At 68.6% G+C, this 56,489-nt stretch carries 48 protein-coding genes (1 of these 48 running past the window's edge); 26 read left to right on the top strand and 22 right to left on the bottom strand.

The window, feature by feature from the left end:
• The 3 genes in view from BM214_RS09825 to rsmD are tightly spaced (each overlapping or abutting the next) and all read left to right on the top strand, a layout consistent with a single transcriptional unit that may run on beyond the window.
• Positions 1-1,215, top strand: the 3' portion of a protein-coding gene (locus BM214_RS09825; protein WP_090486392.1) for a M16 family metallopeptidase. 195 nt of this gene lie to the left of the window's left edge; the window shows 1,215 of its 1,410 coding nt (coding positions 196-1,410); its start codon lies beyond the left edge, outside the window; its stop codon occupies positions 1,213-1,215.
• The gene (locus BM214_RS09820; RefSeq protein ID WP_244887931.1) at positions 1,215-2,552 is read left to right on the top strand and encodes a M16 family metallopeptidase; all 1,338 of its coding nucleotides are present in this window, start codon (positions 1,215-1,217) and stop codon (positions 2,550-2,552) included. Before BM214_RS09825 ends, BM214_RS09820 begins: the two co-directional genes overlap by 1 nt.
• Positions 2,549-3,130: a 16S rRNA (guanine(966)-N(2))-methyltransferase RsmD gene (gene rsmD, locus BM214_RS09815; RefSeq protein WP_244887930.1), complete on the top strand. Its 582-nt coding sequence runs from the start codon at positions 2,549-2,551 to the stop codon at positions 3,128-3,130. Before BM214_RS09820 ends, rsmD begins: the two co-directional genes overlap by 4 nt.
• 6 nt (positions 3,131-3,136) lie before the next feature.
• Here the strand turns inward: rsmD and BM214_RS09810 are convergent, their stop codons facing one another.
• The 4 genes from BM214_RS09810 to BM214_RS09795 form a co-directional block, all read right to left on the bottom strand.
• Positions 3,137-4,024 carry a fructosamine kinase family protein gene (locus tag BM214_RS09810; RefSeq protein ID WP_090486389.1) on the bottom strand — a complete coding sequence of 296 codons (888 nt, stop codon included), beginning with the start codon at positions 4,022-4,024 and terminating at the stop codon, positions 3,137-3,139.
• A 52-nt stretch (positions 4,025-4,076) separates the two neighbouring features.
• Positions 4,077-6,119, bottom strand: a complete 2,043-nt coding sequence (locus tag BM214_RS09805; protein WP_090486386.1) for a transglycosylase SLT domain-containing protein — start codon at positions 6,117-6,119, stop codon at positions 4,077-4,079.
• 129 nt (positions 6,120-6,248) lie between these two features.
• Positions 6,249-6,788, bottom strand: coding sequence for a pseudouridine synthase (locus BM214_RS09800; protein ID WP_244887929.1), 540 nt, complete (start codon positions 6,786-6,788; stop codon positions 6,249-6,251).
• Between the two features lie 79 nt (positions 6,789-6,867).
• Entirely contained in the window at positions 6,868-7,737 is an 870-nt protein-coding gene (locus BM214_RS09795; RefSeq protein WP_090486381.1) for a 5'-3' exonuclease, read from the bottom strand.
• Positions 7,738-7,760: 23 nt separating this feature from the next.
• Here BM214_RS09795 and BM214_RS09790 point away from each other — a divergent pair, with 23 nt between their 5' ends.
• Both BM214_RS09790 and BM214_RS09785 read left to right on the top strand, forming a co-directional pair.
• Positions 7,761-8,111 carry a DUF6489 family protein gene (locus BM214_RS09790; protein ID WP_244887928.1) on the top strand — a complete coding sequence of 117 codons (351 nt, stop codon included), beginning with the start codon at positions 7,761-7,763 and terminating at the stop codon, positions 8,109-8,111.
• A gap of 150 nt (positions 8,112-8,261) precedes the next feature.
• The gene (locus BM214_RS09785; RefSeq protein ID WP_090486375.1) at positions 8,262-9,242 is read left to right on the top strand and encodes a malate dehydrogenase; all 981 of its coding nucleotides are present in this window, start codon (positions 8,262-8,264) and stop codon (positions 9,240-9,242) included.
• Positions 9,243-9,311: 69 nt separating this feature from the next.
• Here the strand turns inward: BM214_RS09785 and BM214_RS09780 are convergent, their stop codons facing one another.
• Both BM214_RS09780 and rpmE read right to left on the bottom strand, forming a co-directional pair.
• On the bottom strand, positions 9,312-10,142 hold the full coding sequence (locus BM214_RS09780) for a thermonuclease family protein (RefSeq protein WP_244887927.1): 831 nt from the start codon (positions 10,140-10,142) through the stop codon (positions 9,312-9,314).
• 14 nt (positions 10,143-10,156) lie between these two features.
• A complete protein-coding gene (gene rpmE, locus BM214_RS09775) occupies positions 10,157-10,360 on the bottom strand; it encodes a 50S ribosomal protein L31 (RefSeq protein ID WP_090486372.1) in 204 nt (67 codons plus the stop codon).
• 435 nt (positions 10,361-10,795) lie between these two features.
• On the opposite strand from rpmE, the gene rimO reads away from it, so the two are divergent.
• Positions 10,796-12,094, top strand: a complete 1,299-nt coding sequence (rimO, locus tag BM214_RS09770) for a 30S ribosomal protein S12 methylthiotransferase RimO (RefSeq protein WP_244887926.1) — start codon at positions 10,796-10,798, stop codon at positions 12,092-12,094.
• 7 nt (positions 12,095-12,101) lie between these two features.
• On the opposite strand, the gene ubiT is transcribed toward rimO, so the two are convergent.
• The 3 genes from ubiT to BM214_RS09755 all read right to left on the bottom strand — a co-directional run bounded on the left by ubiT (position 12,102) and on the right by BM214_RS09755 (position 14,537).
• Positions 12,102-12,629 carry a ubiquinone anaerobic biosynthesis accessory factor UbiT gene (gene ubiT, locus BM214_RS09765; protein WP_090486366.1) on the bottom strand — a complete coding sequence of 176 codons (528 nt, stop codon included), beginning with the start codon at positions 12,627-12,629 and terminating at the stop codon, positions 12,102-12,104.
• A gap of 109 nt (positions 12,630-12,738) precedes the next feature.
• The gene (gene murU, locus BM214_RS09760) at positions 12,739-13,428 is read right to left on the bottom strand and encodes an N-acetylmuramate alpha-1-phosphate uridylyltransferase MurU (RefSeq protein ID WP_090486363.1); all 690 of its coding nucleotides are present in this window, start codon (positions 13,426-13,428) and stop codon (positions 12,739-12,741) included.
• Positions 13,416-14,537 carry an aminoglycoside phosphotransferase family protein gene (locus BM214_RS09755; protein WP_090486360.1) on the bottom strand — a complete coding sequence of 374 codons (1,122 nt, stop codon included), beginning with the start codon at positions 14,535-14,537 and terminating at the stop codon, positions 13,416-13,418. The genes murU and BM214_RS09755 overlap by 13 nt, the downstream gene beginning before the upstream one ends.
• Before the next feature lie 183 nt (positions 14,538-14,720).
• Between BM214_RS09755 and glgX the strand changes: the two genes are divergently transcribed.
• Positions 14,721-16,883: a glycogen debranching protein GlgX gene (gene glgX, locus BM214_RS09750; protein ID WP_090486357.1), complete on the top strand. Its 2,163-nt coding sequence runs from the start codon at positions 14,721-14,723 to the stop codon at positions 16,881-16,883.
• Positions 16,884-16,889: 6 nt separating this feature from the next.
• On the opposite strand, the gene BM214_RS09745 is transcribed toward glgX, so the two are convergent.
• Complete coding sequence (locus BM214_RS09745) at positions 16,890-17,696, bottom strand: phosphodiesterase (RefSeq protein WP_090486355.1); 807 nt, start codon at positions 17,694-17,696, stop codon at positions 16,890-16,892.
• Between the two features lie 154 nt (positions 17,697-17,850).
• Here BM214_RS09745 and BM214_RS09740 point away from each other — a divergent pair, with 154 nt between their 5' ends.
• Positions 17,851-18,510, top strand: coding sequence for an O-methyltransferase (locus tag BM214_RS09740; protein ID WP_090486417.1), 660 nt, complete (start codon positions 17,851-17,853; stop codon positions 18,508-18,510).
• Positions 18,511-18,526: 16 nt separating this feature from the next.
• On the opposite strand, the gene argA is transcribed toward BM214_RS09740, so the two are convergent.
• Together argA and argE are read right to left on the bottom strand one after the other, a co-directional pair.
• Entirely contained in the window at positions 18,527-19,897 is a 1,371-nt protein-coding gene (gene argA, locus BM214_RS09735) for an amino-acid N-acetyltransferase (protein WP_090486352.1), read from the bottom strand.
• A 75-nt stretch (positions 19,898-19,972) separates the two neighbouring features.
• Positions 19,973-21,139: an acetylornithine deacetylase gene (gene argE / locus BM214_RS09730; protein WP_090486349.1), complete on the bottom strand. Its 1,167-nt coding sequence runs from the start codon at positions 21,137-21,139 to the stop codon at positions 19,973-19,975.
• A 438-nt stretch (positions 21,140-21,577) separates the two neighbouring features.
• On the opposite strand from argE, the gene BM214_RS09725 reads away from it, so the two are divergent.
• The 4 genes from BM214_RS09725 to BM214_RS09710 all read left to right on the top strand — a co-directional run bounded on the left by BM214_RS09725 (position 21,578) and on the right by BM214_RS09710 (position 24,273).
• A complete protein-coding gene (locus BM214_RS09725; RefSeq protein WP_090486344.1) occupies positions 21,578-22,573 on the top strand; it encodes a serine-rich family protein in 996 nt (331 codons plus the stop codon).
• A gap of 98 nt (positions 22,574-22,671) precedes the next feature.
• A complete protein-coding gene (locus tag BM214_RS09720; protein WP_090486342.1) occupies positions 22,672-23,028 on the top strand; it encodes a hypothetical protein in 357 nt (118 codons plus the stop codon).
• On the top strand, positions 23,015-23,746 hold the full coding sequence (locus tag BM214_RS09715; protein ID WP_090486339.1) for a C39 family peptidase: 732 nt from the start codon (positions 23,015-23,017) through the stop codon (positions 23,744-23,746). The genes BM214_RS09720 and BM214_RS09715 overlap by 14 nt, the downstream gene beginning before the upstream one ends.
• 62 nt (positions 23,747-23,808) lie before the next feature.
• Entirely contained in the window at positions 23,809-24,273 is a 465-nt protein-coding gene (locus BM214_RS09710; RefSeq protein WP_090486335.1) for a hypothetical protein, read from the top strand.
• 27 nt (positions 24,274-24,300) lie between these two features.
• On the opposite strand, the gene BM214_RS09705 is transcribed toward BM214_RS09710, so the two are convergent.
• Both BM214_RS09705 and BM214_RS09700 read right to left on the bottom strand, forming a co-directional pair.
• Complete coding sequence (locus BM214_RS09705) at positions 24,301-25,353, bottom strand: transporter (protein WP_244887925.1); 1,053 nt, start codon at positions 25,351-25,353, stop codon at positions 24,301-24,303.
• Positions 25,354-25,416: 63 nt separating this feature from the next.
• The gene (locus BM214_RS09700) at positions 25,417-26,796 is read right to left on the bottom strand and encodes a sigma-54 dependent transcriptional regulator (protein WP_090486332.1); all 1,380 of its coding nucleotides are present in this window, start codon (positions 26,794-26,796) and stop codon (positions 25,417-25,419) included.
• Between the two features lie 307 nt (positions 26,797-27,103).
• Here BM214_RS09700 and ilvD point away from each other — a divergent pair, with 307 nt between their 5' ends.
• Together ilvD and BM214_RS09690 are read left to right on the top strand one after the other, a co-directional pair.
• On the top strand, positions 27,104-28,966 hold the full coding sequence (ilvD, locus tag BM214_RS09695) for a dihydroxy-acid dehydratase (protein ID WP_090486329.1): 1,863 nt from the start codon (positions 27,104-27,106) through the stop codon (positions 28,964-28,966).
• A gap of 119 nt (positions 28,967-29,085) precedes the next feature.
• Positions 29,086-29,505, top strand: coding sequence for a DUF1523 family protein (locus BM214_RS09690; RefSeq protein ID WP_090486326.1), 420 nt, complete (start codon positions 29,086-29,088; stop codon positions 29,503-29,505).
• A 10-nt stretch (positions 29,506-29,515) separates the two neighbouring features.
• On the opposite strand, the gene BM214_RS13025 is transcribed toward BM214_RS09690, so the two are convergent.
• From BM214_RS13025 to BM214_RS09675, 3 genes are all read right to left on the bottom strand, one after another.
• Positions 29,516-33,061: a translocation/assembly module TamB domain-containing protein gene (locus BM214_RS13025; RefSeq protein ID WP_090486323.1), complete on the bottom strand. Its 3,546-nt coding sequence runs from the start codon at positions 33,059-33,061 to the stop codon at positions 29,516-29,518.
• Positions 33,061-34,845 carry an autotransporter assembly complex protein TamA gene (locus BM214_RS09680; protein ID WP_090486320.1) on the bottom strand — a complete coding sequence of 595 codons (1,785 nt, stop codon included), beginning with the start codon at positions 34,843-34,845 and terminating at the stop codon, positions 33,061-33,063. Before BM214_RS09680 ends, BM214_RS13025 begins: the two co-directional genes overlap by 1 nt.
• A 204-nt stretch (positions 34,846-35,049) precedes the next feature.
• Positions 35,050-35,430 (bottom strand): magnesium and cobalt transport protein CorA, encoded by a 381-nt coding sequence (locus BM214_RS09675; protein ID WP_090486317.1) that lies wholly within the window; start codon positions 35,428-35,430, stop codon positions 35,050-35,052.
• Positions 35,431-36,020: 590 nt separating this feature from the next.
• Here BM214_RS09675 and BM214_RS09670 point away from each other — a divergent pair.
• The 9 genes from BM214_RS09670 to BM214_RS09630 all read left to right on the top strand — a co-directional run bounded on the left by BM214_RS09670 (position 36,021) and on the right by BM214_RS09630 (position 48,809).
• Positions 36,021-36,506 carry a hypothetical protein gene (locus BM214_RS09670; RefSeq protein WP_238618549.1) on the top strand — a complete coding sequence of 162 codons (486 nt, stop codon included), beginning with the start codon at positions 36,021-36,023 and terminating at the stop codon, positions 36,504-36,506.
• A 60-nt stretch (positions 36,507-36,566) separates the two neighbouring features.
• Positions 36,567-39,008: a HEAT repeat domain-containing protein gene (locus BM214_RS09665; RefSeq protein ID WP_090486316.1), complete on the top strand. Its 2,442-nt coding sequence runs from the start codon at positions 36,567-36,569 to the stop codon at positions 39,006-39,008.
• Positions 39,008-40,102 carry a type IV pilus twitching motility protein PilT gene (locus BM214_RS09660; protein WP_090486313.1) on the top strand — a complete coding sequence of 365 codons (1,095 nt, stop codon included), beginning with the start codon at positions 39,008-39,010 and terminating at the stop codon, positions 40,100-40,102. Before BM214_RS09665 ends, BM214_RS09660 begins: the two co-directional genes overlap by 1 nt.
• A 5-nt stretch (positions 40,103-40,107) precedes the next feature.
• Positions 40,108-41,181 (top strand): type IV pilus twitching motility protein PilT, encoded by a 1,074-nt coding sequence (locus tag BM214_RS09655; RefSeq protein ID WP_090486310.1) that lies wholly within the window; start codon positions 40,108-40,110, stop codon positions 41,179-41,181.
• A gap of 67 nt (positions 41,182-41,248) precedes the next feature.
• Positions 41,249-44,158, top strand: a complete 2,910-nt coding sequence (glnE, locus tag BM214_RS09650; protein ID WP_090486306.1) for a bifunctional [glutamate--ammonia ligase]-adenylyl-L-tyrosine phosphorylase/[glutamate--ammonia-ligase] adenylyltransferase — start codon at positions 41,249-41,251, stop codon at positions 44,156-44,158.
• 87 nt (positions 44,159-44,245) lie between these two features.
• Complete coding sequence (locus tag BM214_RS09645) at positions 44,246-45,169, top strand: branched-chain amino acid transaminase (protein WP_090486303.1); 924 nt, start codon at positions 44,246-44,248, stop codon at positions 45,167-45,169.
• Between the two features lie 52 nt (positions 45,170-45,221).
• Positions 45,222-45,464 carry a zinc-finger domain-containing protein gene (locus BM214_RS09640; protein ID WP_420797006.1) on the top strand — a complete coding sequence of 81 codons (243 nt, stop codon included), beginning with the start codon at positions 45,222-45,224 and terminating at the stop codon, positions 45,462-45,464.
• A 47-nt stretch (positions 45,465-45,511) separates the two neighbouring features.
• Positions 45,512-46,585 (top strand): lysylphosphatidylglycerol synthase transmembrane domain-containing protein, encoded by a 1,074-nt coding sequence (locus tag BM214_RS09635; RefSeq protein ID WP_090486298.1) that lies wholly within the window; start codon positions 45,512-45,514, stop codon positions 46,583-46,585.
• On the top strand, positions 46,578-48,809 hold the full coding sequence (locus BM214_RS09630; protein WP_090486296.1) for a glycosyltransferase: 2,232 nt from the start codon (positions 46,578-46,580) through the stop codon (positions 48,807-48,809). Before BM214_RS09635 ends, BM214_RS09630 begins: the two co-directional genes overlap by 8 nt.
• 10 nt (positions 48,810-48,819) lie before the next feature.
• On the opposite strand, the gene BM214_RS09625 is transcribed toward BM214_RS09630, so the two are convergent.
• On the bottom strand, positions 48,820-49,488 hold the full coding sequence (locus BM214_RS09625; RefSeq protein ID WP_090486293.1) for a sulfotransferase family 2 domain-containing protein: 669 nt from the start codon (positions 49,486-49,488) through the stop codon (positions 48,820-48,822).
• A 201-nt stretch (positions 49,489-49,689) separates the two neighbouring features.
• Between BM214_RS09625 and BM214_RS09620 the strand changes: the two genes are divergently transcribed.
• Together BM214_RS09620 and hepT are read left to right on the top strand one after the other, a co-directional pair.
• Entirely contained in the window at positions 49,690-50,106 is a 417-nt protein-coding gene (locus BM214_RS09620; protein ID WP_090486290.1) for a nucleotidyltransferase family protein, read from the top strand.
• Entirely contained in the window at positions 50,096-50,539 is a 444-nt protein-coding gene (gene hepT / locus BM214_RS09615) for a type VII toxin-antitoxin system HepT family RNase toxin (protein WP_177217645.1), read from the top strand. Before BM214_RS09620 ends, hepT begins: the two co-directional genes overlap by 11 nt.
• Here the strand turns inward: hepT and BM214_RS09610 are convergent.
• The 4 genes from BM214_RS09610 to BM214_RS09595 all read right to left on the bottom strand — a co-directional run bounded on the left by BM214_RS09610 (position 50,514) and on the right by BM214_RS09595 (position 56,165).
• Positions 50,514-51,629, bottom strand: coding sequence for a glycosyltransferase (locus tag BM214_RS09610; protein WP_218149051.1), 1,116 nt, complete (start codon positions 51,627-51,629; stop codon positions 50,514-50,516). The two genes, hepT and BM214_RS09610, sit on opposite strands and share 26 nt — an antisense overlap.
• A gap of 130 nt (positions 51,630-51,759) precedes the next feature.
• Positions 51,760-53,580: an asparagine synthase (glutamine-hydrolyzing) gene (gene asnB, locus BM214_RS09605; RefSeq protein ID WP_090486281.1), complete on the bottom strand. Its 1,821-nt coding sequence runs from the start codon at positions 53,578-53,580 to the stop codon at positions 51,760-51,762.
• Positions 53,581-53,646: 66 nt separating this feature from the next.
• Positions 53,647-54,795, bottom strand: a complete 1,149-nt coding sequence (locus tag BM214_RS09600) for a glycosyltransferase (RefSeq protein ID WP_090486278.1) — start codon at positions 54,793-54,795, stop codon at positions 53,647-53,649.
• Between the two features lie 266 nt (positions 54,796-55,061).
• Positions 55,062-56,165, bottom strand: a complete 1,104-nt coding sequence (locus BM214_RS09595) for a glycosyltransferase (RefSeq protein WP_090486274.1) — start codon at positions 56,163-56,165, stop codon at positions 55,062-55,064.
• 121 nt (positions 56,166-56,286) lie between these two features.
• Here BM214_RS09595 and BM214_RS09590 point away from each other — a divergent pair.
• The coding region (locus BM214_RS09590; protein ID WP_483392429.1) for a transposase at positions 56,287-56,489 on the top strand (203 nt) is incomplete at its 3' end.

Raw genomic sequence — 56,489 nt, 5'->3', positions numbered from 1 at the left:
GTGGGTTCCAGCTATGAGCACAGCGGCATCACCGGTATCTCCCATGCCCTGGAGCACATGATGTTCAAGGGTACCCAGGCCCATCCGGCGGGGGAGTTTTCGCGCATCATCTCGGAGCTGGGCGGCCGGGAGAACGCCTTCACCGGGCGGGATTACACCGCCTATTACCAGCAGCTGGCGTCGGAGCACCTGGGCAAGGCCCTGGAACTGGAAGCGGACCGCATGCAGCATCTCACCCTGCCCGAGGAGGCGTTTCGCCGCGAGATGCAGGTGATCCGCGAGGAGCGCCGTCTGCGCACCGAGGATGACCCCAACGCCCTCACCTGGGAGCATTTCCGCGCCACCGCCTGGTTCAACAGCCCCTACGGCCAGCCGGTGATCGGCTGGATGTCGGATATCGAGGCCTTCACGGTCAAGGACCTGCGGGATTGGTACGCGCGCTGGTACACCCCGTCCAATGCCCTGCTGGTGGTGGCCGGGGATGTGGACCCCGATGCGGTGCAGCGCATGGCGCAGGAATATTTCGGTGGTATACCGTCCCGGACCGTACCGGAGGTCAAACCCCGGGAGGAGCCCCCTCAGCGGGGGGAGCGGCGCATCACCGTGCAGGCCCCGGCCCGGGTCCCCTACCTGGCCATGGGCTACAAGGCACCGTCTCTGCCCACCGCCGCCGAGCCCTGGGAGGCCTATGCCCTGTTGGTGGCGGCGGGCATCCTGGATGGCGGCGACAGCGCCCGCATCCCCCGGGAGCTGGTGCGGGGCCGGGAACTGGCGGCCTCCGCGGGGGCCGGTTACAGCCCCTTCTCACGTCTGGATACCCTCTTCACTCTGTGGGCCACCCCCGCCCCCGGTGAGGATCTGCAGGCGGTGGAGGCGGCCCTGACGGGGATGGTGGCCCGGTTGCGGGAATCCCCTCCGACGCCGCAGGAGCTGGAGCGGGTGAAGGCCCAGGTGATCGCCGAGGATGTGTACCGCCGGGATTCCATCCACGGCCAGGCCATGCGCATCGGCTTGCTGGAGTCCATCGGGCTCTCCTGGCGTGAAGGGGAGGCCTTCGCCGAGCGGGTGCAGGCGGTGACCGCGGAACAGGTGCAGGCGGTGGCGCGCAAATACCTGCTGCCTTCCCGGCGCACCGTGGCCTGGCTGGAGCCGGTGGCCCTGGAATCCGGCGGTGGCCATGAAACGGCGGACGATGCAGAAGGGGAGGTGCGCTGATGGGGGGACTGCAACGATGGATGCGGGGCGCGGGCCGTGCCCTGTTGTGCCTCATCCTGCTGGCGGCGGCCGCGCAGGCCGCGGCGGATCCGGCCCATCCCGATATCCGTCACTGGCAGACGGAAAACGGGCTGCGGGTGTACTACGTGCATGTGCCGCATCTGCCCATGTTGGACCTGCGCCTGGTGTTCGACGCCGGGGCTGCCCGGGATGGGGACCGGCCCGGACTGGCCCGGCTCACCAACCGCATGCTCACGGAAGGCGCGGGCGGATGGGACGCCGATGCCGTGGCCCGGCGCCTGGATGCGGTGGGGGCGCGTCTGGGGACCGATTCCCGGCGGGACATGGCCGTGGTCTCCCTGCGCAGTCTGACCCGCTCCGAGTGGCTGGATCAGGCCCTGGAGACCTTCATCGCCGTGGCGGCGCAGCCCCGTTTCGGGGAGGAGGCCCTGGAGCGGGTCCGGCGCCAGTCCCTGGTGGCCCTGGATCACCTGGAACAGGATCCGGGAGGCTTGGCGCAGCGGGCCTTCTACCGGGCGCTCTATGAGGGGCATCCCTATGGCCATATGCCCGTGGGGACCCGGGAGGCCCTGGAGTCCATCACCCGTGCGGACCTGCAGGCCTTCCATGCGCGCCATTACGTGGCCCGCAACGGCATCCTGGCCATGGTGGGGGATCTGTCCCCGCAGCAGGCCCGGTCCGTGGCCGGGCGCATCGCCCGGGCCCTGCCGGAGGGGGTCGCGGCACCGCCGCTGCCGCCGGCGCCGGTCATCGAGGAGGCGCGCACGGTGCGCATCCCCTTCCCCTCGGCCCAGGCCCATGTGCTCATGGGACAGCCGGGGATGCGGCGGGGGGATGCGGATTATTTTCCCCTGTACGTGGGCAACCACCACCTGGGTGGGGGCGGTTTCGTGTCCCGTCTGATGCAGGCGGTGCGCAGTGAGCGGGGCCTGGCCTACAGCGTCTACAGCCATTTCATCCCCATGGCGGCGGAAGGCCCCTTTCTCATGGGACTGCAGACCCGCGGGGATCAGGCAAAGGAAGCCGTGGCGGTGATGCGCCGCACCCTCGAGACCTTCGTGGAGGAGGGGTTGGACGAGGAGCAGCTCGAGGCCAGCCAGCGCAACATCGTGGGGGGATTCCCTCTGCGTCTGGACAGCAACGCCGGCATCCTGGACCACGTGGCCATGATCGGCTTCTACGGCCTGCCCCTGGATTACCTGGAGACCTTCACCCGCAAGGTGGAGGCCCTGACCCCGGAGCAGGTGAACGGGGCCTTCGCCCGCCGGCTGCATCCCGAGCGCATGGTGACGGTGATCGTGGGGGGCGGGACGTGAAGGGGGCCCGGCGCGGCGCCCCGGGGCGGGTGCGCATCATCTCCGGCCGCTGGCGCGGTCGGCGGCTCCCGGTGGCCGCCGTGCCCGGGCTGCGGCCCACCCCGGACCGGGTGCGGGAGACCCTGTTCAACTGGCTGCAGCCGGTGCTGCCCGGGGCCGTGTGCCTGGACCTGTTCGCCGGGTCCGGGGCCCTGGGCCTGGAGGCCGCCTCCCGCGGGGCCCGGCGCGTGGTGATGGTGGAGCGGGATCCCCGCCTGGCGGGGCACCTGCGCCGGCAGGCACAGTCCCTGGGGGCGGAGGATGCGGTGGAGGTGCGCAGCGGCGACGGTCTGTCCTATCTGGCGCGGTGTGACGAGACCTTCGACCTGGTCTTTCTCGATCCCCCCTACCGCCAGGATCTGCTGCCCGGGTGCATCGCGCGGCTTTCCCGGCCGGGATGCCTGCGGCCCGGGGCCCGCATCTATCTGGAGCATGCCGGCGATGCCCCCGGGCCGGAGCTGCCGCAGGGCTGGTCCGTGCTGCGCCGTACCGGCGCGGGGGCGGTAGCGGGCCTGCTGGTGGCCGTGGACGGGGCCTGAGGGCCCTCAGCCGCCCCGGGCCGCCGCCAGCAGGCGCCGGGCCAGGCGTTCCGACTGGCCGGCGTAGCCGCCGCCGAAGAGGTTGAAGTGGTTGAGCAGGTGGTAGAGGTTGTACAGGTCGCGGCGTACCCGGTAGCCCGGGTCCCGGGGCCAGACGGCGTCGTAGGCGGCGTAGAAGTCCGGCCCGAAGCCGCCGAAGAGTTCGGTCATGGCCACGTCCGCCTCCCGGTCGCCGAAGTAGACCGCCGGGTCGAAGATCACCGGGTTGCCCTGGGCATCGGCGTCCTGGTTGCCGCCCCACAGGTCGCCGTGGAGCAGGGAAGGGCGGGGCGTATAGCCGTCGAAGAAGGCGGGCAGGACCTCCATGAGGGCCTCCACCGCCTGCACAAGTCCCCGGCCGCCCCCCTGCCGGCGCGCCCGTTCCAGTTGATATCCCAGGCGGTGCTGGCGCCAGAAGGTGACCCAGTCCGACTCCCAGGTGTTGATCTGCGGTGTGCTGCCGATGGTGTTGTCCCGGTGCCAGCCGAAGCGTTCGCGGGTGCATTGATGTAGACGCGCCAGTTGTTCCCCGAAGCGGCGGGCGTCCCGGGGTCCCCCCAGGGGGATATGCTCCATCACCAGGTAGGCCCGGCCGGCGGCGGTGCCGTGGCACAGGGGCTCGGGGACGCGGATGGCCCCCGGTTCGCGCAGGGCATGCAGGCCTTCGGCCTCGGCGGCGAACATCTCCGCCAGCTCCGGGCGGTTGAGTTTGACGAAGAAGCGCCGTCCGTCCGTGCCCTGCAGGACCGTGGCCTCGTTGATGCAGCCCCCCCCGGCGGCGCGCCGGTCCGCCGGTGTGAAGGGGCTGCCGGTGGCTTGGGTGATCGCTTCGCTCAGGATCTGCCAGAGGGTCATGCCAGGATATCGCTGTAAGCGGATGGATTCGGTCCGGGGACCGGGCGTGCCCTCACAGGCAGGGACGCTCCGTGTACCCCGGGGCGTCACAGATGGGGGTGCGCGCCGGGCCCGTGCCCTCCCCCTGCCAACGGGCCTGGTGGGCCGTGGCCGACTGCATCAGCCGGTCGGCCGGGGGGATGGGAGGCAGCAGGCTGCTCAGGGTGGTGGGGGTCTGTCCCATGCGCACCTCATAGAGCACCCGGTAGGTGAGCACGCGGCGCACGTACTTGCGGGTCTCCGCGTAGGGGATGAGTTCCGCCCAGATGTCGGCGGCCAGGGGGCGGTCGCCCGGCAGCCAGCGGTCCACACGCCCCGCGCCGGCGTTGTAGGCGGCGGTGGAGAGCATGGGGTGGCCGCCGAAGCGGTCCAGGTTGCGCCGCAGGTAGTAGGTGCCGATGCTTACGTTCACCTCCGGCTCCAGGAGCCGGAAGGGATGGCCCAGCTGCAGGCCCACATGGGGGGCCATGGCCCGCCCCGTGGCGGGCATGATCTGCATCAGCCCCAGGGCGCCGGCGTGGGAGCGGACGTCGGCCATGAAGGCGCTCTCCTGGCGGGCCACCGCCATGGCCCAGGCGGGGTCGATGCCCTGGGCGTTGGCCTTGTCCCGGAACAGGCCCGTATGCACCAGGGGGAAGCGCAGGTCGATGTCGTCGAAGTGGCCGGCGCGGGCGACGGCGAAGATGGCCCGGTCGTGCCATCCCTGCTCGTGGGCCAGTTGCGCGGCGGCCAGCAGGTCCCGGCCCTGCAGTTCCTGTTGCAATGGATACCACTCGCGGCGGGCGTCGATGATCCGCCCCAGGGCGTGCAACTCCAGGGCCCGCTGCAGGGCGGGGCGTTCGGCCACCGATTGTAACCGGGTAGCGGAGATCTGCAGGGGACGGTGGCCGATGCGGTAGGGGGCCTGGATGCGGTCCGCGGCCAAAAAGCCGTAGAAGTTGCGCTCCTGGGCCACCTGGCCATAGAGCCGGCGGGCGCTCTCCCGGTCCCCCAGTTGTTCCAGGGCCCGGGCGTGCCAGTAGCGCCAGGGGGCCTCCTCCCGGGCCTCGGGGGACATGCGCGTGATGGCCTCGGCCACGGCCTGCCAGTCCTGCACCGAGAGGGCGGCCCGGGTCTGCCAGGCGCGCAGCTGATCGTCGAAGACGTGATCGGGCAGGGTCTCCAGGTGGGGCAGGGCGTCCGCCATCTCCCGCAGGGTCAGGCGCAGGGCGATGTAGCGGCGCAGCTCCAGGGCGGCCTGCCGGGGCAGGCCCCAGCGGTCCTCCGCCGCCTCCCAGGCCGCCAGGGCCTGGCGGGGTTCTTGCCGGGCCAGGCGGCGCAGGCTGTCTTCCAGGACCACCCCGGCACGGGGATGGAGGTCCGCCCGCCAGTCCACTTGGGTGATGCCCTGGGGGTCCCGGTGCAGTTCCAGCCAGCGCCGTGCCCAGGGGGTGTCGTCCGCCGAGAGGTAGCGGGTGAGGTAGCGGGCCAGCCCGGTCTGTCCCGACGCCATGGCCAGGACGAAGCGCTCCCAGGCCAGGTCGGGGGTGAGCCCTCCGGCCTCCCGCCATGCGTCGAATACCGGATCGCAGGCCCCGGGCTGGGAGTGCCCCACCAGCCAGAGTTCCTCTACGCCCTCCAGGGCCGCCTGGCGTTGTCCGGTGCGCAGCAGGGCGGTGCGGTGGCGGCAGGCCAGGGGGGTGCCCAGTCCGTCTGCGTGGTCCCGCAGGAAGGCCCGCCAGCGGCCTTCATCCGCCAGATGCCCCAGCCAGCGGGCGCGCAGCCGCTGGCCCGGTGGGGTGTCGCCCCAACGGTCCAGGAAGTTGCGGATCTCCTTGGCATCGGCCCGTTCCAGCCGTGCGTCCAGGTCCGCCTGCAGCAGATAGGGGCGCAGGGGGTAGTCCCCCAGGGCTGCCAGATGGCGGCGGAAGGCCCCCCGGTCCCCCTGCTCCAGCGCAGTCTCCGCCGCGAGGAAGTGTTCACGCAGGGAGGCAGGCTCCGTGGGGGACGCCAGGGCCGGAAGGCTCAGGGCGATGAACGTCAGCAGCAGGCCGGCCAGGCGCGCCGGGATGGGCATGACGGGGCTCCTTCCGGGGGTCCGGGGCCATGGATTCGGGGTGGGCGCGCACGTTGCCACCCTGGCGCGTGCGGCAGTCCATTTACGACTCTAGGAGCCTTTCCCCAGGGCCGCAAGGGGTGGGTGGCCTCATCCGACAGGGGGGCCGCCCACTCGGTACCATTGGCCCGGTTCCAGGCCATCCAGGGTCCAGGAACCCACGCGGTAGCGGATGAGACGCAGGGTGGGATGCCCCACGGCGGCGGTCATGCGCCGCACCTGGCGGTTGCGCCCCTCCGACAGGGTGAGCTCCAGCCAGGCGGTGGGGATGTGGCGGCGCTGGCGGATGGGGGGATCCCGGGGCCAGAGGCAGGCCGGGGGGTCCATGAGGCGGGCCCCGGCGGGACGCGTGGGGCCGTCCTTGAGGACCACCCCGTGGCGCAGGACCTCCAGGGCGGCCGCATCGGGGATCCCCTCCACCTGGGCCCAGTAGGTCTTGCTCATGGCGTGGGCCGGGTCGGTGATGCGGGCCTGCAGCCGGCCATCGTCGGTGAGCACCACCAGGCCTTCGCTGTCCCGGTCCAGGCGCCCGGCGGCGTAGACCCCCGGCACGGGGATGAAGTCTGCCAGGGTGCGCCGCCCGGCGGCATCGGTGAACTGGGTGAGGACGTCGTAGGGCTTGTTGAACAACAGGATGCGGGGCGGTCCCGCCGGTATGGCCTCCCGCCTTGCGGTGCGCCGGGGGCGTCGTTTACTGCCCCGATGCCCCTTAGAGGCCATGGCGCAGGGGGGTGGGCAGGTCCAGGTGTTCGGCCAGGGCGGCCAGTTGCGCCGCGTCCGCGGGGCGGCGTTCCAGGCTCAGCCCCGGGGGCAGGTCGGCCTCGCAGTGGATGCCGGTGAGCTGCCGGGCCAGGCGCACGGTGTCCTGGTGGGACTCCACCAGGGTCATGAGGCGCCGTGCCCCGCGCAGGGGCATGCGGCCGATGGCGGGGATGTCCTCCAGCAGGGCCGGCAGGCTGCCGGCGCGGCGCAGCAGGCGCGCGGCGGTGGCCATGCCCACCCCGGGGATGCCGGGGATGTTGTCCACCTTGTCCCCGGCCAGGGCCAGCTGGTCGGCCACCTGTTCGGGGCGCACCCCCAGGCGCTTTTCGATGCCCGCCGGGTCCAGCCGCCGGGGATGGCGCGGGTCCCACCAGTGATCCCCCGGGGAGATCAGCTGGGTCAGGTCCTTGTCGCCGGTGACCACGGTCACGCAGCGGCCCCGTTCCCGTTCCCGATCCGCCAGGGTGCCGATGAGGTCATCCGCCTCGAAGCGGGGGCTGGAGAGGGTGGTCACCCCCAGGGCCTCCACCAGCGTACGGCACCAGGGGAACTGGCGCTTGAGGTCTTCCGGGGCCGGCGGGCGGTTGGCCTTGTAGTCGGGGAAGAGGGTGTGGCGGTGGGAGCCCTTCTGGCCCTCGTCGAAGGCGAAGGCGATGCGTTGCGGGCGCTCCGCCTGCAGCAGTCCGTGGACGAAGCGCGCGAAGCCGTGGACCGCGTTGGCCGGGTGGCCGTCGCGGGTGGTGATGTCCCCGGGCAGGGCGAACCAGGCCCGGAAGATGAAGATGCTGGCGTCGACGAGATAGGTGGGTGCGGTCACGGGGGGGCAGTCTAGCAGATGGGATGCGGCTGCGGCCGCTGCGCATCTTGGCGGCATTTGATACGGTGGCCGTTCAAGTGGATGCAGGGCCCGAGGGGCCGGGAGGCGAGATGAAGTTCAATGTGGAGGTGGAAGCCACGCCCCAGGAGATGCGGGCCTTCCTGGGCCTGCCGGATGTGGCGCCGCTGCAAAAGGAGATGCTGGATGAACTGGCCCGGCGCATGCGCGAGGGGCAGCAGGGCTACGATGCCCTGTCCCTGATGCAGCCCATGCTGCAAAGCGGGGTCGCCGGCATGGACGCCTTCCAGAAGCTGTTCTGGCAGGCCTTCAGCCAACAGGGGGAGCGGCCCTCCGGCCGGGACAAGGAGGGTTGAGCCGCCCAAGCCCTCGCGCGGGGGTCGCCGGGTCCGGCCGGACCTGAGGCCGGCCCGCTCTGGTAGAATCGGCCCCGGGCCCGCCGGGCCACGGGGCGGAGGATTCCGCCGCGTCGATCCATCCCTGAACGATCATCCGGAGGTAGCTTCATGAACAATCCCATGCGCGTCGCCGTGACCGGCGCGGCTGGCCAGATCGCCTACAGCCTGTTGTTCCGCATCGCCGCCGGCGACATGCTGGGCAAGGATCAGCCCGTCATCCTGCAGTTGCTGGAAATCCCCCCGGCCATGGACGCGCTGCGCGGTGTGGTCATGGAGCTGGAGGACTGCGCCTTCCCGCTGCTGGCGGGGATCACCACCTCCGACCGTGCCGAGGAGGCCTTCGAGGGGGCCGACGTGGCCCTGCTGGTGGGGGCGCGTCCCCGGGGCCCCGGTATGGAGCGCAAGGACCTGCTGGAGGCCAACGCCGCCATCTTCTCGGAACAGGGCCGGGCCCTGAACGCCGCCGCCAGCCGTCAGGTGAAGGTCCTGGTGGTGGGCAACCCCGCCAATACCAACGCCCTCATCGCCCAGCGCAACGCCCCGGATCTGGACGCCCGCAACTTCACCGCCATGACCCGTCTGGACCATAACCGGGCCATGGCCCAGTTGTCGGAAAAGACCGGGGCGGACACCACGCAGATCCGGCGCATGATCGTCTGGGGCAACCACTCCGCCACCCAGTACCCGGACATCAGCCAGGCCACGGTGCGCGGCGAGGCGGCTCCGGATCGGGTGCCCCGGGACTGGTACGAGTCCACCTTCATCCCCACGGTGCAGCAGCGCGGCGCCGCCATCATCAAGGCCCGGGGTGCCTCCAGTGCCGCCTCCGCCGCCAGCGCCGCACTGGATCACGTGCGTGACTGGGTCCTGGGCACACCGGAGGGGGACTGGACCAGCATGGCCATCCCCTCGGATGGCAGCTACGGCATCGAGAAGGGCCTGATCTACTCCTTCCCGGTCACCTGCAGCGGTGGGGACTATCGCATCGTGCAGGGGCTGGAGATCGATGATTTCAGCCGTGAGCGCATGCAGGCCACGGAACAGGAGCTGCGCGAGGAGCGGGACGGGGTGGCCCACCTGCTGCCCTGATGGCCCTGCCCGTGCCCCGCCGGGGCACGGGCGATGACCGTGGGTGCGGGGCACCGGTGGTTGCCCCGCCTACCGGGCTGCGTCCCCGGTGTCCTCCAGGATCTCCAGGTCGGCGGGATGGCGGATGCGCATCCTGGGCTGGCCGCGATGGGTGTAGACATAGCCCCGCCCCTGCACCCGCTTCCCTTCCAGGCCTTCCGGGTCGAGCCTCGGGAAATACCCCATATCCGCCTTGTCGATACGCAGGGCGGCGGCGCCTCCGTCCAGGTTGATCCAGTGGGCGCGGCGGCTCTCCCCGATGCGCGTCACCTCCCCCTCCACCAGGCGGAAACCCTTGGCGTCCCGGGGCAGTTCCTCCGCCTGGAACACCTGGTGGCGGGGCAGGGACCAGAGCCCTTCCCGGGAGGCCTGGGCCCGGGCCTCGGTGGCGCGGTAGCACTCCAGATGGCGGTCGTTGGGGGGGATGGTGAGGGCGGTGGCCAGGCCGCGCTCCAAGAGGAGGGCGGCGATGGGGGTGCCGTCGGGGGTGAACAGGTGGGCCAGGGTGCGTCCGTGGGGGTCGCGGTCCTCGTCATCCGGATGCAGCACCACCCGGTCGTCGTGGTCGTCCAGGATCTCCTGCAGGGCGCGCCGCGCCTCCCGGGCGTAGGGCTCGGCCTCATCCCGGGACCAGTGGATCTCCGGTGCATCCAGGCCGATGAGGCGCACCCGGGTGCCATCCTCCAGGCGCACGGTGTCCCCGTCGGTGACATGATCCACCACGCCGGTACGGGTGAGACCGCCGGGAGGGCCGCACTCCACGGGCAGTTCCTGCCCTTGGGCCGCCGGGGCCAGGCCGATGCAAACACAAAGGGCGCTGCACAGCAGCGCCCTTTGCATGGAACCGCGATGGACCATCATGGCCCCGGCCGGGATCACATCCCGTAGCGGCGGCGGAACTTGTCCACCTGACCGGCGGTGTCGACGATCTTCTGCTTCCCGGTATAGAAGGGATGGCAGGCGGAACAGACTTCCACGTGCAGTTCCGACCCCTTGTGGGTCGAGCGGGTCTGGATCGTGTTTCCGCAACTGCAGGTCACGGTCACTTCGTGGTAATCGGGATGGATCTCCGGCTTCATGCAAGCACCCTCGAAAGCCTGTAGCGCTGGAAAAGGGCGAGAAATATACTGGAAACCCGGGCCGCTGGCAAGCGCGGGCAGCGGCAAGGTCCACTTACGCGGCGGAATCCAGGCGCCGGTTGAGCTTCCGCCGGCAACCCCTCTCGTCCCAAGGCCTTTTTCCCCTTTTCCACAAAACCTGTGGATAACTTTGTGGATGAAGTGGGGGATTCCCTCTCCAAAGCCCATGGATTCGGGCCCGGAGACAGATCGGTTATTTTTTGTTCACTCTCTCAAGTGGTTGTTTCTAATGCATAAAAAAGATTTTGCCGGAGGCCGGATCAGGTCCTTGACATCCCTTGTTGCATGGGCTCCGGGTCGGGACGGATCTGTGCATAATCCGCGGGCCGGTGGCCCGGGCGGTGCGCGGTGAGTGCCGCAGGGAACCCACCGCGGGTGGGCTTCGTGAGCCTGGGCTGCCCCAAGGCCCTGTCGGATTCGGAGCGCATCCTCACCCGCCTGCGGGCCGAGGGGTATCGCGTCTCCCCCACCTATGGGGACGCGGATCTGGTGGTGGTGAACACCTGCGGCTTCATCGAGGCGGCGGTGGAGGAGTCCCTGGAGGCCATCGGCGAGGCCCTGGGGGAGAACGGGCGGGTGATCGTCACCGGCTGCCTGGGGGCGGAGGCCGAGCGGGTACGCCGGGTCCATCCCGGGGTGCTGGCGGTGACCGGCCCCCATGCCCTGGAGGCGGTGATGGCGGCGGTGCACCGGCATCTGCCGGCGCCCCATCTCCCCTTTGAGCGTTTGGTGCCGCCCCAGGGGGTGCGCCTGACGCCGGATCACTACGCCTACCTGAAGATCTCCGAGGGCTGTAACCATCACTGCAGCTTCTGTGTCATCCCCCGCTTTCGCGGCCCCCTGGTGAGCCGGCCCATGGGCGAGGTGCTGGACGAGGCGCAGCGTCTGGCCGAGGCCGGTGTCCGGGAGCTTTTGGTGATCGCCCAGGATTCCGCGGCCTACGGCCTGGATGTGAAGCATCGCACGGGGTTCTGGGGCGGCCGGCCCCTGCGCACGGATCTCCCCACCCTGGCCTCGGCCCTGGGGGAGTTGGGGGTGTGGGTACGGCTGCACTATGTCTATCCCTATCCCCATGTGGATGCCCTGCTGCCGCTCATGGCCGAGGGGCGGATCCTGCCCTACCTGGACATCCCCCTGCAGCATGGCAGTGCCCCCATCCTCAAGGCCATGCGCCGGCCCGCCGCGGCGGAGCGGGTGCTGGAGCGTATCCAGCGCTGGCGCGCCCTGTGTCCGGACCTGACCCTGCGCAGCGCCTTCATCGTGGGCTTCCCCGGGGAGACGGAGGCGGACTTCGAGACCCTGTTGGACTTCATCCGGGAGGCGCGTCTGGATCGGGTGGGCTGCTTCACCTATTCCCCGGTGGAGGGGGCCCCGGCCAATGCGCTCCCCGGGGCGGTGCCGGAGGCGGTGAAGGAGGAGCGCATGGCCCGGTTCATGGAGGTGCAGGCGGGGATCAGCCGGGAGCGCCTGCAGGCCCGGGTGGGACGCCGCCTCACCGTGCTGGTGGATGCCATCGACGAGGAGGGCACGGCCATCGCCCGCTCCAGCGCCGATGCCCCGGAGATCGACGGCCTGGTGTTTGTGGAGGGGGAGGCCCGGCTGCAGCCGGGGGATTGGGCCGAGGTGGTGGTGGAGGACTGCTCCGACCACGACCTCTTCGCCCGCACGGTCTGAGGCGGATTCAGGGGTCGGTGACGTGCAGGCCGCCGGGGAGGTGACGCCCCAGGCCCAGGCGGTGGAGCAGACGCACCATGCGCCGCCCGGCCCGTTCCCCCAGGACCGCGTGGATGTGGCCCTCCCAGTCCGGCTCGGCGGTGTCCAGGAGGTTTTTCAGGTACAGGCCCGCCTCGGTCTCCCCCTCCAGGTCCAGGCGCCGGCTGAAGAACAGGGTGTCCGGGTCCTCGGCGCGGGTGGCCAGGCGCCAGAAGTCCTCCAGGCGGCCGCGGATGCGCACGTCCCAGTCGTCGGCGCCGCGGGCCCGCCAGGGGGTGATGCCCTGGCCGCGCACGAGGAAACAGACCCCGCCGCGGTGGTCGGTGACTGACAGGCAGATGCGCTTGCCTTCCAGGGGACCCAGCTCCTCGGCGGCGGGCTGGCCCCGCAGCAGGTGGTTCACCAGGGCGGTGAAGACGCGGGTGTGCACCGCGTCGGGCAGCAGGCGCAGGGCGACACCCAGGGGGAGCAGGACGGGGGGCTTGGGAAGCGGCATGGCGGGCACCTGTGATCTATGGGGTGGTATGGGTGGGTGATCCCAAAGCGATGGGAAAATTCTATCCCTTCTGCGCCCGTGCCCCAAGGCGGTGGCCCGGCTGTGGGCGCTACCCCCTTGCGAGGGGGCCCGGGTCGTGGCTCAGGCGCCGTTCCAGGGCGGCCAGGCGCTCCACCGTACCCACGTCCATCCAGGTGCCGCGGTGGTGGGTGCCGCCGACCCGTCCTTGCGTGATGGCCTTGCGCAGCAGGGGTGCCAGGGGGAAGGTCCCCGGCGGGGTGTCCGCCAGCAGGTCATGGCGGTACCAGCCGATGCCGGCGAAGGTGAGGCGGGGGCCGTCCGCCTGGTCGTCGTGGACGCGATCGTCCAACAGCACGAAGTCCCCATCGGGATGGTGTTCCGGATTGTCCACCAGCACCAGGTGGGCCAGATCGCCGGGGGCCAGGGTGGGGGCGGTCAGGGGATGGTCGCTCCAGACATCGCCGTTGATCACCAGAAACGGGTCGCTGTGCAGCAGGGGCAGGGCGTTGCGGATGCCGCCGCCGGTCTCCAGGCCCCGGGCCTCGGGGGAATACTGGATGCGCACGCCCCAGGGGCGGCCGTCCCCCAGGTGATCCCGGATCTGTTCCCCCCGGTAGGCCAGGTTGATGACCACGTCCCGGTAGCCGGCCGCGGCCAGGCGCTCCAGGTGGTGCACGATGAGGGGGCGCCCCCCGGCGCACAACAGGGGCTTGGGGGTGTGGTCCGTCAGGGGGCGCATGCGCTCGCCGCGGCCAGCGGCCAGGATCATGGCGTGCACGGGTCATCTCCCGATGGCGGTGTGGACAGGTCCGGCCCCCCCGCCCGGTGGGCCAGTTGCGGCGCGTCTTCGCCACAGGCGGGCATCCCCGCCTTGAGGGCCAGGCGGCGGTCGGGGGGCAGGTGGCTGTCGAACCAGGTGCGCACCGGTGCCAGGGCGGGGTGGGCCAGTTCCTGTTCCAGCAGGCGCCACAATCGGGGCAGGTGGCGCAGGTAGCCGGGCTTGTCGTCCCGCCGCCACAGGCGGGTGAAGATGCCGATGATCTTGGTGGTGCGCTGTGCCCCCAGGAGCCAGAAGCTGTCATCCAGCAGCCGGGCGTCCAGGCCCGGGAAGGCATCCCGGTAGCGGGCCGTCATGGCCTCGGCGACGCCGGGGTCCACGTCCCGGCGGGCGTCCCGCAGCAGGGAGACCAGGTCGTAGGCGGGCGGCCCCACCCGCGCGTCCTGGAAGTCCAGCAGGCCGCAGGCGTTCACGCCGTGACGGCCCGCCAGGACCATGAGGTTGTCCACGTGGAAGTCCCGCAGCACCAGGGTGGGGGGCAGCATCAGGGCGGGTTCCAGGGCCGTCTCCCAGGCCCCCAGGAAGTCCGCCCGCAGGGGTTCCGGGCAGGGTGCGCCGAAGGCCTCGGGCCAGTACCAGTCGAGGAACAGGGCCGCTTCGGCCAGCAGGGTGGTGCCGTCGTAGGGGGGGATGTCCTGGGCATGGTGGCGCGACCAGCGCCGGTGCAGGGCGATGAGGGTGTCCGTGGCCAGGCGGTAGAGACCGGATTCGTCCGCCCCCTCCCCCAGGGCGCGGCTGAAGGTGTGATCCCCCAGATCCTCCAGCAGCAGGAAGCCCTGGGCGCCATCGAAGGCATGGATCCGCGGGGCGCTGAGATCCAGATCCCGCAGCAGGCGGTCGATGCGCACGAAGTCCCGGGCCGATTCGTGGCTGGGGGGGGCGTCCATGATCACCCGGCAGATGTTGTGATCCCGCAGGCGGAAGTAGCGCCGGAAGCTGGCGTCGGCGGAGAGCAGCGTCGGCTTCGGGATGTGCTCCCCCAGCACGCCGTGCAGCCAGCGCTGCATGGCCTCCTCTCGTTGCCGGGGATCGGGGGTGGGGGTTGTCATGGGGATGCCTGGTCTCCCGGCCCCGCAGGGGGCGTATGTTGCGCTGCAATGACGGCGTGCCCCCGGGCATTGACCGCAGGGGGGGCAACCGGGTGATGATACATGCTCTTCGCGGACACGGCCCATACACCCCCGGGCCCTCCCGTTTGTGTCGATGCGCCAAAGGCGCGGAAGGAAGTGTGCATGACCCATCCCAACTGGGCGGTCTGGCCCGGCAGTCCCTATCCCCTGGGTGCCACCTGGGACGGGGAGGGGGTGAATTTCGCCCTGTTTTCCGAACACGCCGAGAAGGTGGAGCTGTGCATCTTCAGCGCCACCGGGCGGCGGGAGCTGGAGCGCATCGAGATGCGCTGGCAGACGGATCAGGTGTACCACTGCTATCTGCCGGAGGCCCGTCCCGGGCTGCTCTACGGCTATCGTGTCCATGGCCCCTACGACCCCGCCGCCGGGCATCGCTTCAATCCCCACAAGCTGCTGCTGGATCCCTACGCCAAGGCCTTCCATGGCCAGGTGAAGTGGAGCGATGCCCTGTTCGGCTACCCCATCGGCAAAGAGGAGGGCGATCTGGAGCCCGACGCCCGGGATTCGGCCCCCGGGATGCCCAAGTCCCAGGTGATCGACACCGCCTTCACCTGGGGCAACGACGCCCCGCCCCGCACCCCCTGGCACGAGACCGTCATCTACGAATTGCACGTGAAGGGCTTCACGGCCCGCCATCCCCAGGTCCATCCCGCCCTGCGCGGGACCTACGCCGGTCTGGCCACGGCGCCGGTCATCGCCTACCTGCAGCGCCTGGGGGTGACGGCGGTGGAGTTGATGCCCGTGCACGCCTTCCTGGACGACCGCCATCTGGTGGAGAAGGGGCTGCGCAACTACTGGGGCTACAACTCCATGGGCTTCTTCGCCCCGGACATGCGCTACTGCGCCTCGGGCCATGTGAACGAGTTCAAGACCATGGTCAAGACCCTGCATTCGGCGGGCATCGAGGTGATCCTGGACGTGGTCTACAACCATACCGCCGAGGGCAACCACCTGGGGCCCACCCTGTCCTTCCGGGGCATCGACAACAACGCCTACTACCGCCTGGTGCACGATGACCGGCGCTATTACATGGACTACACCGGTTGCGGCAACACCCTGAACATGCAGCATCCCCGGGTATTGCAGCTGATCATGGAGTCCCTGCGCTACTGGGTGCAGGAGATGCACGTGGACGGCTTCCGCTTTGACCTGGCCTCGGCCCTGGCGCGGGAGCTGCACGAGGTGGACCGCCTGGGGGCCTTCTTCGACATCATCCACCAGGATCCGGTGCTCTCCCAGGTGAAGCTCATCGCCGAACCCTGGGACCTGGGGGAGGGGGGTTACCAGGTGGGCAACTTCCCCGTGGGGTGGACGGAATGGAACGGCCGTTACCGGGACACGGTACGGGCCTACTGGAAGGGGGAGCCCGGCCTGGTGGGGGACATGGCCTACCGCCTCACCGGCTCATCGGACCTGTACGAGTCCAGCGGCCGCCGCCCCTATGCCAGTATCAATTTCGTCACCTGCCACGACGGCTTCACCCTGGAGGATCTGGTCAGCTACAACGAGAAGCACAACGAGGCCAACGGCGAGGACAACCGCGACGGGGAGAGCCACAACCTCTCCTGGAACTGCGGCGAGGAGGGCCCCACCCGCAGCAAGCACATCATGGACCTGCGGGCCCGTCAGAAACGCAATCTGCTGGCCACCCTGTTCCTCTCCCAGGGGATCCCCATGCTGCTGGCGGGGGACGAGCGGGGCCGCACCCAGCAAGGCAATAACAATGCCTACTGTCAGGACAACGAGCTCTCCTGGCTGGACTGGGACCTGGACGCCTACGGCCGCGACCTGCTGCCCTTCACCCAGTACCTCATCGGCCTGCGCCGTCAGCATGCGGCCCTGCGGCGGCGGCATTTCTTCCAGGGGCGCCCCATCATGGGGGCCGGGGTGAAGGACCTGGCCTGGCTGCGGCCCGACGGCGAGGAGATGGCCGAGGAGGATTGGGGTCAGGGTTTTGCCCGCAGCCTGGGGATGTTCATCGCCGGGGATCTGTTCGAGGAATATGACGAGCGCGGCCGCCGGGTGCGGGACACGGACCTGATCCTGCTCTTGAACGCGGATCACGAACCCATCTCCTTCCGCCTGCCGGCGAAGCCGGAACGCACCCGCTGGGAGGTGCTGGTGGATACGGTCTATCCCCGCGGGCCGCGGCCGGACCAGCGCAAGTTCCACAGCCACGAACTCTACCCGCTGCAGGGGCGCTCCATGGTGCTGTTGGTGAACGCCAGCCGCCCCGCGCCGCCAACCGGCAACGGCATCGACTGAGGACCTTCAGGAGGCCCGTCGCCGCAGAGCGGTGGCCTGGGGCAGGTACTCCACCCGGGTCTGCACGCGCCCGTCGGCATGGAGTTCGAGGTGGCGGTAGCCCGGGGGCAGGTCATCCAGCCGGGGTTCGGGGGTGTGGGGGGCGAACTGCACGCCGGTGGACGGGGCCCCCAGGAGGCGCACCCCGTTGCGCGTCTCGTCCACCTCCCGGTGGGCGTGGCCGAACAGGACCGCGCGCACCTTGGGGTGGGCATCGATCACCCGGAAGAGGTCGTCGGTGTTGGCCAGGCCGATGCGGTCCATCCAGGCGCTGCCCAGGGGGATCACCGGGTGGTGCAGGCAGATGAGGGCGTTGCGTGCCGGATGGCGGGAGAGGGTCTCTTCCAGCAGGGCCAGTTCGTGGTCGTCCAGGTACCCGGCGGATTCCCCGGGGACGACGCTGTCCAGCAGGAGGATGAGCCAGTCCCCGCGGATGAGCACCTTGCGGCAGTCGATGTTGTCCCCCGCCAGGGTGTCCTCCATGAGGTCCGGCTCGTCGTGGTTGCCCGGCAGGCAGTGCACGGGCCAGGGCAGACGGTTGAAGGTGCGCCGCAGGCGGCGATAGGCGTCCCCCTCCGGGGTGTGGACCAGGTCGCCGGTGACCATCATCAGATCCAGGGGATGTTCCCGCTGCTGGGCCCGGGACAGGACCTGCGCCAGGCTCTCGTCGGTGTCGACCCCGGACCCCATGACGTCCCCGGGTTCGGGACAGAGGTGCAGATCGCTGATCTGGAGCACGCGCAAAGGGCGCGCCGTGAGTCCCGTCAAGCTCATGATTTTTCGACCCTCCTTGAGCGATGGGGATGTGCACCGGTTGTGTGTGCCCTGGGGCACACGCCGACGTCCCGGTGTTATTGTGTCAGTATAGCGGTGCCGATTGACAGTGCCTTGACAGGATGCGCATTGCCGCGCACGCATGGAGAAATGCATGCCCGATACCAAGCCCCCCCTGGAGCCGCGCCTGCGGGCCTATCTGCAGTCGGTCTCGGTGCGCGAGCCGCCCCTCTACCGCCGTCTGCGGGAGGAGACCTCCCACCTGCCGGAGCACCACATGCAACTGGCCCCCGAGCAGGGGCAGTTCCTGGCCCTGCTGGTGGAGCTTTTGGGGGCGCGGCGAATCCTGGAGATCGGGACCTTCACCGGTTACAGCGCCCTGTGGATGGCCGGCGCCCTGCCGGAGGACGGCCGTCTCGTCTGCTGCGACATCCGTCGCGAGTGGACGGACATCGCCGCCCGGTATTGGGACGAGGCCGGCCTGAGCGATCGCATCGAACTGCGGCTGGCCCCCGCCCTGGATACCCTGGACACGCTGCTCTGTGAGGGCGCCGGCGGTTTCGACCTGGCCTTCATCGATGCCGACAAGGGCAACTACGTGAATTATTACCGCCGCTGCCTGCGCCTGGTGCGCCGCGGCGGCGTGGTCTGCCTGGACAACACCCTCTGGGGCGGCCGCGTGGCGGATCCCGACGATCATGGGCCGGACACCGAGGCTCTGCGCGCCTTCAATGCCCTGGCCCACGAGGATCCCGCGGTGAGCCTGAGCCTGATCCCCCTGGGGGACGGGCTCACCCTGGCGCGGCGCCGCTGAGCGCCGCCGTCTTGGTTCAGGGCCGCGGCGGCGGGGCGTCGCGGCCGGGTTTCTTGCGGGGGTCCAGGCGCTTGATGAAGATCTTGGAGTTGCGCTGGAAGTTGTACATGCGGCGGCGTTCGATGGGCAGGGCGTCCATGTCCCCCGGCTCGTAGCCCCGTTCCCGGAACCAGTGGGCGGTGCGGGTGGTGAGCACGAAGACCCGTTCGATGCCCATGCCGGCCGCCTGCTGTTCCTGATGGGCCACCAGGGTCTCTGCCCGCCCGGCACCCCGGTAGTCCGGGTGCACCGCCACGCAGGCCAGTTCCGCCACCCCCTCTTCGGGGAAGGGATAGAGGGCGGCGCAGGCCAGGATCATCCCGTCCCGCTCGATCACTGAGAAGCGTTCGATCTCCAGTTCCAGTTGTTCCCGGGAGCGGCGCACCAGGATCCCCTCCGCCTCCAGGGGCTGGATCAGTTCCAGCAATCCCCCCACGTCTTCGATGTGCGCCTGGCGCAATCGCTCGTAGCGCTCGCCGGTGACCAGGGTGCCCGCCCCTTCGCGAGTGTAGAGTTCCATCAGCAAGGCCCCGTCCCGCTCCCGGTCCACCAGATGGATGCGCGGCACCCCGGCACGGGAGGCGCGGATGGCGCAGAGCAGCTGCGCGGCCAGGTCTTCCGGCAGGGGGCGCTGGCCCTGCAGCAGGTCCCCGGCCTGCTGGGCGGTGAGCTGCATCAAGGGCCGCCGGCGGTTGTCCCGCAGGGCGTCGGTGTGGCTGAGGAAGATCAGCTTGTCCGCCTCCAGGGCGATGGCCACCTCCGTGGCCACCTCCTCGGCGCTCAGGTTGAAGATCTCGCCGGTGGGGGAGTACCCCAGGGGCGGCAGCAGCACCAGATCCCCTGCCTGCAGGGGGCGCCGCAGGCCGTCGGTGTCCACGCGCCGAACCTCCCCCGTGTGCTGGTAGTCCACGCCGCCGCGCACCCCCAGGGGCCGTGCCGTCACGTAATTGCCCGAGGACACCCGCAGCCGCACACCGGACATGGGGGTGTTGGGCAGGCCCATGGAGAGCAGGGCCTCGATCTCGGCGCGCAGGGCCCCCGCCGCCTCCTTCACCGCCTGCAGGGCCACGGCATCCGTCAGACGCAGGCCGTGGACGTACTGCATGTCCGCCCCCCGTTCCCGCAGGCGCTGCTCGATCTGCGGCCGGGCGCCGTGCACCAGCACCAGACGCACCCCCAGGGTCTGCAGGATGGCGATGTCGTGCAGCAGCGCGGCGAAGCCCTCCTGCAGGGCCATCTCGCCGCCGATGCAGACGACGAAGGTGCGCTCCCGATGGGCATTGATGTAGGGGGCGGCCTCCCGGAACCAGGCGACGTGGGGGGAGATGGGGCGCTTCTTGGGACTCATGGGCGTTTCGTTTGGCGGCATGGCGCGATGGTACTCAACCCCGGGTTGCCAGGGCCACCGCGTCGCGGGCGCGGTTCAATCCGCGCCGCTTTCCTGCGCCAGGCAGAAACGCCGGATCAGCCCCCGCAGGATCTCCAGGGTCGGCGGGATGCGGTCCATAGCCAGGAATTCATCGGGCTGGTGGGCCTGGGCGATGTCGCCGGGCCCCAGGATCACCACGTCCATGCCCAGGCGCTGCAGGAAGGGGGCCTCGGTGCCGAAGGCCACGGCCCCGGCCGGGGATCCGGTGAGGGCCTCGGCCGCCCGCACCACGGGGGCATCCGCCGGGGTCTCCAGGGGCGGTACGCCGGGGATCAGCCGAAAGACCCGGTGCTCCAGGCCCGATGCCTCCAGGGCCGCCGCCACCCGTGCCTCCAGCGTGGCCCGCAGTTGCGCCGGGTCCATGCCCGGCAGGGGCCGTAGGTCCAGGTGCAGCTCGCATTCGCCGCAGATGCGGTTGGGATTGTCACCGCCGCGGATGGCCCCCAGGTTCAGGGTGGGCACGGGCACCGCGAAGGCCTCGTTGCGGTGGCTCGCCTGCAGTGCCTCGCGCCAGTCCAGGAGCGCCTTCATCACCCGGTGCATCCCCTCCAGGGCGCTGTTGCCCAATCGGGGATCACTGGAATGACCGGCCTGGCCAGTGACCTGCACCCCTTCCATGAGCATCCCCTTGTGCATGCGCACCGGGCGCAGCCCGGTGGGTTCCCCGATGACGGCATGCCGCCCCAAGGGCCGACCCGAATCCGCCAGGGCGCGGGCGCCGGCCATGGAGCTCTCCTCGTCGGCGGTGGCCAGGATCACCAGCGGCTGGCGCAGGCGCCCGGGGTCCAGATCGGCGGTGGCCTCCAGGGCCAGGGCGAGGAAGCTCTTCATGTCGCAACTGCCCAGCCCGTAGAGGCGTCCGTCCCGCACCTCGGCACGAAAGGGATCCTGGCTCCAGCGGTCGGGATCGCAGGGCACCGTGTCCGTATGGCCCGCCAGCACCAGCCCGCCCGGGCCGTGCCCCAGGGTGGCCACCAGATTCGCCCGGGCGGGTTCCCCCGGCAGGGGCAGCACCTCCACGCGGAATCCGGCATCCATACACCACTGGGCCAGTTCGTCCATGAGGGCGCGGTTGCCCATGTCCCATTGCGGCGAGACGCTGCTGACGGAGGGGAGGGCGATGAGCCGCTCCAGCATGTACTGCAGGGAAGGTCGGGGCATGTGCGCGGTTCCGTGGATGGATCGGTGGGGATTCCCGCGCCACCGGGGCCGGTCCGTGCGCCGTCCCGGGGTGCGCAACTTCAACATACGCCCCCGTGGGCGCCCGGACAAACCGCCACGGCACATGGAGTGTCGCAATGGCGGATCGGATGTATCACCGCTGTTACAGCCATGGAAAGGGCCCGGAACCCCGTGCGTTCAGGCAGGGAGAGGATGCCTCGCCCCCCCCGGGTCACGGAGGTGTTGCACCGAGGAAACGCTTTGCGGTCCCGAATTCGGGTATTCACCCACACTTTTCATGTGTGATGGTTCCAGATGGATGGTTCTGCGGGCTTTTTTATAGGTTGGCCTGAGGGTTGCTTTAAGCATGACACGGACCGGCGGGGGCGATGCCCAGCCAGCCGGACGCAACCCCTGGAAAGTACAAGGAGCATTCCCATGTTGAACTTCAAGAAGACCGCCATCTCCGCCGCCATCGCCATGACCTTTGGCATCGCCGCTCCCGGCTGGGCCGATTCGGGCAACACCGGCGAAGGCGAGTTCGGGGACCAGAGCGCCATCCAGAACACGGATTCCGGCAACTACACCGATTCCGCCAACGACAGCTCGGACAACAGCATGTCCTGGGCGGATTCCCAGAACCCCAACAACAGCACCAATGATTCGGGTAACAACAGCTGGGCGGACTCCCAGAATCCCGACAACAGCACCAATGATTCCGGGAACACCAGTCTGGCGGACTCCCAGAATGCGGATAACAGCAACAACTCGGACAACAGCACTGCCTGGACGGATTCGCTGAACACCGACAACACCAATAACTCCGATAACAGCAACAACTCGGACAACAGTACCGCCTGGACGGATTCGCTGAATACCGATAACACCAACAACTCGGATAACAGTACGAATGATTCGTTCAATGCGGATAACAGCACCAACGATTCGTTCAATGCGGACAGCAGCACCAATGACTCCGGGAATACCAACTTGACGGATTCCCAGAATACGGATAACAGCAATAATTCCAATAACAGCACGAATGATTCGGGCAATACCACGTTCTCGGATGCCTACAAGACCGATAACACCAATAATTCCGATAACAGCACCAACGATTCCGGCAATACGAACATCGCCGACTCCTACAACGATAGCTCCGATAACAGCACCAACGATTCGTTCAATAACAGCAGCATCAATGACTCCTATAACACCATGGTGGTGACCGAGAATGCCCTGAGCGGCACGGTGAGCAATACCTCGCTGATGGTGGAAGGGGAGTCTTCCTACACCTCCTATAACATGGTGGGCGAGGAAGCCCTGAGCAATTCCGCGGGCATCACCCAGGTGTCCCAGAACAGCGGTGCCAACAGCCTCACGCAGCAGCAGGTGTCCGTGCAGGCCCACCTGGGTCTGGGCGCGGCGGAGTAAGCCCTGCCGATGCATGCCGGGTGACTTCGGGGCGGCGGATTGCAGTCCGCCGCCCCGGTCTCTCCGGGCCGGTTCCACGTACCCGTAGGAGAAGGGCAATGTTCGGATTCGGATCCTCGTCCGCGGTGGTGCCCTGGCTGGTGCTGACCGCAGCGGTATGCCTGCCCGGCAGCGTCCTGGCGGGTGAGGCCATGGCCCTGCCCGGCGCGGTGGATGCCGCGGCGCTGGAGGACCAGCGCGCCATGTACAAGATCCCGGCGCTGCAGTTGGGGCAGATCACATCCAATGCCCAGGTGGCGGAGACCTTCATGGAGGGTTCCTTCACCAGCGGCGACAATATCCTGGAGCACGGCGCCCTGGAGAATGCCCAGGGCATGACCACGGTGATCCAGAATTCGGGTCACAACGTGGTGATCCAGGAATCCCTGATGCTGAACGTCCATGTGGCCCCCTGAATCTCTATCCCTCCGGTCCCCCCGGTTGCTGCCGCTGGTTGCCCCGCTGGTGCTGCTGGCGGCCCTGGCGGGGAAGCCGGTGCAGGCATCGGGGCTGGTGCAGGTGCCCGGCATCCTGGGCAGCCATGCCGTGGCGGTGACCAGCCTGCGGGACATGCGTTTTCAGACGGTGATCCCGCAACAGTACGATTTCAGTTGCGGCTCGGCGGCCCTGGCCACGCTGCTGACCCATCACTACGAGCGCCCCACCACGGAGCGCGAGGCCTTCGATGTCATGTATAACCGGGGGGATCAGGAACAGATCCGGACCCAGGGCTTCTCCATGCTGGACATGAAGCGCTACCTGGCCGAGGTGGGGTTGCGCTCGGACGGTTTTCGTCTGCCCCTGGAGAAGCTGGATGAGCTGGGGATCCCGGCCATCGCCCTGGTGGAGATCGAGGGCTACCGCCATTTCGTGGTGATCAAGGGCATCCGTGAGGAGGGTGTGCTGGTGGGGGATCCGGCCCTGGGGGTGAAGGCCTACAGCCCTGCCGAGTTCCGCCGCATCTGGAGCAACGACATCCTCTTCCTGATCCGCGACCGCCTGCAGACGGCGCGCGCCCATTTCAACGATCCGGTGAGCTGGCAGGCCCTGGCCGAGCCACCCTATGGCACGGCGCTGGCACGGGATGGGCTGGGCACGTTCCTCCTCGCCCTGCCGCGCCCCTCCGACTGGTGAGCGAGGTGATCCCCATGGGCCGTAAGCACACAGGCAGGACGGGATGGAGACCGGACCGGGCCATGATCCTGGCCCTGGGGTTCCTGATCGGTGCAGCGCCCATCCCGGCGCCGGCCCAGGACCCCCTGCAGGGGCTGGCCTGGGCGGTGGTCCCGGAGGCCGAGTTGGCAGAGCTTCGGGGCGGCCTGATCCGCGGGGACGGTTTCGAACTCACCCTGGGCATCCAGCGGCTCACCGCCATCAATGGCGAGGTGGTGGTCCGCACGGTGCTCAGGGATCCGGCGGGGCATACCGTGGATACGAGCGCCCTCGCCGGTGTACAGGTGCGCAGCACCCTGGAGGGGCTGCACATCGCCTCCCTGGTGGATCGTCCCGGGGTCACCGTCATCCAGAATGCCCTGGACCGCCAGATCATCACCAACCATACCCTCATGGATGTGGGCCTGCGGGGGGTGGACCTGTCGGGGATGGATCTGGGCCGGCTCCTGGATGCGGAGATCATCCAGGGCCTGCGGGGAGGGTATTAATAGCCCGCCCCGCCGGGTTGCCCCCCCTCAGAACCGCATGGGCAGCCGCAGGGAGACCTGGGCATCGGGGGCGGCGGAGGTGGCCCCCACGGCCACCGACAGATTCAGGCTGGTGCGAGGAGAGAGACGTTGCGACAGGCCCCAGATGAAGCTGCCCACCTGGATGCGCTCGAAGACAGGATCGAGGGTCACGCCTTCCCGGTCGGTCTCGAAGACCATGCTGTGGTCATATCCCAGGCTGATGGAGGTGCGGTTGTTCAGTGAGATGCCGGTCCCCAGGCTCAGGCCCAGGGCATCCCCGGGATCGATGCGCCCGTAGTCCCCGCCCTGGTCCCGTTCCAGGTTCCACAGGTAGCTGATGTTGCCGTAGATCACCGCCGGGTCGGTGGGGTAGATCATGGTCAGGCTGGGCTGTACGGACCAGAAACCGGAGCCGGTGGGTTGCTCCAGGAGGATGTCCACGCCCGAGTCGGAGCCATCCGGGTTGGTTGCCGGGACGCGATCCACCTCGAAGGGGGAGGTGCCGGTGATGGACTTCACCCGCAGGTTGCCGATGAAGAAGGGCTTGCCGGTGTCCGCCCGGTTGAACTGCAGATGCAGCCCCAGTTCCACGTCCCCCAGGTCCTCGCCCGAGGAGTCGGCCACCTGGGGGGTGTCGCTGCCCTCCAAGATCTCGCGCCGGCGCAGGGACTCATCCCGCCACACGTAGGGCAGGCGCACCCCCACCTCCAGGCGCTCGGTGAGCCCGTAGCGCAGGGCCAGGGAGGCGGTGAGGGTGTCCCGCTGCACCTCGCTGATGTCGATCAGCCCGATGGCGATGGCGGGCAGGATGGTGAATCCGTCGATGGCCACCGTGGTGGAAGAACTGTGCACGTACTGCAGGGCCGGCTCCACCACCCACGACCCCGGCGGGGTGAGCAGTCCCCGCTCCTCGAATACCGCCGCCACGTCCGGCTGGGTGCGTTCCTCCGCGGGGCGCTCGCCCACCGGTTCCTGCGGGGCCTGTGCCCGGGCGGCGGGGACGGCCAGGAGCAGCAAAGGGATGGCCGCGGCGGTCAGATGCTTGCTGAGGTGGAACATGCACAGGTCCCTCGTGTTGGATGGTGGATGCCCCGGGGGTTCCGCGGGCAGATGAATGCGATGTCACGGGACTGCACCGTCACCGCCGCGGGGCCCTGGGATGGGGATGCCGTGGCGGCGCGCCATGCGATAGAGGGTGATGCGGGATACCTCCAGGTGCCGGGCGGCGGCGGAGACATTGCCCTGATGCAGGGCCAGGGCCCGGGTGATGGCCTCCCGTTCTGCATCGGCGCGTACCTCTTCCAGGGGGCGGAGGTTGGCGGGGGCCTCCAGCACCTCCTCCAGTCCCAGGTCCCAGGGCTGGATATAGCGGCTCTCGCACAGCACCATGGCCCGGCGCACCCGGTTGATGAGTTCGCGCACGTTCCCCGGCCAGCGGTGCAGGCGGATCGACTCCAGGCCGGCGGCGCTGAAGCCCTTCACCCGGTGCCCCCGCTCCCGGCTGAAGGTCTGGTAGAAGTGCCGCGCCAGGAGTACGGCGTCTGCGTCCCGTTCCCGCAGGGGCGGCATCTGGAAGCGCAGCACGTCCAGCCGGTAGAAGAGATCCTCGCGAAAGCGGCCCTCCCGGACCGCCGCCTCCAGGTCCACGTGGGTGGCCGCCACCACGCGCACGTCCACCTTCTCCTCCCGGTCGCTGCCGATGCGCTGCACCGTCTGGTTCTGCAAAAAGCGCAGCAGGGTGGACTGCACCTCCAGGGGGAGGTCGCCGATCTCATCCAGGAACAGGGTGCCGCCGTCGGCCCGGCACACGTGCCCCTGGCGGGCGCGGTGGGCCCCGGTGAACGCCCCCCGCTCGTGGCCGAAGAGTTCGGACTGCACCAGGGCGGCGGGCACGGCGGCGCAGTTGATGGCCTCGAAGGGTCCCGAGGCCCGGGGGGAGGCGTCGTGCACGGCCCGGGCCGCCAGTTCCTTGCCGGTGCCGCTCTCGCCGGTGATCAGCACCGGGGCGTCCACCCGTCCCACCTTGGTGATGGTGCGCAGCACCTGGCGCATGACCGGGCTCTCGCCCACCAGCATGCCCCCGGCCTGCCCCGGCAGGGGGCCGGGTTCCCCGCGGGTGAGCAAGCGGGCCATGCCCAGGGCGTGGCCCAGGATCACCCGCAGGCGGTTGGGGTCCACGGGCGTGGAGTGGAAGTCGTAGCACCAGTGGCCCAGCAGTTCCCGCACCCGGGGTTCCCAGAGCAGTTCCGGATCCACCAGCGCCACCCACTCCACCTGGCAGTGCCGCCGCAGGAAGGCCTCCAGATGCGGCAGGGTGACCAGATCCTTGCGGGCCAGCAGGAAGATACCCACCAGGATCCGCTGCTCCTCCAGGATCTGTTCCCCCCGGCGCAGGGAGTCGGCCCGCTGCCATTCCCATGGGCCCTCCGGGCAGGGGGCCGCGTGCAGGTCCATGGATGCGAGCCAGAGCAGTCGCTGGGTGGGGCGGGAACCGGAATCCATCTGGGTATCGGGCCTCCATGGTCCTGTGCCGGTGGGGCGGGTGCGGCCTACATTCCATGAGAGGCAATACACTACAGTCCGGGGTGTCCCCCGCAGGGCATGCCGCCGGCACAGGGGGGCGGCATACGGATGCAAGCATGGATAATGCCCAAGGTGGGTTCATCCAACGGATCAGTGGCTTGGCGAAAGAAGGGGTGGCCCCGCCGGCCCTTTCTGTAAACCGGGACGACAGGCACGATGCCGCTGCCCCGGACGTTGACCCAGGGTGTAAAATGGGTCCTATCGTTCAAACACCCTGGATCGCGCCATGCCCGAGTACAGATCCCGCACCACCACCCACGGACGCAACATGGCCGGAGCCCGCGCCCTGTGGCGTGCCACCGGCATGAAGGACGGGGACTTCGACAAGCCCATCATCGCTATCGCCAACTCCTTCACCCAGTTCGTGCCCGGGCACGTGCACCTGAAGGACCTGGGCCAGCTGGTGGCCCGGGAGATCGAGAAGGCCGGCGGCGTGGCCAAGGAATTCAACACCATCGCCGTGGACGACGGCATCGCCATGGGCCACGGCGGCATGCTCTACTCCCTGCCCTCCCGGGAGGTGATCGCCGACGCCGTGGAATACATGGTCAATGCCCACTGCGCCGACGCCCTGGTGTGCATCTCCAACTGCGACAAGATCACCCCCGGGATGCTCAATGCCGCCATGCGCCTGAACATCCCCGTGATCTTCGTCTCCGGGGGGCCCATGGAGGCGGGCAAGGTGCAGCGGGGGGAGCAGGTGATCCATCTGGACCTGGTGGACGCCATGGTGGCCGCCGCCACCCCCGGGGAGAGTGACGAGGACGTCATGACCCTGGAGCGTTCCGCCTGCCCCACCTGCGGATCCTGCTCGGGCATGTTCACCGCCAACTCCATGAACTGCCTCACCGAGGCCCTGGGGCTCTCCCTGCCGGGCAATGGCTCCCTGCTGGCCACCCATGCCGCCCGCAAGGAACTCTTCCTGGAGGCGGGGCGGCGCATCGTCGATCTGGCCAGGCGCTACTACGAGGGGGACGACGCCTCGGTGCTGCCCCGGTCCATCGCCACCCGGGAGGCCTTTGAGAACGCCATGGGCCTGGACATCGCCATGGGGGGGTCCACCAATACCGTGCTGCACCTCTTGGCGGCGGCCCGGGAAGGGGAGGTGACCTTCGACATGACCGACATCGACCGCCTCTCCCGGCGGGTGCCCAACATCTGCAAGGTGGCCCCGGCCACACAGCAATATCACATGGAGGACGTGCACCGTGCCGGCGGCGTGCTGGGGATCCTGGGGGAACTGGACCGGGGCGGGCTGTTGCACCGGGATGCCCATACCGTGCACGCCCCCACCCTGGGTGAGGCCCTGGATGCCTGGGACCTGATGCGGGACACCTGCACCGACGCGGCCCGTCAGCGCTACCTGGCGGCCCCCGGCGGTGTGCCGAGCCAGGAGGCCTTCTCCCAGTCCCAGACCTGGGACAGCCCGGACCTGGACCGCAGCGGCGGTTGCATCCGCGACATCGCCCATGCCTATTCCAGCGACGGCGGGCTGGCGGTGCTCCATGGCAACCTGGCCAGTGACGGCTGCATCGTCAAGACCGCCGGCGTGGACGAGAGCATCCTGGTCTTCTCCGGTCCGGCCCGGGTCTTCGAGAGCCAGGAGTCCGCCGTGGAGGCGATCCTGGGGGACCGGGTGCAGGCGGGGGACGTGGTGATCATCCGCTACGAGGGCCCCAAGGGCGGTCCCGGCATGCAGGAGATGCTCTATCCCACCAGCTACCTGAAGTCCAAGGGGCTGGGCAAGGCCTGCGCCCTGATCACCGACGGGCGCTTCTCCGGCGGCACCTCGGGGCTGTCCATCGGCCATGTCTCCCCCGAGGCGGCCGAAGGGGGCAACATCGCCCTGGTGGAGGAAGGGGATACCATCGAGATCGACATCCCCGGGCGCAGCATCCGCATCGCCGTGGACGACGAGACCCTGGCCCGGCGCCGGGCCGCCATGGAGGCCCGGGGCGAGGACCGCGCCTGGAAACCCGCCAGCCGGCAGCGGGTGGTGAGCCGCGCCCTCCAGGCCTACGCCCTCCTGGCCAGTTCCGCTTCCCAGGGGGCCGTGCGGGATCTTTCCCAGGTGACCCCGAGGCGCTAGTCTTTGCGGGATGATGCCCGGGGCGCGGCATCGCCCCATGCCCCGGGCCCCCACTTCACCGGCGGGGCCGTTCGCATGCCGAGGGCCCCGGAGCCCCATTTCGAGGACGTTGCCCCATCATGAAGAAGAAACTGCTCACCTTCCTGATCACGATCCTGGTGCTGCTCCTGGTCTTCACCTGGCTGCGCTGGGGGCCCGATTCCTGGGAGGTACAGATCACCGGCACCACCGGGGACGGGCGGGAGATCCAGTACCGCATCGAGACGGTGTACGCCGGCACCTCCAGGACCCTCATCTTCCGCAACGAGGATGCCGGTTTCTTCCCGCCGTACTTCAAGTTCGATTCGGCGGATTTGCAATCCGTCGCCCGCCGTGTCAAGGAAAGCTGTCCGGAGGAGGCCGTGGTGGTGCACGGCTATGGCTGGCGTATCCCCTTCATGAGCATGTTCCCCAACGCCACGGCCATCGAGGCCCCCGAGCGTTGCCTGCGGGCGGTGCCCAGGGAGGACGATGGGGCGGCGGAAGGGGCCGGGGACTGAACCCCGGCCATCACCGCTCCAGGCGGTAGATCAGGTCCATGCTCTGGTTCTCCGAACTGGAGCGGGTCTCCAGGCTCAGGTGGGGGCTCAGGCTGTAGCGCAGCATCAGGGTATTCACCCGGTCGAACAGGCCGACGCTGTAACGCAGGAACAGCCTTGAGGAGAGTTGCTCGCCCATCATCAGGGCGGCCTCGTCCAGGCCCGTCTCCGTGTCCACGGTGAACTCGTCCAGGCCCAGTTCGCTGCCCAGGCGGTCGATGATGAAGGCCCCGCGCTCGATGCCGTAGACGGCGATGGCGGAGGCGATGGCGTTGCCATCCCCCTCGCCGGCCCCGGACAGGGGACGGCCGGTGACGAGAAAGGCCAGGGCCTCGGTCTCCTCCATGGGGGGGTCGGAAAAGACCCGGGAACGGGGGTGTTCCAGGGTGCCGCCCATCTCCAGGCCCACCGTCACCTCATGGGCGGGGATGCGGCGCACGGCGCGCAGGTCCAGCCCCGGATTCTCCGGCGGGCCCTGGAACAGCAGCAGCCCCCTCTCCACAGTAAGATCCTGGCCGTAGGCCTTGTAGCGACCCTCTTGGATGCGGATCTGCCCCAGCAGCCGCGTGGGCAGCCCGGGGGATTGCTGCACCTGCAGTTCCCCGCCGAGGCGGGCGTCCAGGCCGTAGCCGCGGATGCGCACCTCCTCCCCCAGGGTGACCCCCACCCGGGCCACCACCAGCAGCGGCGCACCGCTTTCCTCCCGCGCCTCCTGCACGATGACCTCGTCCTCTGAGACTTCCACGGCCTGGGGGGGTAGCTCCGCCAGTTCCAGCAGGGCCCGGGGCACGGCTACATCGCCGGTGACGATGACGCGCCGGCCGATGGCGGTGATGTTCAGGTCCGGGGAGATCACCGCCTGCACGTCCGGGCGGCGCAGGGCCAGGAAGTCCTCGCCCCGGACCTGCAGGCGCACCGGCGGCGGGCCGTCGTCGGCCCGCTGCACATCGCCCTCCAGGGTGAGGCTGCCTTCCCCGGAGCGCAGCCGCCCGGTGAGTCGCAGGCGCTCCCGGCCCTCGTTGTGCAGGTCCAGACGCATGTCCTTGAGGGTGATGCCCGCCTCGGGGAGGGTGACGACCCCTTCGGACAGGGTCAGGCGGCCGTCCAGCCGCGGGGCCCGCAGGCTGCCGCCCATGTCCAGGTCCCCCTGGACGCGCCCCCTGAGGTCCTTCACCTGGGGAATCAGGGGGTCCATCCAGGTGAGATCCTCCAGGGTCAGCCTCGCCTGGCCTTCCAGGGCCAGGTCCCCGTCCTCCCGGCCCCGGCCCCGCAGCCGGGCCCGGATGTGGCCCTGGGTGGCGATGTCCAGGCCCAGGCTCGCCTCCAGGTCCCGGTCCTGCAGGCGCAGATCGGCCCGGGCGTCGCGAAAGGGCACGGTCTGCAGGGTGCCGTCCTCGTCCAGAATGCGGAGGCGGCCGTCCCCGGGGGTCAGATGGGCCTCCAGGTTCCATTTAGGGGTCGGTCCCGGGTCCAGGCGCAGGCGGGCCCCGCCGTCCACCCGTCCCTCCAGGCCCAGGTTCGGGGGCAGCCAGGCCTGCAGCAGGTCCAGGGGCAGCTGTGAGAGTCGGGCCTCGGCCCGGGTGCCGCCCTCGCCGGACCAGTCCCCCTGCAGGCAGAGACGGGCCTTGTCCTGCATCAGGCAGATGGGTTCGGTGCCGGCCCGGCTGGGGCTGGCGTGCAGGGCGGCCCGTTCCTGCAGGCCCCAAGGCCCGCCGAAGGGGGGGCGGAGGTCCAGGGCGGTGAGGGTGCCGTTCCAGTGGAGCGGGCCCCGCAGGCCCTGGGGCAGGGCACCCTCCAGGGCCAGGTCCCCGTATACGTTGCCACCTGCCGGTCCCCCTTCCAGGGCCAGGTCCAGGCGATGCGTGCCGGTGGTGCCCCGGCCCTCCAGGGTGAGCCGTTGCAGCACCGTGCCGGCGGCGGTGTGCAGGTCTTCCAGGCCCAGGTCCAGCCGCAGGGGGGCGTCGACGGCGGTGCCGGCCTGCAGGTCCAGATCCAGTCGCTTCAGGCCCAGGTTCCCCAGCTCTAGGCCGCTGCCCCGGGCCCGGGTGGTGAGTACCGGGGCCTGAGGGGTGCCCTGAACGCGACCTTCGGCCTCGAGCCGGCCCACAAGTCCGGGCCACAGGGTCTCCAGGGCCGGGGCCTGGAGGCGGAAATCCAGATCCAGGGTGTCCGCCAGGCGGCCCCGGGCCTCTAGGTGATTGTCCCCCGCCGCCAGGTTCAGCCCGGGGATCTCCAGCCGTCTGTCGTCGACCCGGACCTCCCCCTGGCCCCGGATGGGGCGCTCGCGCAGGGTGCCGGAGAGCTGTGCCAGGTTCACCCGGGCCTCCAGGGGGGCATCGGGGGCGATGCGGCCCCGGGTTGTGGCCTGCAGTTGCAGCCGGCCGGGCAGCTCGGCGGCGAGGGCGGACGGGTCCAGATCCCGGCCGCGCAGGTCCAGCGCCCAGTCCAGGCCCCGGGTCCAGCCGATGCGCCCCGCCACCTGCAGTTGCCCGGTCTCCCCGGAGAGGCTCAGGGGGGTCAGTTGCAGGCCTTGGGGATCCCCCCGGGCGGAGAGGGCCAGGGCCTGGCGGGGCAGGGGGGCAGCGGTCAGTGCGGTGTGCAGGCCCAGGCGGTAGTCCCCCGGCGTGCCCCGGGTCACCAGGGTGCCGGCGTCCAGTTGCAGACTGCGGTCTTCGGCCAGGGCGAGGGTGAAGGCCTCCCAGCGATGGTTCAGGTCCCAGTCGGGATGGGTGAGGGGATGGCGGACATGGCCTCGGGTGCGGGCCTGCATGGGCTCCTGCAGGTGGTGTTGCAGGGCGAGATGGGTGAGATCCCCGTCCAGCACCAGGCGGCCCCGGGCCCGATCCGCCCGCAGGGGGCGGGCGGCCTCCGGGGGCAGGGCCAGGGACCATTCGGCGGCCAGGCCCAGGGCGTAGGGCCGCGCCAGGGTCACCCGCCCCAGGGCGTGGAGCCGTCCCTGGGGGGCCTGCAGGTCCAGGTGGCGCAGTTGCAGGCGGCGGGCGTCCAGGTGCAGGCCCAGGGCGAGCCGGTCCAGGACGATGGGCTCGGTGCCTTCGGCGGGGTGGAGGCGGATTTCGTGGAGCTCCCCCCGGGGCAGGTCCACGGTGACGGGCATGGGGATGGCGTCGGGCAGGGGGAAGGCGGCGGCCTCCGGGGGCGGCTCGGGGGCCTCTTGGTCGGGGGTGAGGGTGATCTCCAGTCCCCGGCCCTCCAGGTGCGCCACATGTACGGTTCGACGCAGCAACTGGGCCAGCTCCAGATCCAGATCCAGTTGCTGCGCCCGCGCCCGCAGGGCGGGATGGGTATAGGCCAGGTCCCGCAGGCGCAGGCCACCGGCGAGGCTGCCCCGGATCTCGCCGATGCGCAGCTCCCCGGGGAGGAAGTCCGCCCCCTGCTGCAGCAGCAGGCGGGTGCCGGGTTGAGTGGCCACCGCCAGCAGGAGCAGGGCGGTCAGCAGCGCCGGCACCAGGATCAGGGGAAGGGCCAGAAACCGGGAGAGAAGGCGCAGCAGGCGCATCACAGGTCCATCCCCATGCTCAGGTGCAGACGCACGGCGTCGTCCCCGTCCACGGGGTGGGCCAGGTCCACGCGCACGGGGCCGATGGGGGAGCGCCAGCGCAGGCCCACGCCGGCGCCGTAGCGGGGGCTGTAGTCCCCCATGCGGTTGAAGGTGTTGCCGCCATCGACGAAGGCGGCCACGCCCCAGGGGCCCTTCACGGGGTGGTCCACCTCCACGCTGGCGGTGATCAGGTGGCGTCCGCCGATGACCTCGCCGTCGGCGTCCCGGGGCCCCAGGGCCTGGTAGGCGTAGCCGCGCACGCTGGCGTCGCCGCCGGCGAAGAAGCGCAGGGAGCTGGGCAATTGTTCCAGCTGATCCACGCTGGTGGTCCCCAGTTCGGCCCGCAGCAGCAGGCGGCCGCCCCCCAGGGGGCGGATGTACTTGGCGCTGCCGTGGGCCTGGAGGAAGCTGGTGGAGGAGAGGATGGGGTCGGCGGCCCCCCGCAGGGTGCCCCTCAGGTGCCAGCCCCGACGCGGGAAGACCGGGTCATCCGCCCGGGTGCGGCTCAGCTCCAGGCTGGGGATGAGCAGGTGGCTGGTGTCCTCCTCGTCGGAGATGCGGTAGGTCTCTTGTTCGTAGCGCAGGGCGCGGGTCTGCATCCAGCCGGAGGGCATCTGCCGCACGTGGGCGATGCCCAGGCCGTAAAGGTCGCTGTCGCTGCTGTCGGTGTCCTCGGTCTGCCAGCCGGCGCTGAGGAGGATGCGTTCCCGGGCGGGGTCCCCCCGGGGGATCTCGTAGTCCAGGTTGGCGCTGGAGCGCACCGGAGACAGTTCCAGCCGGGCATCGTAGCGGTGGCCCGCACGGTTGACCCGGTGGTTCTCCACCCCCAGGCGCAGGTGCGGTCCGGTATCGGTGCTGGCACCGATCCCCGCCAGGTAGGACCAGCGGTTGCGCGGGACCAGGCGTACGTGGATGGGCACCGCCCGGTCGCGGGCGGCGTCGGGCCGCGGCTCCACCCGCACCTGACTGAAGTAACCGCTGTCGATGAAGGCCTGCTGCATACGGATCAGGTGGTCCGTGGCGTAGGGTTCCCCCTCCTCGAAGGGCACGAAGCGCCGCAGCAGGGGTTCGTGGAAGGCGTCCTGTTCCAGGGTGACCGCACCCAGACGGTAGCGGGGACCGCTGTCCATGTGGACGATGACCTCGGCGGCCCGGGCCTTGGGGTCCACCCGCAGCTCTGTGCGCGTGAAGCGGTTGTCGAAATAGCCCCGCGCGGAGGCCAGGCGGCCCAGTTCGGATTTCAGCCGGGCGTAGTCGTCATGGCGCAGGACCTGTCCCTCGCGGATGGGGGGGGCGTCCAGCAGGGCGGTGAAGGCCGGGTCCTTTGCCGCCTCTCCCTGCAGGCGGATGTCCACGCGGCGGACCCGTACCGGCGGGCCGGGTTCCACGCGGACCTCCAGTCGCCAGCAGTCCTGGGTGCGCCGCAGGTCCAGTTCGACGCTGGGGGTGTAGAAGCCCAGGGCCCGCAGGGCGCGCAGGGTATCCGCCTCGGCATCCTCCAGCCATGGTTCCTCCTGCCAGGCGGGCAGGTCGCAGTCCGCCCTCTCCGGCCCCAGGTGGGCGCGGATGTTCTCCGCCGGGGCCCCTTCCACGCCAAGGATCTCCAGGGTGGGCCGCGTCTGGGCCGTCAGGGGCGGGGCCAGGAGCAGGCAGAGCCCGAGCAGCCCTATGGCCTGGCCCCATATCCGCCACCGGCCGGGGCCGCCCGCGGCGGGGGGGAGGATGGCGCGGGCGGTTCTCATGGCGGGGCGGAGGTTCCTCTGGCCGGTGCCGGGGGATGGCGGCGGTGGCGGATGCGGGGGTTGGCCAGGGTGATTCTAAATGAATCGCCGCGGGCGCAGGGAGGCCGCGGGTCTGGGCCCGCGGCCGACTTCCCTCAGTGCACTGTGCCGCTGGCCGCAGGGTTGGGTCGGGTACATTCCCTGTCCCCGCGGCGGGGAGGGGGATCAGCTGTGGTGGAGGCGTTGGGGCGTGCGCCGCCGGTGGTTGAGGATGACCACCACCCCTTCGCGCTTGCCTTCGGGCAGGGACTGGACGATGGCGCGGCCCAGGGGGCGGGGCAGTTGTTCGAACAGGCGCGCCACGGTATAGGTGGGCAGCCCCCCGGCCAGGCGCACGGCATCCGCCTGGGGGATGTGCTGCAGGATCCGGATCTGGGAGTCCTCCGCCAGGCGCAGGAAGCGGGTGCGCGCCGCGTGGTACTGCCCCTGGCGCACCGCGCGGTCCACGGTCTGCAGCGCAGGGTCCTGGCGCTCGTCGATCCAGTGGATGCCCTGGGTCTCGATGCCCTGGAAGCCGGTGTGTGCGTTGTGCATCGTTTCAGTCATGTCGTTGATTCCTCCTCCCCGCCCGGGGATGAACGTTTCGGATACCGGTGGTGCGGCAAGGCCGCCGGCACGGCGGGCGTGAAGACCGTGGGAAGGGGGCACGACAGGAAGATGACGACGGGCCTGCCGCCTCGGGGCGGGGCCCGTGAACCCCCAGGCGGGGGCCGGTCATGGGGTCTGCCGTGTGATCCGGGGGTGTGGCGCGTGCTGCGCGGAGCCCTGGGGCGGTCCCATGACCGTTCCGGGAGGCTCCTAACGACGCACGTCCCGCACCGCCCGCGTGCACCCCTTCTGGGGCATCACGTGCGCGCGTGCTGAACTACAGCCGTCCATACGAAGGTTGATCCTCTGTGGCCTCGGAAGCGTTCCCCGTGCCTGGCACTGGGGCCTGGGGCGACTGCGGGAACGGGCGCAAAGATACCCCTTCGCGGGGGATTTTTAAAGCCCGTGGAGGCCCTTTTCCGGGGTGCGGATGCGGGGCGGTCCCGGGACCCCGTACGGGACACGGCTCCCCAGGCCGGTTCCTTTTCCGGCATACTGGCGTGCATCGATGAAAAACCCGCAGTACGGCCCGGCCGCAGGGGGGAAGCATGGTGGATACAGACGCGCTGAAGATTCCCAAGAGACGCAAGCCGGTGAAGGTCTGGGTGCACCCCGACGGCCTGGTACTGGGCTCCCTCTTCGTCCATCTGCAAAGTGCCCACCGTCCGGGGGAGGAGGAGCCTGCGGAGGTCCTCAACGGACCCGAACCCTTCTTTGTGATGGAGTGCGGCAGCGCCCGGGAGTTGCGCTTCTACAATAAGCACTCCGTGGTGCGCATGGAATACACCCTGGACGAGGGCCCCCCCGGCGACTATGCCGTGTACCTCCCGGCGCGGCTGCATCTCATGGACGGTTCCAATCTGGAGGGGGTGATCCGCGAGATGCTGGATCCCCAGAAGGCGCGCCTGTTCGACTACATCAACATCCACGAACACCGTTTCGTGCGCCTGTTCCTCTCGGAGACGGAGGCGGCGCTGGTCAACAAGGCCTACATCGTGCGCGTCACGCCCGATGAGCCGGCCCCCCGGGACTGACCCTTCCGGGGGGCCTTCACGGCATGGGCCCGCGCACGCTCGGGAGGGGCTGCCCCGCTCATGAGCGTATTTGCCGATTTCCGGGCCGAGCGTCTCATCCGCCGCCTGTCCCGGCTGGAGGACCTGGACGGCCCCGAGGGCCGTGCGCTCCTGTCCCGGCTGGCCAGCGTTGCCGCGGCCGCCGTGCCGCGCCTGCTGCAGTCCCTGGAAGGCCCTGCCGGCGAAGCCCGGGAGGGATGCGCCATGGAACTGCTGCGGCGGCTGGCGGACGATGACACCCTGCCCCTGTTCCTGCACCCGCTGCGGGACGCCCCCGCACCCCAGCGTGCCCGCATCACCCAGGTGTTGGCCCGCGCCCGGGGGGTCGATCCCCATCGCGTGGCCCGTGCCCTGCGGGACCCGGAACTGCCCCGGGCGGCCCTGCTGGAGGTGCTGGAGGGGCAGCGGGAGCGGCTGGATGCCGACGCCCTGCTACGGCTGGCCCCGGAACTGGATGCCGCCTCCCGGGGCGCCCTGTTCCGGCTGATCCGGGAGGTGGCCGATGCGCGCGTGCTGCCCGATCTCATCAACCGCGCCTCGGGCAAGGACCCCGCCATCCGCCGCCTGGTGATGGAGGTGCTGGGGCGCTTCCCGGAGCCCCGGGCGCGCAGCGTCCTGCAGGAGGCCCTGCGGGATGACGACCCCGGCGTGCGCCGCGCCGCCCTGCAGGCCCTGCTGGCGCAGGGGGCCCGGGACCTGCCCCTGGGGGCCCTGTGCACCCTGCTGCGGGACGGGGATCTCACGGTGCAGCAGAAGGCGGTGGATGCCGTGGTGCGGCGCAACGATCCCGACACCCCGGCGCACCTGCTGCCGCTCCTGGGGGACGCCTCGGAGTACGTCCGCCGGGCCGCCGTGGAGGTGCTCAACGGCATCGGCAACAGCACCAACATCAAGCAGCTGCTGGTCTCCATCCGGGACGAGGACTGGTGGGTCCGGGCCCGCTCCGCCGATGCCCTGGCCCGCATCGGCGGCCCGCGGGTGGTGCAGGCGGTGGTGCAGTTGCTGCGGGACGAGGACGAGTTCGTGCGCCGTGCGGCGGTGGAGATCCTCAACGCCACCCGGGACGAGACCGCCCTGACCCATCTCCTCGCCGCCCTGGAGGACACCGACTGGTGGGTGCGGGAGCGGGCGGTGGACGCCCTGGCGGCCATCGGCAACCGTGCCGCGGTGCCGGCCCTGCTGGGCATGCTGCAACGGGACCGGGAGGCGGCCCCGCTGGTGATCCGCGCCCTGGCCCGCCTGGGGGATGATCGCGCCGTGCCCGTCCTGCTGCAGCGCCTGCAGGACGACGCGGAGGGGGTGCGCACCGAGGCCGTGCACGCCCTGGCGGAGCTGGCCGATGCCGGCAGCGTGGGGGGGATCCTCACGGCCCTGCGCCAAAGCGCAGAGGAGGCCGGCGGGGAATGGGGCGATCTCGCCCGGGATACGGCGGACCGCCTGGAGGCGCGTTTCGCCGTATCCGCGTCCCGCGCCGGTGGGGCGGACAAGGCCACGGTCACCGCCCTCGCCGGCGACGACACCGAGGGCCGGGCCCTGGCGGGGCGCGTCGTGGGCGGCCCGGGGCTGGACGTGGATGCCCTCGCCCCCGGGGATCTCTTGGGGGAACGTTACCGCTTCGTGCGCCGTGTCGGCCGCGGGGCCTTCGGCAGCGTCCTGCTCATGGAGGACGTGATGATCGGCGAGCGCATCATCCTCAAGGTGATGAACCCCCGGCTGGCCACGGACGAGGAGATGATCCGGCGCTTCGTGCAGGAGTTGCGGCTGTCGCGCCGCATCACCCATGAGAACGTCATCCGTATCTTCGATTTCCTCTCCGTGGGCGGGGCCCTGGCCATCTCCATGGAGTATTTCCCGTCGCAGACCCTGGCCGCCCTGCTGCGCCAACGGGCGCCGCTGCCCCAGGGGCAGGCCGTGCGCCATGCCGCCGCCGTGGCCGCCGGCATGGCGGCCGCCCACGAGGTGGGGGTCATCCACCGCGACCTGAAACCCGGCAACGTGCTCATCAACGAACACGGTCTGGTGAAGATCGTGGACTTTGGTATCGCCGCGGTCACCGGCGGTGGGGACACCCGCCTCACCCGCACCGGCATCCTCGTGGGCACGCCCCGCTACATGGCCCCCGAACAGGCCACCGGCGGCCGGGTCACCGCCAGCGCCGATATCTATGCCCTGGGGGTGGTGCTCTACGAGATGCTCACCGGCCGCCCCCCCTTCGAGGGGGAGGACCAGATCGCCCTGGTGTACCAGCACGTGCAGGGCCGGGCCACGCCCCCCGCGGAGCTGAATCCGGCCATCGATCCCCGGCTCAATGCCCTGGTGCTGCGGATGATGGCCGTGGAACCCGCCGCACGGCCCGCCTCCATGGGGGCGGTACGCGCGGCTCTGCTAGAGTCCATCCAGGGGGCGCACCCGCCCGCTGGCGGGGACGCGCACCGGGGGGCGGCCCCCGGGGAGACCGACTGATGCCGAGAATCGACGCCTTTCTCAAGCTGGCCCGAGAACAGGGCTGTTCCGACCTGCACCTGGCGGTGGGGGTACCCCCCATGCTGCGCATGAACGGCGAGCTCATGCCCATCCGCTTCCGGGATCTGGGGGACCGGGAACTGGAGGCCTACGTCATGGAGATCCTGACCCCGGCCCAGCGCCAGCGTTTCCAGGGGGGGGAGGACCTGGATTTCGCCTACGTGGATGCCCACGAAGGGCGCTTTCGCGCCAATATCTTCCGCAAGGCCACGGGGCTGGGGGCCACCTTCCGCCACATCCCCGCCGAGATCCCCGCCCTGGAGACCCTGGGTCTGCCGCCGGTGTTGCGGGAACTGGTGGACCACACCCAGGGCATGGTGCTGGTGACCGGCTCCACCGGCACGGGCAAATCCACCACCCTGGCGGCCCTCATCGACCACATCAATGCCGAACGCGCGGTGAACATCGTCAGCCTGGAGGATCCGGTGGAGTTCGTCCACCGCAACCGCCGCGCCCAGGTGATCCAGCGGGAGGTGGGCACCCATGTGCCCGGCTACGCCGCGGGCCTGCGCGCGGCCCTGCGCCAGGACCCGGACGTGATCCTGGTGGGGGAGCTGCGGGACACGGACTCGGTGGTCATGTCCATGATCGCCGCCGAGACGGGGCATCTGGTCCTGTCCACCCTGCACACCACCTCGGCGGTGAAGACCATCGACCGCATCCTGGACGCCCTGCCCACGGAGCAGCGGGAGCAGGGCAAGACCTTCCTCGCTCAAAACCTGCACGGAGTGGTCACCCAGACCCTGGTGAAGACCGCGGACGGCCGGGGCCGCCGCGCCGTGGCGGAGTGCATGCGGGTGAACCGGGCCATCGCCCGCATGATCATGACCGACAAGGTGCACCAGATCCCCTCGCAGATGCAGACGGGGCGGGATCAGGGCATGCAGCTGCTGGATCAGGCCCTGCTGGAGGCCATCCAGCGGGGGGAAGTGGATCCGGACGATGCCTACCGCTACGCCAGCGACAAGCAGGCCTTCCAGCGATACGTCACCGATGCGGGCCTGCTGCCGCGCATCGACCTGGCCGGAGGATGAAGCCCATGCGGCAGTCGGAGAGCCTGTTGCGCACCCTGGTGGAGCGCGGTGGATCGGACCTGCACCTGGTGGCGGGGAGCCCGCCGCGCATCCGGCTGAACGGCGACCTGGTGCAACTGGACACGCAGCCGCTGACCGCCGCCGAACTGGACGCGGTGGTGGCGGAGATCCTGCCCGCCGGGGCACGGGAGGTATTCGAACGGGAGGACGGCGTGGACTTCGCCCACGCCGTGGAGGGCCTGGCGCGCTCTCGCGTCAGCCTGGTGCGCCAGCTCAACGGACTGGCCGTGGTGTTTCGCGCCATCCCTGACCGCACCCTTTCCCTGGAGGAGTTGGAGATGCCGCCGGTGATCGGCCACCTGGCCATGCAGCGCAACGGCCTGATCCTGGTGGCGGGCAAGACCGGCTCGGGCAAGTCCACCACCCTGGCGGCCATGATCGACGCCATCAACCGCAACCGCCGCGGCCATATCCTCACCATCGAGGATCCCATCGAGTTCCTCCACGAACGCCGGCGCTGCCTCATCAGCCAGCGCCAGGTGGGACTGCATACCCCCGGATTCGCCGAGGCCCTGCACTCGGCCCTGCGGGAGGACCCGGACGTGATCCTGGTGGGGGAGATGCGCGACCTGGAGACCATCTCCCTGGCGGTGACCGCGGCCGAGACCGGCATCCTGGTGCTGGGCACCCTGCACACCAACGGTGCCGCCGCCGCCATGGACCGCATCATCAACGCCTTCCCCGCCATGAAACAGTCCCAGATCCGCTCCATGCTCTCCACCTCCCTGCGGGGGGTCATCTCGCAGCAGCTGGCGCGGCGGGCGGACGGCCGCGGGCGCGTGGCCGCCGTGGAGGTGCTGGTGAACACCCCGGCGGTCTCCCATCTCATCCGCGAGGGGCGCACCGACCAGCTCCTGGGCACCATGCAGGCCGGGGCCCTGGTGGGGATGCAGACCCGGGACACCGCCCTGCGCCGGCTCCTGGATGCTGGCGTCATCACCGGCGCCGAGGCCCATCGCCAGGCCCTGGACAAGGCCGAGTTCGAGGCCGTGCGCCGGCGCGGCGCCCCCGCCCCCTGAGCTGGCTCCATAAGCTGGGGGGATGGGGGTATGGTCTTGGGCGCGGCGTTGCGGGTAAGCTGAGGGGATGACCCTGCCGTCTCCCCAGCAGCTCCCCCTGGAGGGGGTCCCGGAAGCCGCCCGCGAGGGCCTGCGCCATCTGGCGGCGGATTTCCTCGGGGCCTGCGGGGAGCGGGGGCTGGAACCGGGGCCCTGGCCCGAGGGGTTGGGCCAGGTCTGGTACCACAGCGACTTCGTGGCCCGCACCGCCGTGCGCCGTCCCGGGCTGTTCCTGGAACTGCTGCACTCCGGCGACCTGGACCGGGCCGACGCGGCGGGGGAGGGGTTGCGGGCCCGTATCCGCCACGCCCTGGAGACGGTCACCGACGAGGCGGGATTGATGCGCGCCCTGCGCCGGATGCGCCACCGGGAGATGTGCCGCATCGCCTGGCGCGATCTCCTCGGCAGCGCCCCCCTGGAGGAGACCCTGGCGGACCTCACCCACCTGGCGGAGGGCCTCATCGACGCCGCTCTGGACTGGCTGCATGCGGACCTGGTGCGGCGTCACGGCGAGCCCCGGGACGCCGAGGGCACCCCCCAGCGCCTGGTGGTGCTGGGCATGGGCAAGCTGGGCGGGGGGGAGCTGAATTTTTCCTCCGACATCGACCTCATCTTCGCCTATCCCCGGCCCGGGGAGACCGATGGCCCCCGCCCCCTGGAGAACCAGCAGTTCTTCATCCGCCTGGGGCAGCGCCTGATCAAGGTCCTGCACGAGCAGACCGCCGATGGTTTCGTCTTCCGCGTGGATATGCGCCTGCGCCCCTTCGGCGACGCCGGTCCCCTGGTGATGAGCTTCGACGCCCTGGAGGACTACTACGAGAGCCATGGCCGGGAGTGGGAGCGCTACGCCCTCATCAAGGCCCGGGCCGTGGCCGGCGACCGGGACAGCGCCGATCACCTGCACGCCCTGCTGCGCCCCTTCGTCTACCGCCGCTACCTGGACTACGGCGCCTTCGCCTCCCTGCGGGAGATGAAGGCCCTGATCAACCGCGAAGCGGCGCGCAAGGGCAAGGAGGCGGACATCAAGCTGGGGGCGGGGGGCATCCGCGAGGTGGAGTTCGTGGGCCAGGCCTTCCAGCTCATCCGTGCCGGCCGCGACCCCTCCCTGCAACTGCGGGGGATCGTCCCCGTGCTCAGGCGCCTGGCGGAGCAGGACCTGATCCCGGCCTATGCCGTGGAACAGCTGTTGGAGGCCTATGCCTTCCTGCGGCGCACGGAGAACCACCTGCAGATGGTGGCGGACCAGCAGACCCACTGCCTGCCCTCGGACGCGGCGGCGCGCCTGCGCCTGGCCCGCTCCATGGGCTTTGACGACTGGACGGCCTTCCACCAGACCCTGGAGCGGCACATGCAGCGGGTGCACGAGCAGTTCGAACAGGTCTTCGCCGCGCCGCAGCGGGTGGACGAGGAGGACGAGGCCTCCCCGCAGACCGAGACCCACCGGGAACTGGCCGCCCTCTGGGGGGGCGGTCTGGGCCGGGAGCGGGCCCTGGGGGTGTTGCAGGAACTGGGCCTGGAGGAACCCGCCCGGGCCCTGGAGCACCTGGAGCAACTGCGCGAGAGCAGCACCTGCCGCGCCCTCACCGCCACCGGCCGCAGCCGCCTGGACCGGCTCATGCCCTTGCTCCTGGGGCTGCTGTCGGGGCTGCAGGCCCCGGATGTGACCCTGGATCGCCTGCTGCGCCTGGTGCAGACCATCGCCCGGCGCTCGGTCTATCTCTCCCTGCTGGTGGAGAATCCCCTGGCCCTGTCCCAACTGGCGCGGCTGTGCCAGGCCAGCCCCTGGATCGCCGAGCATCTCACCCGCCACCCGCTGCTCCTGGACGAACTCCTGGACCCGCGCAGCCTCTACGACCCGCCCGACCGCGCCGGCCTCATGACGGCCATGGAGGAGGAGCTGGTCCAAGTCCCCCTGGACGACCTGGAGCAGGTGATGGACCGGCTGCGCCTGTTCAAGCAGGTGCAGGTGCTCAAGGTGGCGGCGGCGGACATCATGGACGTGCTGCCGGTGATGAAGGTGAGCGACCACCTCACCTGGATCGCCGAGGTGATCCTGGAGAAGGTGGTGGCCCTGGTGACGCAGCAGATGGAGAGCCGCTACGGCCGGCCCCGCTGCGTGGTGGACGGGGAGACCCACACCCCCGGTTTCGCCGTGGTGGGCTACGGCAAGCTGGGGGGGCTGGAACTGGGCTATGGCTCGGACCTGGACCTGGTCTTCCTCCACGACAGCCGGGGCGAGCAGGCCTGCACCGACGGTGAGCGCAGCCTGGACAACAGCGAGTTCTTCGCCCGCCTGGGGCAGCGGGTGCTGCACTTCCTCGGGGCCTTCACCGGCGCCGGCCGCCTCTACGAGGTGGACACCCGCCTGCGCCCCAGTGGCGCCGCGGGGCTGCTGGTGGTGAGCCTGGACGCCTTCGAGGACTATCAGCTGCACTCCGCCTGGACCTGGGAGCACCAGGCCCTGGTGCGCGCCCGCCCCGTGGCCGGGGACCGGCGCATCGCCGAGGCCTTCCAGGCCATGCGCGCCCGCGTGCTGTCCCGCCAGCGGGATGCGGAGGAACTGCGGCGCCAGGTGCGGGAGATGCGCGAGAAGATGTGGAAGGAACATGCCAGCCGCGATCCCGGCCGTTTCGATCTCAAGAAAGACCCCGGCGGTATCGCGGATATCGAATTTATGGTGCAATATCTGGTCCTGGCCCATGCGGATCGCCAACCGGGGCTGACCACCTACCCGGACAATGTCCGCATCCTCGAGACCCTCATGGAGACGGGCCTGATCCCCCGGGAGGACGCCCTGTTCCTCATGGATACCTACCGGGCCTTCCGGGACCGCATCCACGAGCTCACCCTGCAGGACCAGCCGGCTCGGGTCGGCGCGGACGATTGGCGCCAGGAGCGCGACCGGGTCCGGCAGATCTGGAAGACACTGATGCACTGATGCGGACGGCGCCCGCGCGCCCCGAAGCGCCGTCCATCCGACCCCCACCGGGGCCCCGATGACCTGACAAGAAGAGGAAACGAGTTCATGTCCACCATGGCCGACCGCGACGGTGTGATCTGGTATGACGGCAGGATGGTGCCCTGGCGCGATGCCCAGACCCACGTGCTCACCCACACCCTGCACTATGGCATGGGGGTGTTCGAGGGGGTGCGGGCCTATCCCACCGAGCGCGGCCCGGCCATCTTCCGCCTGGCGGATCATACCCGGCGGCTGTTCCGCTCGGCCCACATCCTGGGGATGAACATCCCCTACACCCCGGACGAGCTCAACGCGGCGCAGCTGGCGGCGGTGCGCGAGAACGGCCTCACCGGCGCCTACCTGCGGCCCATGTGCTTCTTCGGTCCTGAGGGCATGGGGCTGCGGGCGGACAACCTCCAGGTGCACGTGATCGTGGCCGCCTGGGAATGGGGGGCCTACCTGGGGGCGGAGAACCTGGAGCGGGGCATCCGGGTGAAGACCTCCTCCTACAGCCGCCACCACGTCAACGTGACCATGTGCAAGGCCAAGGCCAACGGCAACTACATGAACTCCATGATGGCCCTGCACGAGGCCCTGGGCTGCGGCTGCGACGAGGCCCTGCTGCTGGATACCGAGGGCTATGTGGCCGAGGGCAGCGGCGAGAACTTCTTCATGGTCTATGACGGGGTGATCTACACCCCGGAGCTCACCTCCGCCCTGGACGGCATCACCCGCCGCACCATCATGACCCTGGCGGAGGAGGTGGGCATCCCCGTGCGGGAGAAACGCATCACCCGCGACGAGGTCTATGTAGCCGACGAGGCCTTCTTCACCGGCACCGCCGCCGAGGTGACCCCCATCCGCGAACTGGACGGGCGCAGCATCGGCAACGGGGGCCGCGGCCCCGTCACCGAGCGCCTGCAGGGGCTCTACTTCGACGTGGTCCAGGGCCGCCATCCCAAGCACGAGGACTGGCTGGCCTACCTGTGACGCCGCGGCAGGAGCCGCGGCGCCCTCACGCTTGACGATGATTCAGGAGGGGATGACGATGCCCAATCCGCAGACGGCCCTGGAACCGGGCCGCTACACCCCGGCCTGCCGGCACCGGCGCGTACGCCTCACCGCCGCCGACCTGCCCCTGTGCTGCCCGCGGCCGGACGAGGCCCTGTGGAACGCCCATCCCCGGGTCTATCTGCCCATCGAGGATGCCCCGGACGGGCGCATCCTCTGCCCCTACTGCAGCACCGAGTTCATCCTCGAAGAGGGGGGCGGGCACGGCGCGTGAGCCCCGGCGAATCCGCCATCGAATCCATCTCCTAGGGGATCCGCCCCATGAACGTCCCGGGCAAGGCCCAGATCCGGCTGCTCTTTCGCAACAACCGGTTCCTGATCTTCTCCACCCTCTTCGTGGCCTTCACCCTGCTGGGCGGGGCCCTGGTCTACCACCGCTTCGACGAGGGTCCGCTGCGTCTGGATCCCCGTCTGCTGGCACCGCAGACCCTCGCCCTGTGCGCGGGCCTGCTGCTGGTCTATTTCGCCGCGGACGGGTTGCGCCTGTACTACACGGTGCGCGCCCTGGGGCATCATGTGCCCTTCCCCGTGCTGGTGCGCCTGGTCTTTGTCAATATCTTCGTCTCCAATATCACCCCCATGGCCACCGGCGGTGGGGTGGTGCAGGTGTGGTATCTGCGCCACGCCGGCGTCCCCCTGGGGACCGCGGCGGCGGCCACCACCATCCGCACCACCCTGGCGGTGCTGGTGATCTTCTCCCTGACCCCGGTGTTTCTGCTCTCCATGGACTTCCTCACCCAGGCGCTGAACTGGTCCACGCGCCTGACCCTGTACCTGGTGGCCTTCATCGCCGCCTACCTGGGGGTGCTTGGGGTGGCCATCTTCCGTAGCCGCTGGCTTTTGGTGCCGGTGTCCCGTCTGCTGCAACTGGCCGTGCGCCTGCATCTGATGCGTGAACCCCGGGCACGACGGCTGCGCTTTCGCCTCTGCCGGGAGCTGGTGCTGCTGCACCGCGGCTTCCTGGATTTCCTCTCGGGCCGCGGCGGGGCGCGCCTGTTGGCGGTGTTCTTTACCCTGATCTTCCTTTTGAGCCTGTTCTCCTTCCCGGCCGTGCTGCTCCATGCCCTGGGTTATGATCTGGAGTATCTGCGCGTGCTGGGGATCCAGACGGTAACCACCTTCGTCATGTATTTCGCCCCCACGCCGGGGGCCTCCGGCATCGCCGAGGGGGCCTTCGCCCATTTCTTCTCCAATCTGGTGGCCCCGGGGCATGTCCTGCTGGTCACCTTCTGCTGGCGCCTGCTCACCATCTATCTGGGCATGATCATCGGCTTTCTGATCCTCAAGCGGGACGCCATCCAGGTGCTGGCCTGGCGGTCGGGTCGGGATGTTTAGGCGCAGCAGCCTCCTCAGTCTCGCCTTCTTCGCCGTCCTTCTGACCCTGCTGGGGCTGCTGGGATACAAGATCTACCTGAGCTTCTTCAAGGACACCTTCGAGGCCCTGCACGCCCACCAGATCGAGCGCATCGAGGCCCGCCTGCAGGGGCGGGAGGCGTTCAGCTTTGCCGTGGTGGGCAACGTGCGCAACTCCATCGGGGTCTTCGAGCGGCGCATGATCCCCGCCCTGAACCGCTCCGGGGTGGATTTTCTGATCTCCGCCGGCAACGTGGTCAGCGGGGGCGGGGAGGACAACTATCAGGCCCTCTACGGTTCCATGCGTCGCCTGCAGATCCCCTATGTGCTCACCTTCGCCGAGGAGGAGGAGAGCGAGTTCGGCAGCTTCCGCTTCTACGACATGTTCGGGCCGTATTTCTATTCCTTCTCCGCGGGCGAGGCGCGCTTCATCTTCCTGGACGTGACGGGCAAGACTCCCCTGGCCTGGCAGCTGCGCTGGTTTGAGGACGAACTGGAGGCGGTGCGGGCGCGGGGGGAGCGGGCCTTTGTCTTCCTCGGGGAACCGGTCCTGCCCGCTCAGCGTCAGGGGGAGGCCCGCGCCTCCGGACTGGCGAGGCATCCGGATTTCCTCGGGGATTTCCTGGCCCTGGTGGCGGAGCACCCGGTGGCGGCGGTCTTCTCCCCGTCGCAGCGGGTGCTGGACCGCCGCAGGGTGGGGGAGACCTGGTTCGTGACCACGGGGGGCGGCGGCGGTCAGCTCCTGAGCGGGAAGGACAGCTTCTACCATTTCGTCCGGGTGGAGGTGGATGCGCAGGGAGTCGACGTTGCGCCCGTGAAGATGGAGCAGGCCCCGGGCCGTCTGCTGCGCATGCTGGAGGGGCTGTGGTTCCTCATCTATTCCCTGTTCTACGTGGGCTATCTCAACTTCCTCTTGGTGGTGTGCGTCGTCGCCCTGGTGGCCATCCGGCTATACAAGGCCGTGTTCATGGAGAAGAACTACTACCGGGACTTCAGCCATCCCGCCGCCGAGGATGCCCCCCAGCCCCTGCGGGTGATGATGTTCACCAACAACTACCTGCCCTTCATCGGCGGGGTGCCCATCTCCATCCAGCGTCTGGCCCACGGGCTGCAGCGCCAGGGGGCCCGGGTGCTGGTGGTGGCCCCGGAATACGGCACCCAGACGGACGAGGAGGAGCACGTGCTGCGGGTGCCCTCGTTGCTGAACTGGGGGCGAAACGGCGACTTCCGCCTGGCCAATGTCCTCTCCACCCGCATCGCCGTGGCCACCCGCGCCTTCCGCCCCAATGTGATCCATGTGCACCACCCTTTCTGGCTCGGCTCCCTGGGGCTGTTCATCGGCCGCCGCCTGAGGATCCCCGTGGTGTTCACCTATCACACCCGGCTGGAGCAATACGCCCACTACGTGCCCCTGCCGGGGCTGCTGTTTCGCAACTTCATCGCCCATTACCTGGTGGAGCACTTCGCCAACAAGTGCGACGGGGTGGTGGTGCCCACCTATTCCGCCGAGGAGTACCTGCACGTGATCGGCGTGCGCTCGCAGATCCTGGTGCGGCCCACGGGGGTGGACTGCGAGGCCATGCAGCAGGCGGATCCCGAGACCCTGAAGCGGCTGCGGCGTGAGCACGGGGGCGGCGGCGAGACCCTGCTGGTGAGCGTGTCGCGTCTGGGTCGGGAGAAGAACATCGACTTCATGCTGGAGGGGCTGGCCTGGGTGCGCCGCCACAGCGAGGCGCCGTTCCGCCTGCTTATGGTGGGGGACGGCCCGGAACGCCCCCGGCTGGAGCGGCGCATCGCCGAACTGGGGCTGCAGGACTGCGTGGAACTGGTGGGCTCCGTGGAGCCCGCCGCCATCCCGGCCTACTACCAGATCTGCGATGCCTTCGTCTTCGCCTCCAAGTCCGAGACCCAGGGCATGGTGATCCTGGAGGCCATGGCCGCGGGGCTGCCCGTGGTGGCGGTACGTGCCAGCGGCATCGACGATGTGGTGCAGGACGGGGTCAACGGCTACAAGACCCCGGAGGACGTGGCCGAGTGGGGCACACGCGTGATCCGGCTGCTGGAGGACGAGCAGGGGCGCAAGGACCTGGCGGCCCGCGCCCGTGCCTTCGCCCGGGACTACGACGTGCTCCGGGTGAGCGAGGACGTGGCGGGCTTCTACCGGCGCCTCATGGCCCTGAACGCGCGCCGGGTGCGCTCGGGGTGATCTTCGCCCGTTACGGCGCCTGGGTTGGATCGAAGCGGTAACCGAACAGCTCGATGTCCGGGCGGTAGTGCTCCGCCACCAGGGCGGCGGTCTCGTCGCTGTAGTAGCGGCGGTAGTCGTCCCGGCCCTCGGCGCGGCGACGGTGGGGGAGGGGGATCCCGGGCAGGCCAATGCGCCGGCACACCTGGTCGAAGTCCGCCTGCAGGCTCTCGTAGTGGCCGATGAAGTCCACGATGGTGCGCCCGTGCAGGTCCACCACGTAGTCCCGCTGCAGTTCCAGGGCGGTGTCCAGCAGGTAGTTCCAGGGGCGATCCGGGTCGAACTTCAGGCGCATGAAGGCATCGAAGTCCGCCACCCCCTCCAGGACCCGGGGCCGCTCCCGGCGGATGTGGAAGTAGGAACTCACCTGCAGGTCCCAGGGGTTGCGCACGAAGACGAACTTGAACAGCTGGTCGTACACCTCCGCCGGCAGCATCTCCCGGGCGGCGATGGCCTTGGCGTGGCGCGGGAACTTGGCGCCGATGCGATGCCCCGTCATCTGGTCCAGCTTGTCGGAAAGGAACAGGGGCAGGCCGTGGCGCCCCCGGTAGCGGTAGCGGGACAGGGCCGCGCGCACGCTGGTGCCGCCGGTCTTGGCGATATGCACGAAGAGGAAATTGTGTTTCAGGGAGAGCAGCATGGCGGATCATCGGGACGGCGAAGCGGGGGCCAAGTATCCAGCCCAGGGCGGCGGGTGTCCACCGGGGAAAGGTGCCCATGGGGTCCTTCCCGGGTGCAGGTGGGCGGGGGCGGCGTGGGCGCATCCCCACTGCGGTTGATCCCGAAAGGGGCAGGTCCCAAGATGCAAAGGTCTCTCACAGCCTTTCGGTACCCTCCGATCATGTCCTGTTTCCCCGATCTCCAAGGCATGGATGCCGTTGCCCGGTCCCTGGGCCTGAGGCTGGTGGTGCTCTACGGCTCCCATGCCCACCGCAGCCCGCCCCCGGGACCAGGGAGCGACGTGGATCTGGCTCTCCTGGGCTGCCCCCCCGAAGGGCTGCTGCAGGCGCAGGACCGGCTGGCCCCCCTCTTTCCCGGCCATGAACTGGATCTGATCCGCCTGGAGGCGGCCGATCCCCTGCTGCGTTACGAGGTGCTGTCCCGGGGCCTTTGTCTCTGGGGGGACCCGGATCTCTTTTGCGAGTACCGGGCCTATGCCTTTCGGGACTACGTGGATTCCGCGGACCTGCGCCGGCTGGAGCAGACCCTGCACCGCCGCAGGCTGGCCTGGCTGGAGGAGCAGCTGCATGATTCGTGAGGACTTCATCCGCCGCAAACTGCAACTGATCGGCGAAGACCTGGGGCGTCTGCTGCGCTTCAAGGACCTGACCCTGGACGAACTGCTGGCCGATGATATCCGCCTTGCCGCGGTGGAGCGCATCATCGAGCGGATCGTCATGCGCGCCGTGGACGTGAACGAACACCTGCTGGCGGAACGGCTCCCGCCCGACGCCCGGAGCACCCGTCTCACCTACCGGGATACCTTCCTCGCCCTGGCGGATGTCGGGGTCTGCACCCCGGAATTCGCCCGGGAGATCGCCGCCAGCGCCGGGCTGAGGAACATCCTGGTGCATGACTATAACGACGTGGACCGGCGCATCCTGCATCGCTCCATCGGCAGCTGTCTGCGGGACTACCAGCGCTACGTGGAGCAGGTGGAGGCGTTCATTGCGGGGCTTCGAGACCCATGACCTCCAGGTAGCGCCGGGCGCTGGTCTCGGCGCGGTATTCCTGCACGCCTTCCCGCAGGACTTCCGGGGCGATGGGATTTTCGAGCATGGAGGCCATGGCCTCTGCCAGGGCGGCGTCATCCCCCACGGGGACCAGGGGACCGTACCGTCCCCCTTGCAGGATCTCCCGGGGACCGCTGCGGCAATCCGTGGAGACCACGGGCGTCCCCAGGGCCATGGCCTCGGTGAGGGCGTTGGGGGATCCTTCCCAGGCGGAGGAGAGCACGAACAGCCGGGCCCGGGCCAGCCAGGCATAGGGATTGGCGGCGAATCCCGGCATGTGCACCCGCTGCGAGATCCCCAATGTCTGTGCCAGGGCCTGCAGGGCCTCCCGGTCCCCGCCCTCGCCCAGGAGGATCAGCCGTGCGGGGTGCGCCTGCTGCAGACGGGCAAAGGCCCGCAACAGGGTGGGGAAATCCTTCTGCCGCGTGAGCCGGCCCATGGCCAGGAGGACCGGATCGCCCCCGTCCTCCAGCCAGGGGTGGGGCGACGGGGCCGCGGCCCGGTGCGTCAGGTCCGGGGTGATCACGGGATTGCGCACCACATGCAGACGCTCCTGGGGCAGGCCCGTGATGTGGTGCACGTCGTCGGCCACACCCCGGGACACGGCGATGATCCCGGCGGCCCCGGGATACCAGCGCCGCATGGGCCGGTAGCGCAGCCAGCGCCTTAGATCGGAACGTCCCTCCAGGGCCTGGGACAGGGTGGTCCCCAGACGGATGAATACCCGGGTCCCCGTGCCCGCCCGACGCGCCGCCTTCAGGGCCGCCCGTCCGGCCCGGTCCTTGGCTGCCAGCAGCACCGGGGGGCGGTGGGTGCGCAGATAGCGGGTCAGGGGGTGTACCGCCAGGCCGGCGTGCCGGGTTCCCAGACGGACGATGCGCACATTGGCGGGCAGATCCGTCAGATGGCGGCTCTCCTCCCGGATCAGCAGCAGATCCACATCCAGACCACGGCCGGCCAGCTCCCGCACCAGATTCAGGACCATACGCTCCACTCCCCCCTCGCCGGAGAGGGAGAGGAGGATGGGGAGTCGGGCCTCAGCGGTCATCGGTCAGCCCCATGGCTTCGAGATAGGCGGATACACTGCGATCCACACGATAGGGCTCTGCCGCCCTGCGCAGTTCCATTCAAGCCTCTCCTGAGATGGCTATGATGTTTAATAATACAGTTGGAGGTGTTCAGATCCATTCCAGGGGGTCCGCTTTGATGGGGGGTGCGCTTCCGTCGCCCTCGATGAACAGCTTGTGCCAGATGGCGAACTGCAAGAGGGAGAAGACCTCCCGGGAGGCATCCCCGTGGGTCTTCTGGCGCTTGAGGGTATCCAGTACCCCATCCTGGGTAAACCAGGCCTGGATACCGGTGTTCTCCGGCAATCTCTGGGCGAGTTGCTCCAGGAATTCGCCCTTGAGCCAGGATTTCACCGGCACGTGGAATCCCTTTTTGGGCCGGTAGAGCAGGTCGGCAGGCAGATCTCGTTCGGCCCATCGCTTCAAAAACCGCTTTCCCTGACCGCCCGAGATCTTCAAATCCGCGGGCAGGGATAAACCGAATTCCACAATACGGTGGTCCAGCAGGGGGGTGCGACCTTCCAGGGAGAAGGCCATGAGATTGCGGTCCACCTTGGTGAGCAGGTTGTCGGGGAGGGCGGTGACCAGATCGGTGTATTGCCGTATGGTGATCTCGTCCCAGTCACGGGGCGCTCGGGCCCGTGCGGCTCGAATCTGTTGCAGGCGGGCCCCGTGAGCATTCAGGAGTTCTTTGGAAAATACCTGTTGTGGAGGGGCATGACGCCATTGGCCCCGGCTGCGAAAGCCGCCGGTCCCTGGGGAGCGAAACGCCTTCAGTGCCCGCAAGGGCCAGGATTCACGATAGCGGCCGTAACCGGCGAAGGCCTCATCGCCGCCTTCACCGGTGAAGACCACCTTCAAGTCTCGTCCGGCGGCTTCGGCCAGGAATGAGGTGGGGATGCAGGCGTAGTCCCGCATCAACTCATCGGTGGCCCAGGTCATGAAGGGGATGCGGTGAAACAGGTCCTCGGAATCGATGCGCACTTCGGTATGCTGGGTACCGAAGTGCCGGGCAAGCCGTGCCGCTGCCGATAGCTCATCGTCCATGTCGGCATTGTGATAACCCACAGAATACGTTCGCAGAGGCCCGTCCTGGTGTCGCTTCAGCTCCGCCAGCATCAGGCCCGAGTCCACTCCGCCGGAGAGGAACAGGCCATAGGGCACGTCGGATCGGACATGTTCCTCCATGACCTGATCCATGAGGGGGGCAAAGGCCTCCATGGCCTCGTCCATCGACTGCTTATGGGGGCGGATTTGGGTGGCGTCCCAGTAACGGTGAAAGCGTATGTCCAGGTTTTCGTCGATGATCAGGCATTCCCCAGGAAGGACCCTTTGGATGTCCTTCAGGATTGTCTGTCTTCCCGAGGAGAACTGGTTGTGCAGATATTGGATGAAAGCCCCTTCGTCCATGGCCGGACTGGCATCCAGTAGTGGACGCAAGGCCTTGATCTCCGATGCAAAGGCGAATCTCCCCGGCTGCTTGAGGAAGTACAGGGGCTTCATGCCCTGCCGGTCCCGGGCAAGGATTAGACGCTTGTTGCGTGTGTCGTAGAGAGCAAAGGCGAACATGCCATTGAGCAGGGGCAGGGCATCGATGCCATGGGCCTGGTAGGCCCGCAGGATCACCTCGGAATCGGAATGAGTATGAAAGTGATACCCTTCCCTCTCCAATTGTTCTCTGCGCTCTTTGAAATTGTAGATTTCTCCGTTGGCCACCAAGGCCAGGCCTTGGGATCTATCTACTAGCGGTTGGTGCCCGTGTTCGAGGTCGATGATGGACAGACGAGTATGTGCAAGGGTTGCGTTAGGATTATGCCACTGACCGCAATCATCTGGCCCCCGATGGGTGAGCTGGGCCTTCATAGCCTGAATCGGAATATCCAGTTTTGAAGAGGAGTGTGTTTTATTTGCAAGTCCGCATATGCCGCACATAAAATATTCTATTCTGATCAAGGGCTTGGTGAGTTTAAGCGTTAGCTAATTAAGCGGCGTTAAAAGTTAAGAGTTATGATCTAAATTATGTGGCAGCTGCATGGCGTCTAGATAGGCGTCTGTGCTCACTTCCACTTCGTAGGGACGGGCGGCCTCACGAAGCAATTCCTTTGGTGGCGGGGCATCTAAAGTCTTCATAATTGCCGCTGCCATGGCGATATCATCACCGACTGGTACCAAGGGCCCAATACGACCGTTTTGGAGGATCTCTCTTGGGCCACTGGGGCAATCGGTTGCCACTACGGGTGTTCCGACAGCAAGTGCTTCTATAATGACAAAACCAAGCCCTTCCCAACGAGAGCTGAATGCAAAGAGATCGGCGTGGGCCATGAAAGCATAGGGCTCGGATACAAAACCGGGTAGTTCGAGATCCTGGGATACTCCCAGTTCTGCAGCCAACTTAAGTAAATCTGTGCGTGTTTTGCCTTGGCCTAGGATCATGAGTCGGCAAGGTCGTTGCGCTCTAACTCTTGCGAAAGCACGCAGTAAGGTTTCGAAATCTTTTCGCTTGCTCAATTCACCTGCGCTGAGTATTAGTGGTGTTTCGGATCGCGCTAGCCAAGGATGATCTGGGCAGGGCAAAGGCTTATTAAACAGCGATGTGGTTACCACGGGTGAGGGTACTACCCTGATTTTTTCTCGGGCTAAACCACAATAATGTGCCATGTCATCGGCTACGCCAGCACTGGTCACGATAACTTGATCAGCAAAAGGGTAGAGGTGCCTCATGGAGTTGCGCTGGATCCAGCGTTCAATAATAGAGCGTGTAGCGAGATCGATTGAGATTGTCGTTCCTGAGCTGAAGATTAAACGCGTATGAACACCAAATAGCCAGCGAGCGATCCAGCTAGCGAGTAGTGCTGTGCGATTTACTCTGTCTTTGTCTGATAGCATTACAGCTGGACGTTCTCGACGAAGATAGCGAATCAAGGCGGGTAGGCAGGCATAGGTGTGGCGCGATCCAAGATCGACTACTGTAACCCGATTATGGGGCGCCTCTAAGTGAGGGCCGTGGTGACGAACTTTGAGTAGATCGACACGATAACCCCGGCGCGCCAAAGCAGGAATAAGCTGCTTGGCAGCTCGGTCGACACCGCTGTGTCCTGAGGTCGAGAAAAAGCATGCAATTCTTGGAGTGTTTGCTGCCATAGCCATGGTAGGTTATTTCTCGCAATCTATATTAAACTTAATTAACGGTGAAAGCGCATAGCTTGATCGAGTATCGGGCAGGTCGATCAGGTGGTGATGGGCGGGGTGGTTGGGGTGATAATATGGAAAAGATGAGCATGCTAATGAGTAGAGCTAGGACCGCAAGTATCTGGTCCCCGATGGGGTAGATGGCATAGCATGTCTTTGATAACGTTTTCCTCTTTTTATGAAATTTACTATATATTCTGTATATAGATTTGCTTTTTATGAATTCATGGGACAGGTATTCCTAGGATTTCAGCGTAGGCCTGGGCGCTAACCCGGTCCGAGTATTCGAGAGCCCGGGCACGTAGTAGTTCGGGTGCAATCGGTTGTTCTAGCGTGCAGCGGATCGCCTCGGCAAACTGTTTTGGTGAGCGAGGCGGAACAAGTCGGCCCAACTGACCATTTTTGAGTATTTCGCGTGGTCCCGAATGACAGTCAGTACTCACTACGGGCGTACCGAAGGCCATGGCTTCCACCAGGACACTGGGGAAGCCCTCTCGAACGGAGGAGTGGACGAAGCAATCTGAACGTTGGAAGAAGGCATAGGGATTGGGTGTATATCCGAGGAAGTCGACCGAACCGAGGATGCCTAGGTGCTTGGCGAGTGCTTTCAGTCGTTTGAGTCGGCTGCCTTTACCCAGAATCACAAGTCGGGCGGGTACATCATTGCGCAGCAGGGCTAGTGCCCGTAGCAGTGTAGGATAATCCTTGACAGCTACTAGGCGGCCCGCAGCTAGGAGCAGCGGGCGCTTCTGATCGCCGACCCAGGGGTGCCCTGGGTCGGCCTCGGCCTGTTCGAAAATACCTTCATGGATGACGGGACTCCGCGCGAAGCGAATGCGAGTATCGTCTAGGCCGGTTAGTTTATGCAAGTCACTGCAGACTTCACTGGAGTTGCCAATCACGACGTCAGCAGCCCGGATTGTGCGGATTTCTTGCCGCCGTTTGAACGTTCGGCGAAACCAGGGTTTTTCCGCCAGGTACTGCGATAAGTTTGTACCTTGGCATACCGCATGGATGAAGGGCGCGGATGCTTGATGGCGCAAACGGTTAATACGGCGCATATCTTCGGACTTGGCCGTAAGCACGGCATGCGGGCGTACAGCGCTGAGGTAATCCAGGATCTGATCTTCGAGTGCACGCTCGGGCATGGCGAGCGAGATTAGTCTGGCCCTTCCCTGCAGCGGGCGTAGGTATAAGTGATTGGTGTCGGGGACAAGAAAATCGACATCGACGCCTAAATCGACTAGCGCTCCAGCCAGGTGCGCGAGCATCTTCTCAACGCCGCCGAGTCCGAAGTCGCTTAATAAGATGCAGAGTTTTTGGCTCATTTGCTTTTACTTTTCGCCAAGAAATCTAGTTGTTGGGTCTCGCTTGAGGAGGCCTCGAAAAAATTGTCTCCTCTCAAGCATTATACCCCCAACCCGATGAACGGATGAACCCTCGCCCGCCATGCAGCCTGGATTCTTTTACCTCCTGGAAGACCGGTACGCCCTGCTGGAGAAGTTGGGCGATCCATTGCCTCAGCTCAACCGCGTGGTGGACTGGGAGGCCTTCCGGCCGACGCTGGCCAAGGTGTATGACAAGCCCCGCAAGAGCAAGGCGGGCCGCAAGCCCTATGACGTGGTGCAGATGTTCAAGGTCCTGGTGATCCA

This window comes from Ectothiorhodospira mobilis (assembly GCF_900114895.1).
GTDB classification, from domain to species: Bacteria; Pseudomonadota; Gammaproteobacteria; order Ectothiorhodospirales; family Ectothiorhodospiraceae; genus Ectothiorhodospira; species Ectothiorhodospira mobilis_A.
Note: the sequence above shows the minus strand (reverse complement) of the source record. Positions and strands in the feature narration are given on the sequence as shown.

Excerpts from the sequence above, each read along its gene's own strand:
- BM214_RS09785 (WP_090486375.1), top strand. The coding sequence starts at position 8,262 with ATGAACAATCCCATGCGCGTCGCCGTGACCGGCGCGGCTGGCCAGATC.
- BM214_RS09675 (WP_090486317.1), bottom strand. The coding sequence starts at position 35,430 with ATGACTGAAACGATGCACAACGCACACACCGGCTTCCAGGGCATCGAG.
- BM214_RS09715 (WP_090486339.1), top strand. The coding sequence starts at position 23,015 with ATGTGGCCCCCTGAATCTCTATCCCTCCGGTCCCCCCGGTTGCTGCCG.
- ubiT (WP_090486366.1), bottom strand. The coding sequence starts at position 12,629 with ATGCCGCTTCCCAAGCCCCCCGTCCTGCTCCCCCTGGGTGTCGCCCTG.
- BM214_RS09655 (WP_090486310.1), top strand. The coding sequence starts at position 40,108 with ATGCGGCAGTCGGAGAGCCTGTTGCGCACCCTGGTGGAGCGCGGTGGA.
- BM214_RS09805 (WP_090486386.1), bottom strand. The coding sequence starts at position 6,119 with ATGCCCATCCCGGCGCGCCTGGCCGGCCTGCTGCTGACGTTCATCGCC.
- asnB (WP_090486281.1), bottom strand. The coding sequence starts at position 53,580 with ATGTGCGGCATATGCGGACTTGCAAATAAAACACACTCCTCTTCAAAA.
- argE (WP_090486349.1), bottom strand. The coding sequence starts at position 21,139 with ATGCCCCGACCTTCCCTGCAGTACATGCTGGAGCGGCTCATCGCCCTC.
- BM214_RS09625 (WP_090486293.1), bottom strand. The coding sequence starts at position 49,488 with ATGCTGCTCTCCCTGAAACACAATTTCCTCTTCGTGCATATCGCCAAG.
- glgX (WP_090486357.1), top strand. The coding sequence starts at position 14,721 with ATGACCCATCCCAACTGGGCGGTCTGGCCCGGCAGTCCCTATCCCCTG.
- BM214_RS09620 (WP_090486290.1), top strand. The coding sequence starts at position 49,690 with ATGTCCTGTTTCCCCGATCTCCAAGGCATGGATGCCGTTGCCCGGTCC.
- argA (WP_090486352.1), bottom strand. The coding sequence starts at position 19,897 with ATGAGTCCCAAGAAGCGCCCCATCTCCCCCCACGTCGCCTGGTTCCGG.
- BM214_RS09690 (WP_090486326.1), top strand. The coding sequence starts at position 29,086 with ATGAAGAAGAAACTGCTCACCTTCCTGATCACGATCCTGGTGCTGCTC.
- ilvD (WP_090486329.1), top strand. The coding sequence starts at position 27,104 with ATGCCCGAGTACAGATCCCGCACCACCACCCACGGACGCAACATGGCC.
- BM214_RS09740 (WP_090486417.1), top strand. The coding sequence starts at position 17,851 with ATGCCCGATACCAAGCCCCCCCTGGAGCCGCGCCTGCGGGCCTATCTG.
- BM214_RS09755 (WP_090486360.1), bottom strand. The coding sequence starts at position 14,537 with ATGACAACCCCCACCCCCGATCCCCGGCAACGAGAGGAGGCCATGCAG.
- BM214_RS09640 (WP_420797006.1), top strand. The coding sequence starts at position 45,222 with ATGACGATGCCCAATCCGCAGACGGCCCTGGAACCGGGCCGCTACACC.
- BM214_RS09680 (WP_090486320.1), bottom strand. The coding sequence starts at position 34,845 with ATGAGAACCGCCCGCGCCATCCTCCCCCCCGCCGCGGGCGGCCCCGGC.
- BM214_RS09645 (WP_090486303.1), top strand. The coding sequence starts at position 44,246 with ATGTCCACCATGGCCGACCGCGACGGTGTGATCTGGTATGACGGCAGG.
- BM214_RS09780 (WP_244887927.1), bottom strand. The coding sequence starts at position 10,142 with ATGATGGTCCATCGCGGTTCCATGCAAAGGGCGCTGCTGTGCAGCGCC.
- BM214_RS09630 (WP_090486296.1), top strand. The coding sequence starts at position 46,578 with ATGTTTAGGCGCAGCAGCCTCCTCAGTCTCGCCTTCTTCGCCGTCCTT.
- BM214_RS09635 (WP_090486298.1), top strand. The coding sequence starts at position 45,512 with ATGAACGTCCCGGGCAAGGCCCAGATCCGGCTGCTCTTTCGCAACAAC.
- BM214_RS09700 (WP_090486332.1), bottom strand. The coding sequence starts at position 26,796 with ATGGATTCCGGTTCCCGCCCCACCCAGCGACTGCTCTGGCTCGCATCC.
- BM214_RS09610 (WP_218149051.1), bottom strand. The coding sequence starts at position 51,629 with ATGACCGCTGAGGCCCGACTCCCCATCCTCCTCTCCCTCTCCGGCGAG.
- hepT (WP_177217645.1), top strand. The coding sequence starts at position 50,096 with ATGATTCGTGAGGACTTCATCCGCCGCAAACTGCAACTGATCGGCGAA.
- BM214_RS13025 (WP_090486323.1), bottom strand. The coding sequence starts at position 33,061 with ATGCGCCTGCTGCGCCTTCTCTCCCGGTTTCTGGCCCTTCCCCTGATC.
- BM214_RS09720 (WP_090486342.1), top strand. The coding sequence starts at position 22,672 with ATGTTCGGATTCGGATCCTCGTCCGCGGTGGTGCCCTGGCTGGTGCTG.
- BM214_RS09820 (WP_244887931.1), top strand. The coding sequence starts at position 1,215 with ATGGGGGGACTGCAACGATGGATGCGGGGCGCGGGCCGTGCCCTGTTG.
- BM214_RS09670 (WP_238618549.1), top strand. The coding sequence starts at position 36,021 with ATGGTGGATACAGACGCGCTGAAGATTCCCAAGAGACGCAAGCCGGTG.
- glnE (WP_090486306.1), top strand. The coding sequence starts at position 41,249 with ATGACCCTGCCGTCTCCCCAGCAGCTCCCCCTGGAGGGGGTCCCGGAA.
- BM214_RS09600 (WP_090486278.1), bottom strand. The coding sequence starts at position 54,795 with ATGGCTATGGCAGCAAACACTCCAAGAATTGCATGCTTTTTCTCGACC.
- BM214_RS09790 (WP_244887928.1), top strand. The coding sequence starts at position 7,761 with ATGCGGCTGCGGCCGCTGCGCATCTTGGCGGCATTTGATACGGTGGCC.
- BM214_RS09705 (WP_244887925.1), bottom strand. The coding sequence starts at position 25,353 with ATGTTCCACCTCAGCAAGCATCTGACCGCCGCGGCCATCCCTTTGCTG.
- BM214_RS09725 (WP_090486344.1), top strand. The coding sequence starts at position 21,578 with ATGTTGAACTTCAAGAAGACCGCCATCTCCGCCGCCATCGCCATGACC.
- BM214_RS09710 (WP_090486335.1), top strand. The coding sequence starts at position 23,809 with ATGATCCTGGCCCTGGGGTTCCTGATCGGTGCAGCGCCCATCCCGGCG.
- BM214_RS09660 (WP_090486313.1), top strand. The coding sequence starts at position 39,008 with ATGCCGAGAATCGACGCCTTTCTCAAGCTGGCCCGAGAACAGGGCTGT.
- BM214_RS09745 (WP_090486355.1), bottom strand. The coding sequence starts at position 17,696 with ATGAGCTTGACGGGACTCACGGCGCGCCCTTTGCGCGTGCTCCAGATC.
- BM214_RS09810 (WP_090486389.1), bottom strand. The coding sequence starts at position 4,024 with ATGACCCTCTGGCAGATCCTGAGCGAAGCGATCACCCAAGCCACCGGC.
- BM214_RS09595 (WP_090486274.1), bottom strand. The coding sequence starts at position 56,165 with ATGAGCCAAAAACTCTGCATCTTATTAAGCGACTTCGGACTCGGCGGC.
- rpmE (WP_090486372.1), bottom strand. The coding sequence starts at position 10,360 with ATGAAGCCGGAGATCCATCCCGATTACCACGAAGTGACCGTGACCTGC.
- BM214_RS09665 (WP_090486316.1), top strand. The coding sequence starts at position 36,567 with ATGAGCGTATTTGCCGATTTCCGGGCCGAGCGTCTCATCCGCCGCCTG.